51 protein-coding genes, 1 other RNA gene and 3 pseudogenes (1 of these 55 only partly in view) are annotated in these 53,839 nt (G+C 39.2%); 27 read left to right on the forward strand and 28 right to left on the reverse strand.

Features of this window, described 5'->3' with window-relative positions; all coding sequences use genetic code 11:
• The 19 genes and pseudogenes from CLNEO_RS09510 to CLNEO_RS09590 form a co-directional block, all read left to right on the forward strand.
• Positions 1 to 210 carry the 3' portion of a thioredoxin family protein gene (locus tag CLNEO_RS09510; protein ID WP_066087918.1) on the forward strand. 333 nt of this gene lie to the left of the window's left edge, so the window shows 210 of its 543 coding nt (coding positions 334–543); its start codon lies off the left edge, out of view; it ends in the stop codon at positions 208 to 210.
• Entirely contained in the window at positions 207 to 896 is a 690-nt protein-coding gene (locus tag CLNEO_RS09515) for a cytochrome c biogenesis CcdA family protein (RefSeq protein WP_066087920.1), read from the forward strand. Before CLNEO_RS09510 ends, CLNEO_RS09515 begins: the two co-directional genes overlap by 4 nt.
• Positions 897 to 923: 27 nt before the next feature.
• Complete coding sequence (locus tag CLNEO_RS09520; protein WP_066087923.1) at positions 924 to 1,274, forward strand: thioredoxin family protein; 351 nt, start codon at positions 924 to 926, stop codon at positions 1,272 to 1,274.
• 99 nt (positions 1,275 to 1,373) lie between these two features.
• On the forward strand, positions 1,374 to 1,853 hold the full coding sequence (locus CLNEO_RS09525; protein WP_066087926.1) for a permease: 480 nt from the start codon (positions 1,374 to 1,376) through the stop codon (positions 1,851 to 1,853).
• On the forward strand, positions 1,850 to 2,377 hold the full coding sequence (locus CLNEO_RS09530; RefSeq protein ID WP_066087928.1) for a permease: 528 nt from the start codon (positions 1,850 to 1,852) through the stop codon (positions 2,375 to 2,377). The genes CLNEO_RS09525 and CLNEO_RS09530 overlap by 4 nt, the downstream gene beginning before the upstream one ends.
• A gap of 12 nt (positions 2,378 to 2,389) precedes the next feature.
• Positions 2,390 to 2,527 (forward strand): hypothetical protein, encoded by a 138-nt coding sequence (locus CLNEO_RS16860; RefSeq protein ID WP_330382584.1) that lies wholly within the window; start codon positions 2,390 to 2,392, stop codon positions 2,525 to 2,527.
• Positions 2,528 to 2,581: 54 nt separating this feature from the next.
• Positions 2,582 to 3,232, forward strand: a pseudogene (locus CLNEO_RS16865) (arsenic resistance protein).
• Entirely contained in the window at positions 3,229 to 3,438 is a 210-nt protein-coding gene (locus tag CLNEO_RS16870; RefSeq protein WP_330382585.1) for a hypothetical protein, read from the forward strand. The pseudogene CLNEO_RS16865 and the gene CLNEO_RS16870 overlap by 4 nt, the downstream one beginning before the upstream one ends.
• Complete coding sequence (locus tag CLNEO_RS09540) at positions 3,431 to 3,814, forward strand: arsenate reductase ArsC (protein WP_066087931.1); 384 nt, start codon at positions 3,431 to 3,433, stop codon at positions 3,812 to 3,814. The genes CLNEO_RS16870 and CLNEO_RS09540 overlap by 8 nt, the downstream gene beginning before the upstream one ends.
• Before the next feature lie 338 nt (positions 3,815 to 4,152).
• Positions 4,153 to 4,794, forward strand: a complete 642-nt coding sequence (locus CLNEO_RS09545) for a lactate utilization protein (protein ID WP_066087935.1) — start codon at positions 4,153 to 4,155, stop codon at positions 4,792 to 4,794.
• A 100-nt stretch (positions 4,795 to 4,894) separates the two neighbouring features.
• Positions 4,895 to 5,407: a YcxB family protein gene (locus CLNEO_RS09550; RefSeq protein ID WP_066087938.1), complete on the forward strand. Its 513-nt coding sequence runs from the start codon at positions 4,895 to 4,897 to the stop codon at positions 5,405 to 5,407.
• A gap of 48 nt (positions 5,408 to 5,455) precedes the next feature.
• Entirely contained in the window at positions 5,456 to 6,037 is a 582-nt protein-coding gene (locus CLNEO_RS09555; RefSeq protein ID WP_066087941.1) for a dienelactone hydrolase family protein, read from the forward strand.
• Between the two features lie 113 nt (positions 6,038 to 6,150).
• A complete protein-coding gene (locus CLNEO_RS09560; protein WP_330382586.1) occupies positions 6,151 to 6,585 on the forward strand; it encodes a GNAT family N-acetyltransferase in 435 nt (144 codons plus the stop codon).
• A 238-nt stretch (positions 6,586 to 6,823) separates the two neighbouring features.
• Entirely contained in the window at positions 6,824 to 7,585 is a 762-nt protein-coding gene (locus CLNEO_RS09570; protein WP_066087947.1) for a TraX family protein, read from the forward strand.
• A 94-nt stretch (positions 7,586 to 7,679) separates the two neighbouring features.
• A complete protein-coding gene (locus tag CLNEO_RS09575) occupies positions 7,680 to 8,294 on the forward strand; it encodes a class I SAM-dependent DNA methyltransferase (RefSeq protein WP_066087951.1) in 615 nt (204 codons plus the stop codon).
• Positions 8,295 to 8,317: 23 nt separating this feature from the next.
• Entirely contained in the window at positions 8,318 to 8,848 is a 531-nt protein-coding gene (locus CLNEO_RS09580) for a GNAT family N-acetyltransferase (protein ID WP_066087954.1), read from the forward strand.
• Between the two features lie 27 nt (positions 8,849 to 8,875).
• Entirely contained in the window at positions 8,876 to 9,793 is a 918-nt protein-coding gene (locus CLNEO_RS09585) for an alpha/beta fold hydrolase (RefSeq protein ID WP_066087957.1), read from the forward strand.
• Between the two features lie 119 nt (positions 9,794 to 9,912).
• Positions 9,913 to 10,035 (forward strand): hypothetical protein, encoded by a 123-nt coding sequence (locus tag CLNEO_RS16425; protein ID WP_278276624.1) that lies wholly within the window; start codon positions 9,913 to 9,915, stop codon positions 10,033 to 10,035.
• Positions 9,996 to 10,271: pseudogene (locus tag CLNEO_RS09590) on the forward strand (IS3 family transposase); the annotation flags it as partial. The gene CLNEO_RS16425 and the pseudogene CLNEO_RS09590, both read left to right, overlap by 40 nt.
• Before the next feature lie 120 nt (positions 10,272 to 10,391).
• Here CLNEO_RS09590 and CLNEO_RS09595 read toward each other — a convergent pair.
• The 6 genes from CLNEO_RS09595 to yhbY form a co-directional block, all read right to left on the reverse strand.
• On the reverse strand, positions 10,392 to 11,876 hold the full coding sequence (locus CLNEO_RS09595; RefSeq protein WP_066087961.1) for a glutamate synthase subunit beta: 1,485 nt from the start codon (positions 11,874 to 11,876) through the stop codon (positions 10,392 to 10,394).
• Between the two features lie 17 nt (positions 11,877 to 11,893).
• Positions 11,894 to 16,447 carry a glutamate synthase large subunit gene (gene gltB, locus CLNEO_RS09600; RefSeq protein ID WP_066087964.1) on the reverse strand — a complete coding sequence of 1,518 codons (4,554 nt, stop codon included), beginning with the start codon at positions 16,445 to 16,447 and terminating at the stop codon, positions 11,894 to 11,896.
• Positions 16,448 to 17,003: 556 nt separating this feature from the next.
• Positions 17,004 to 17,339: a ribosome silencing factor gene (rsfS, locus tag CLNEO_RS09605; RefSeq protein WP_066087967.1), complete on the reverse strand. Its 336-nt coding sequence runs from the start codon at positions 17,337 to 17,339 to the stop codon at positions 17,004 to 17,006.
• Positions 17,340 to 17,350: 11 nt separating this feature from the next.
• Positions 17,351 to 18,583 (reverse strand): nicotinate-nucleotide adenylyltransferase, encoded by a 1,233-nt coding sequence (gene nadD, locus CLNEO_RS16535; RefSeq protein WP_066087970.1) that lies wholly within the window; start codon positions 18,581 to 18,583, stop codon positions 17,351 to 17,353.
• A 12-nt stretch (positions 18,584 to 18,595) separates the two neighbouring features.
• The gene (locus CLNEO_RS09615; RefSeq protein ID WP_066087972.1) at positions 18,596 to 19,726 is read right to left on the reverse strand and encodes a DUF2974 domain-containing protein; all 1,131 of its coding nucleotides are present in this window, start codon (positions 19,724 to 19,726) and stop codon (positions 18,596 to 18,598) included.
• Between the two features lie 20 nt (positions 19,727 to 19,746).
• Positions 19,747 to 20,049 (reverse strand): ribosome assembly RNA-binding protein YhbY, encoded by a 303-nt coding sequence (yhbY, locus tag CLNEO_RS09620; protein ID WP_066087975.1) that lies wholly within the window; start codon positions 20,047 to 20,049, stop codon positions 19,747 to 19,749.
• Between the two features lie 342 nt (positions 20,050 to 20,391).
• Between yhbY and CLNEO_RS09625 the strand changes: the two genes are divergently transcribed.
• Both CLNEO_RS09625 and CLNEO_RS15845 read left to right on the forward strand, forming a co-directional pair.
• Positions 20,392 to 20,943, forward strand: a complete 552-nt coding sequence (locus CLNEO_RS09625; RefSeq protein ID WP_066087979.1) for a cupin domain-containing protein — start codon at positions 20,392 to 20,394, stop codon at positions 20,941 to 20,943.
• Positions 20,944 to 21,120: 177 nt separating this feature from the next.
• Complete coding sequence (locus tag CLNEO_RS15845) at positions 21,121 to 21,321, forward strand: hypothetical protein (protein ID WP_157723540.1); 201 nt, start codon at positions 21,121 to 21,123, stop codon at positions 21,319 to 21,321.
• Between the two features lie 252 nt (positions 21,322 to 21,573).
• Here the strand turns inward: CLNEO_RS15845 and CLNEO_RS09630 are convergent, their stop codons facing one another.
• From CLNEO_RS09630 to CLNEO_RS09680, 11 genes are all read right to left on the reverse strand, one after another.
• Entirely contained in the window at positions 21,574 to 22,545 is a 972-nt protein-coding gene (locus CLNEO_RS09630; protein ID WP_066087980.1) for a dipeptidase, read from the reverse strand.
• A 44-nt stretch (positions 22,546 to 22,589) separates the two neighbouring features.
• A complete protein-coding gene (locus CLNEO_RS09635; RefSeq protein WP_066087982.1) occupies positions 22,590 to 23,807 on the reverse strand; it encodes a DUF819 family protein in 1,218 nt (405 codons plus the stop codon).
• 409 nt (positions 23,808 to 24,216) lie between these two features.
• Positions 24,217 to 25,986 carry a pyruvate kinase gene (gene pyk, locus CLNEO_RS09640; RefSeq protein ID WP_066087983.1) on the reverse strand — a complete coding sequence of 590 codons (1,770 nt, stop codon included), beginning with the start codon at positions 25,984 to 25,986 and terminating at the stop codon, positions 24,217 to 24,219.
• 333 nt (positions 25,987 to 26,319) lie between these two features.
• Positions 26,320 to 27,300, reverse strand: coding sequence for a 6-phosphofructokinase (gene pfkA / locus CLNEO_RS09645; protein ID WP_066087986.1), 981 nt, complete (start codon positions 27,298 to 27,300; stop codon positions 26,320 to 26,322).
• Positions 27,301 to 27,324: 24 nt separating this feature from the next.
• Entirely contained in the window at positions 27,325 to 27,567 is a 243-nt protein-coding gene (gene mtrB / locus CLNEO_RS09650) for a trp RNA-binding attenuation protein MtrB (RefSeq protein WP_066087987.1), read from the reverse strand.
• 12 nt (positions 27,568 to 27,579) lie between these two features.
• The gene (locus CLNEO_RS09655) at positions 27,580 to 31,062 is read right to left on the reverse strand and encodes a DNA polymerase III subunit alpha (RefSeq protein WP_066087989.1); all 3,483 of its coding nucleotides are present in this window, start codon (positions 31,060 to 31,062) and stop codon (positions 27,580 to 27,582) included.
• 442 nt (positions 31,063 to 31,504) lie between these two features.
• Entirely contained in the window at positions 31,505 to 32,710 is a 1,206-nt protein-coding gene (locus CLNEO_RS09660) for an ABC transporter permease (RefSeq protein ID WP_066087991.1), read from the reverse strand.
• Positions 32,707 to 33,402 (reverse strand): ABC transporter ATP-binding protein, encoded by a 696-nt coding sequence (locus tag CLNEO_RS09665; protein ID WP_066087994.1) that lies wholly within the window; start codon positions 33,400 to 33,402, stop codon positions 32,707 to 32,709. The genes CLNEO_RS09660 and CLNEO_RS09665 overlap by 4 nt, the downstream gene beginning before the upstream one ends.
• 10 nt (positions 33,403 to 33,412) lie before the next feature.
• Positions 33,413 to 34,594, reverse strand: a complete 1,182-nt coding sequence (locus CLNEO_RS09670; RefSeq protein WP_066087996.1) for an efflux RND transporter periplasmic adaptor subunit — start codon at positions 34,592 to 34,594, stop codon at positions 33,413 to 33,415.
• Between the two features lie 379 nt (positions 34,595 to 34,973).
• Complete coding sequence (gene nifJ, locus CLNEO_RS09675; protein WP_066087997.1) at positions 34,974 to 38,501, reverse strand: pyruvate:ferredoxin (flavodoxin) oxidoreductase; 3,528 nt, start codon at positions 38,499 to 38,501, stop codon at positions 34,974 to 34,976.
• A 1,047-nt stretch (positions 38,502 to 39,548) separates the two neighbouring features.
• A complete protein-coding gene (locus CLNEO_RS09680; protein WP_066087999.1) occupies positions 39,549 to 40,556 on the reverse strand; it encodes a copper amine oxidase N-terminal domain-containing protein in 1,008 nt (335 codons plus the stop codon).
• Between the two features lie 451 nt (positions 40,557 to 41,007).
• Between CLNEO_RS09680 and smpB the strand changes: the two genes are divergently transcribed.
• Together smpB and ssrA are read left to right on the forward strand one after the other, a co-directional pair.
• Positions 41,008 to 41,481: an SsrA-binding protein SmpB gene (gene smpB / locus CLNEO_RS09685; protein WP_066088001.1), complete on the forward strand. Its 474-nt coding sequence runs from the start codon at positions 41,008 to 41,010 to the stop codon at positions 41,479 to 41,481.
• 23 nt (positions 41,482 to 41,504) lie between these two features.
• Positions 41,505 to 41,860: a transfer-messenger RNA gene (ssrA, locus tag CLNEO_RS09690) on the forward strand.
• Between the two features lie 530 nt (positions 41,861 to 42,390).
• On the opposite strand, the gene CLNEO_RS09700 is transcribed toward ssrA, so the two are convergent.
• Complete coding sequence (locus CLNEO_RS09700) at positions 42,391 to 42,732, reverse strand: helix-turn-helix domain-containing protein (protein WP_066088007.1); 342 nt, start codon at positions 42,730 to 42,732, stop codon at positions 42,391 to 42,393.
• 200 nt (positions 42,733 to 42,932) lie between these two features.
• Between CLNEO_RS09700 and CLNEO_RS09705 the strand changes: the two genes are divergently transcribed.
• A complete protein-coding gene (locus CLNEO_RS09705) occupies positions 42,933 to 43,139 on the forward strand; it encodes a hypothetical protein (protein ID WP_066088010.1) in 207 nt (68 codons plus the stop codon).
• 19 nt (positions 43,140 to 43,158) lie between these two features.
• Here CLNEO_RS09705 and CLNEO_RS09710 read toward each other — a convergent pair whose 3' ends face one another.
• From CLNEO_RS09710 to CLNEO_RS09735, 7 genes are all read right to left on the reverse strand, one after another.
• Positions 43,159 to 43,473, reverse strand: a complete 315-nt coding sequence (locus CLNEO_RS09710) for a DUF960 family protein (RefSeq protein ID WP_066088013.1) — start codon at positions 43,471 to 43,473, stop codon at positions 43,159 to 43,161.
• Between the two features lie 73 nt (positions 43,474 to 43,546).
• Positions 43,547 to 45,151, reverse strand: a complete 1,605-nt coding sequence (locus CLNEO_RS09715; protein WP_066088016.1) for a recombinase family protein — start codon at positions 45,149 to 45,151, stop codon at positions 43,547 to 43,549.
• A 984-nt stretch (positions 45,152 to 46,135) separates the two neighbouring features.
• The gene (locus CLNEO_RS09720) at positions 46,136 to 46,489 is read right to left on the reverse strand and encodes a hypothetical protein (protein ID WP_066088019.1); all 354 of its coding nucleotides are present in this window, start codon (positions 46,487 to 46,489) and stop codon (positions 46,136 to 46,138) included.
• An 89-nt stretch (positions 46,490 to 46,578) separates the two neighbouring features.
• A complete protein-coding gene (locus CLNEO_RS15850) occupies positions 46,579 to 46,743 on the reverse strand; it encodes a hypothetical protein (protein ID WP_157723541.1) in 165 nt (54 codons plus the stop codon).
• On the reverse strand, positions 46,740 to 47,069 hold the full coding sequence (locus CLNEO_RS16670) for a Mor transcription activator family protein (protein ID WP_083531948.1): 330 nt from the start codon (positions 47,067 to 47,069) through the stop codon (positions 46,740 to 46,742). Before CLNEO_RS16670 ends, CLNEO_RS15850 begins: the two co-directional genes overlap by 4 nt.
• A gap of 299 nt (positions 47,070 to 47,368) precedes the next feature.
• Positions 47,369 to 48,568: an IS110 family RNA-guided transposase gene (locus tag CLNEO_RS09730; RefSeq protein ID WP_066088021.1), complete on the reverse strand. Its 1,200-nt coding sequence runs from the start codon at positions 48,566 to 48,568 to the stop codon at positions 47,369 to 47,371.
• Positions 48,569 to 48,870: 302 nt separating this feature from the next.
• The gene (locus CLNEO_RS09735; protein WP_066088024.1) at positions 48,871 to 49,530 is read right to left on the reverse strand and encodes a DUF1643 domain-containing protein; all 660 of its coding nucleotides are present in this window, start codon (positions 49,528 to 49,530) and stop codon (positions 48,871 to 48,873) included.
• A gap of 236 nt (positions 49,531 to 49,766) precedes the next feature.
• On the opposite strand from CLNEO_RS09735, the pseudogene CLNEO_RS09740 reads away from it, so the two are divergent.
• From CLNEO_RS09740 to CLNEO_RS09750, 3 genes and pseudogenes are all read left to right on the forward strand, one after another.
• Positions 49,767 to 51,167 (forward strand): annotated as a pseudogene (locus CLNEO_RS09740) (P-loop ATPase, Sll1717 family); the annotation flags it as partial.
• A 151-nt stretch (positions 51,168 to 51,318) separates the two neighbouring features.
• The gene (locus tag CLNEO_RS09745) at positions 51,319 to 51,498 is read left to right on the forward strand and encodes an antitoxin VbhA family protein (protein WP_066088028.1); all 180 of its coding nucleotides are present in this window, start codon (positions 51,319 to 51,321) and stop codon (positions 51,496 to 51,498) included.
• Between the two features lie 12 nt (positions 51,499 to 51,510).
• Positions 51,511 to 52,113 carry a Fic/DOC family protein gene (locus CLNEO_RS09750; protein WP_066088031.1) on the forward strand — a complete coding sequence of 201 codons (603 nt, stop codon included), beginning with the start codon at positions 51,511 to 51,513 and terminating at the stop codon, positions 52,111 to 52,113.
• Positions 52,114 to 52,360: 247 nt separating this feature from the next.
• Here CLNEO_RS09750 and CLNEO_RS15855 read toward each other — a convergent pair whose 3' ends face one another.
• From CLNEO_RS15855 to CLNEO_RS09760, 3 genes are all read right to left on the reverse strand, one after another.
• Positions 52,361 to 52,507, reverse strand: a complete 147-nt coding sequence (locus CLNEO_RS15855) for a hypothetical protein (RefSeq protein WP_162266471.1) — start codon at positions 52,505 to 52,507, stop codon at positions 52,361 to 52,363.
• 115 nt (positions 52,508 to 52,622) lie between these two features.
• Entirely contained in the window at positions 52,623 to 53,450 is an 828-nt protein-coding gene (locus CLNEO_RS09755; protein ID WP_066088034.1) for a hypothetical protein, read from the reverse strand.
• Positions 53,451 to 53,558: 108 nt separating this feature from the next.
• Positions 53,559 to 53,839 (reverse strand): IS3 family transposase (locus CLNEO_RS09760; RefSeq protein ID WP_157723543.1); only part of this gene is annotated, 281 nt, incomplete at its 5' end.

Genomic DNA, 53,839 nt, shown 5'->3' on the forward strand with positions numbered 1-53,839 from the left:
GCTGCAAAGGATTTTCCGATTCAGGTTATTCCCACTCAGGTATTTATTAATGATGATGGAACACCTTATGTGCCAAGGGATGATATGGAAATAAAGTTTGATATGTATACCTATAGTGATACAGGTGAGCATGCCTTCACAGTGCATCAAGGTGGGCTGACTGAAGCGGAGATGAGAGCTATCCTTATTGATATGGGGGTGGTTGAATGACACAAATCCTTGAGGGTTTATCCGAAATAATTACAAATAGCGGTTGGCTTGCACCGATTCTTGCACTTTTTGCGGGAGTGCTTACTTCTTTTACACCGTGTTCATTATCTAGCATCCCTCTTGTCATAGGATATGTGGGTGGCACAGGTCAGCGCGATACAAAAAGAGCCTTTTGGCTATCGGTCACTTTTGCAGGAGGAGCGGCTGTGACATTTACAGTGCTTGGAGTAATTGCTTCCCTTGCCGGTCGTTTGATGGGAACTTCTGCTTCATGGTGGTATCTCATTTTGGGCACACTAATGATTCTGATGGCTTTGCAAACCTGGGGTATTTTTGAAATCATACCATCCAGCTATTTGCTTCAAAAAAACACGAAGAAAGGCTATGCCGGAGCCTTCATTGCAGGCATTCTAGGCGGCATCTTTTCCTCCCCCTGCTCCACACCTGTGCTCATCGCTCTGCTTACGATTGTCGCTGGAAAAGGAAGTGTTGTTTGGGGAATACTATTATTGCTACTATATTCAATCGGTCATGGCATTCTTGCGATTGTCGCCGGAACGTCTTTCGGCTTTGTACAAAAGCTTTCTTCAAACGAAAAATATGGTAAAGCAAGCACTGTACTAAAAATAGTGATGGGTTCTCTGATCTTGCTCATTGGGTTTTATATGTTTTATCTTGGGTTCTAAAATTATATAAAAAAGGAGAGATTTATTATGGCATTGTTTGGTAAGAAAAATAAAAAAGAGGAAACTACATCTTGCAGCTGTGGAGGAAATTGTGGTGCAGAAAGCATGGCAAAAACAGAAACCACTAACTCCGAAGGTGCAGGTGTAAAAGTATTGGGAAGTGGCTGTGCCAAGTGCAATCAACTTGAAGATGCAACAAAAGCAGCCTTGAAACAACTGGGAATGGATACTACCATTGATCATGTGACTGATTTCTCACAGATTGCCGCTTATGGTGTAATGACTACACCAGCACTTGTTATAGATGGCAAAGTGGTTTCCTACGGGAAAGTGCTTAAAACGGATGAGGTCGTAAAAATCCTGCAGAAGGTTAGATAACTGTTATGAGTGCTTTTTGTGCTTTTGTGTTTTTAAATAAAAAATATCTAGTGATGCAAGATTAATAGAAATTAAAAATATGAAATAAGGGGGTGCTAAATGTTTACCTACATCTTATATGGGCTTGCAGGTGGAGGTCTTGCAATATCTTTTTTTAAAGACCGAAATAAGACAAAAATGGCATTGAGAAAGGCATGGAGATCCTTTGAAAACATTTTGCCGCAATTTCTATCCATTTTAATCATCATCGGCCTTGCTCTTGCGATATTAAGCCCGGAAACAATTACAGTTCTTCTGGGAACACGTTCGGGAATTTGGGGTGTGATCGGGGCGGCGATGATAGGGTCTGTTACTCTGATTCCTGGGTTTGTGGCATTTCCACTTGCGGCGGCACTTCAAAAAAATGGTGCGGGATATATGCAAATCGCAGCTTTTGTTTCTACGCTTATGATGGTTGGAATTGTTACGTTGCCACTTGAAATAAAGACTTTTGGAAAGCGTGCAACAATGATTCGAAATATTTTGGCGTTCGCTTTTTCACTGATTGCCGCATTTGTGATTGGAGTGGTGCTGAAATGAAAGCTTTTTTAAAAAGGTATAAAGTATTTCTTCTTTTGATTATTGTTAACATTATAGTAGGATTTGCTTTGCCGGAAATCGGGTTAAAATCCCTCAATCTTACGAAGAAGAACTTCATTGAGATGATATCGGTAATCCCTCCCATTTTTATACTTTTGGGACTACTGGACGTATGGGTTGACCGCGCCACCATGATGAAGTACACAGGCAAAAACTCCGGATTGAAAGGAGTTCTGATTGCTTTCTTGCTGGGTTCTGCCGCCGCTGGGCCATTGTATGCAGCCTTTCCTATTGCTGGCATCATGTTGAAAAAAGGCAGTAGTTTATTTAATGTATTTGTTTTTATTGGCGCTTGGTCAACAACAAAGATACCCATGTTAACCTTCGAAGCAGCAAGTTTAGGGATTCATTTCATGATAACCCGACTAATACTTAGCATTATCGGAATTTTGATTATCGCTGGAATTACAGAAAAATTGTTAAATCAGGAACAGCAAAAAAAGATATATGAAATCAATCAATAGTGAGGTGCGATTATGGGAAAAAGCAAAATAACAGGTATTGGTTTTTTTGAAAAATATCTGACAATATGGGTTGCTCTTTTTATGGTCGTTGGAGTGTTGATCGGTAAATTTTTACCTGGAATTCCAGATCTCCTTGGGCGTTTTGAGTAAGCAAATGTATCAATTCCCATTGCTATCCTAATTTGGCTTATGATTTATCCCATGATGCTCAAAGTCGACTTCCTAAGTATTAAAAACGTAGGCAAAAATCCAAAAGGCTTGTTTGTCACATGGATAACAAATTGGTTCATCAAACCCTTTAGCATGTTTGGTATTGCATGGCTGTTTTTCTTTGTGATATTCAAAGCATTCATTCCTGCCGAGCTTGCCAAAGATTATTTAGCCGGCGCAATTTTGCTCGGAGCTGCCCCATGTACAGCTATGGTGTTTGTTTAGAGCCATTTGACAAAGGGCAATGCTGCTTATACCGTGGTTCAAGTGGCAACAAATGATATTATTATTCTGATAGCCTTTTCTCCAATAGTAGCATTTCTGCTTGGTGTGAGTGGTGTTAGTATACCATGGGATACACTTATTCTTTCAGTTGTACTGTTTGTAGTAATCCCACTGGTAGGAGGTGTAGTAACCCGATTAGCCATTACCAAAAAACATGGATTGGATTACTTCCAGAATACATTTATCCCCAAATTTGATAACGTCACAATAATGGGATTACTTTTGACACTTATTATCATTTTCTCATTTCAAGGCAATGTTATTCTGGATAATCCACTACACATAGTTTTGATAGCGATACCTTTGATTATACAAACATTCCTAATCTTCTTTTTGCGTACCTCGCAAGTAAGGCATTGAGATCACCTCACAATATAGCGGCACCTGCTGGAATGATTGGTGCATCCAACTTTTTTGAGCTATCTGTGGCGGTAGCTATTGCGTTATTCCGTGCACAAAGCCCTGTAGCATTGGCAACCATAGTAGGAGTAATTGTTGAGGTTCCGGTCATGCTAACTCTTGTCAAAATTGCAAACAATACGAAAGGATGGTTTGAAAATGAGTAAAACTAAGGTTGCTTTTATCTGTGTTCACAATTCATGTCGCAGTCAGATAGCAGAGGCACTTGGCAAGCACCTGGCAGGTGATAAATTTGATTTTTATTCCGCAGGAACAGAAGCAATTCCACAAATGAATCAAGATGCAGTAAGACTTATGAAAGAGCTTTACAGCATTGATATGGAACAAACACAACACTCAAAACTGCTAAAGGATATTCCTCCCGTAGATGTGGTTGTTACAATGGGCTGTAATGTCAATTGTCCATATCTTCCATGTAAGCATCGGGAAGATTGGGGACTTGAAGATCCCACAGGAAAAAGTGACGAAGAGTTTAAAAATATTATCAAAAAGATCGAGGAACAAATACTGCATTTAAAATAACTTAAGTAATAACAGAGTATCCTTTCGTTGGCAAATTCCAATTGAAGGATGCTCTTTTTTATGCTATAATTACAAGACTTTGGAAATATAAGGGTGAAAAGCATTCAAAGTCTTAACGAAATGTTACATCAACAGGTTTGTCATCATATAATTTTTCTCGTTCCATGTGGAAACATGTGTATTGTTATATGAAAAAATATGGCTCGTTTGACATTCCATTCAAAACACCACCCTCAATGGATAATGTTATCAAATGAAATGTACCTACATTTAGTCTACATCCTCATATTATCAATAAACATGAAAACATGTATAATATTTTTATCGGAGGAAGCCCCATGGATGAAAACATTTCTTGGTTTATGGAAAAACGGGTTGAAAAAACCATCAATGCCCTGAATCAAAAAAATATGAAAGGCATTTTTGTAAAAAACGAAACTGAATTACTCCAAGTCATCCAAAACCTGGTGGCGAAAAATTCGCTGGTAGGAATTGGGGATTCCCTTACCCTTTTAGAAACAGGTGTACTGGATTTATTGCGCAATGGAAGCTATGCCTTTTTAGATAAATATAAAGAGGGCATTACAAAAGAGGAAAAAAAGGAAATTTACATACAAAACTTTTCTGCCGATACTTTTTTGTGCAGTACCAATGCCATTACAGAGGAAGGCGAGTTATATAACATAGATGGAAATGGGAGCAGAGTTGCTCCCATGATCTATGGGCCAAAACAAGTTATCATTGTAGCAGGTATCAATAAATTGGTTCGGAATAAAGAAGATGCCGAAAACAGAGCTAGAAATTATGCCGCTCCCATTGATGCGAAAAGATTAAACAAAAATACACCTTGCACAAAAATCGGCCATTGTGTGGATTGCAAAAGTCCAAACAGAATTTGCAATGCGTTTGTAACCATATCAGGCCAGTTTGTAAAAGACCGAATCAAAATAATTATTGTTGGGAAAACCTTGGGCTATTGATTGCAGCGTAAAATGAAATTCTGTGAAAATTTTACGGATCCGTTGATTACGGAAATGTTTATTCCCACTTTACTTTTATAATAATAGAGGAGGAATCTTAATGGAAATAAAATTCGAATTAACAGAAGAAGATTATATAAAATTTAATTTATATCATATGGAAAATTCACCATCGCAAAAAAAGCTGCATCGTTCACTGCGGTATGCCCTGCCCCTTTTATTTACATTTCCCATATATTTTATTGGATCCGGGGTGCTCAAACAGCCAAGTTTGTATTGGCTTATCATTTCCATATTGTTTTTCGTAGTATGGATTTTTTACTATCCTAAACGGTATAAAAGCAGCATAAGAAAACAAGCCCAAAAATTACTGCGTGAGGGTGACAATTCCTCATATTTTGGTAAAAAAACAATGCTTATTGATGAAAATTCCATTAAAATATTTGATGAACTTTCTTCAAAAACCATTTCAAAAAACAGCATAAAATCAATTAAAATTTATGATGATTTGATTTTGATTTACTTGAGCGCAGTCACGGCTCATATTATACCAACCAGAAACTTGGATGAAACAACAAAAAACCAGCTGATAAAGGAATTGGATTTATTTTAGTGCCAAAAAGAATGCTTTCAAAAAACAACTCTATACAGGAGAGTGCCTATGCTGCAAAAAATCAGTAATCATAAAACAGCGATCATTCTGCTACACGAAATCTATGGTATAAACCAATTTATTGAAACAATGTCTGCCAAGCTTAACTTACAAGGCTTTGATGTATTTTGTCCCAACATGCTGGGCAGAGAATGCTTTGACTACACCCAATCCCATGAGGCTTATGAATTCTTCAAAAAAAACGTAGGATTTGATTATTGGAAAAAGGTTATGGTGTTATCAGCCCGACTAAAGCTTGCCTATGAAAAGGTTTATTTCATTGGCTTCAGTGTGGGGGCAACGATTGCCTGGCGGTGCTGTGAAGGCGACAGCTGCGATGGAATCATCTGCTGCTATGGCTCTCGCATACGAGATTATTTGTCCCTCCGTCCCTCCTGCCCCACACTTCTATTGTTTGCCCATGAGGATTCCTTTGACGTGGAGCATGTAGTAAAAAAGCTTTCGGATAAACCAAATATTGAAACATTTCAATTCCAAGCCAGTCATGGCTTCATGGATCAATACACAGCATCTTATCATCAAAAACACGCAAAAAAAGCGGAAACATATATCAGAGGTTTTCTAAAATGAATTGCTTTTTTCGACCTCTTAATATACAAGATTTCTCTGGGGCTTGCCCATGATTTTCCAAGCAAAAATAAAACGGCTGTTTTTGGTAAACAAAGATTTAGGGAGGTGACACTTTGAATTTTGATTTTGCATCCATTCAAGACATTGACGGCTGGATGGAATTGTTGGAGTTAGTGAAAGACAGCTTTCCTGGTTTGGATCAGGATGCTTATAAAACGGGACTTTACGAAAGTATTTTGCGTAAGGAAGCTTTGGTGGCAAAAAAAGATGGACTGACGATTGGTACATTGGCCTTTTCTTATGAAAATAAAGACCTAATTTTTTTAGCAGTACATCCCAATTATCGTAAAATGGAAATTGCCCAAAATTTGCTCAAGAAGATGGCCTCCTTATTTTCAAAGGGAACACAAATCAGTGTTATTACATATCGAGAAGGTGACCCACAAGGGCTTGCAGCAAGAAATTTATATTTAAATTTTGGGTTTCAATGCGGAGAATTTCTTGTGATGTTCGACTATCCTTGCCAAAAATTTACTTTTATTGTATAATTATCTCCTTACATATCCGCTTTTTCATTAAGCAGAAATAACGGATACATGTCAAAAACATTTTTTTCATATCAAGCTGCTGTGGAATTCTTTTGAAATCAGATTTTCCCAAAAATCCATTACTTTTTTTACCTTTTCCTTGTCTTTTGGTAACAATTCCCTTAAAATAAGCCTTGAAGTCATCTATTAATTCGTGCTCATACATGCAAATCAGTTTCAAGGAAAGGAACTTTACAAAATGCCGACAAACAGAGAAAAGGGCTTAAATTCCAACAATCTTAAGGTAATTGCAATTATCGCCATGACAATTGATCACTTTGCCAGCGTAATTTTTCCAAATTACCCAACCCATCCAATGATTTTGTTATTACATATCATAGGTAGGTTAACCGCACCAATTATGTGGTTTTTTGTTGTGGAGGGATTTTTTTATACCCACAATTTAAAAAAGTATATAAAAAGGCTTTTTTTGTTTTCTATTGTTTCCCACTTTGCCTATAACTTTGCCTTTGGAATTCCCTTTGTTCCATTTCAAACAACTATTTTCAATCAAACAAGTGTATTATGGACTTTGGCGTGGGGATTGGTGGCACTGGCAATTGCCCAAAGTACAGATCCACGACTCAAGCCGTGGATAAAAACCGTACTTACCCTTTGCATCTGCGCCATTAGCTTTTGCGCTGATTGGAGCTGCATTGGAACCTTGGCAATCCTATATATGGGAAACAACAGAAGTAATTTCAAAAAACAAATGACAAGCATGGTTTTTGTGGTTGCCATGTATGCGGCGGTTTATTTCTTATTTATCAACAAAGTATACGGTATTTTACAACTATTTGTTGCTCTGTCTATCCCCCTTCTCAAGCAATATAATGGTGAAAGAGGAAGCTGGAAAGGAATGAAGTGGTTCTTCTATGCTTACTATCCCGCCCATCTTATCATTTGTGGTATCGTTCGAATTTCATTATACGGAAATGTGGGCGTGATGATCGGCGGATAAGCCTTCAGAATATAAATTAGCTTATACACAATATATTAGGAAATTTCAATTTTTCTTTGCAATGATAGGTTTCTGAAAAGGAGCAATGATTACTATGGGAAACTTCTGGGATAAAATGGCCAAATCCTACGATAAATCTACGGAAAAATATTATCATAATGCCAATGCAAAAACCATTTCCCACACCAAACAATATTGTGACAAATCCAAGGATATCCTTGATCTGGGCTGTGGCACAGGTATAATTATTCTGGATTTGACTGATGCTGTAAATAAAATAACAGCCGTGGATGCATCTTCGAAAATGATTGATTTTGCAAATCAAAAGAAGATAAAGCAAGGGATTGAAAATATCGACTTTTCCGTAAAAGACATCTCTCAACTAGACTTTACACAAGGGAAATATGATATTATCACAGCTTTTAATCTATTGCTCTATTTAACAAACCCGGAGGAAATTTTAAAAAAAATATATGATTGTCTTCCTTCTGGGGGATACTTTATTTCAGCAACCGATTGTGTTGGCGAAAGATTTCTTTTAAAAACTGTAATGAAACCACTAAGCTTGCTTAGGATTATCCCTCCAATGAATTATTTCACCATGGAAACATTAGAGAATGCATTCATCTATGCCGGATTTAAAATAGTATTTTGTGAAAACCTTCATAACATGCCACCCAATTATTATGTTGTAGCAAAGAAGCAGTAACCAACTTGGAAAGGAGCTAACAAATGGCAGAAATTGAGCTTCAATTACCTACCCATCAGCACAAAAATGGAGCAGAAGCATTTAAGCAAGAATTTTTCCGCAGCAACGAAAGCATTATTAACGGTAGTGCTTTGTTAGACCAAATGGATTACGAAGATTGGCTTACCCATACAATAAAAAATCAAAGTCCCGAAACCGTAAACAAGGAATGGGTTCTAGCGACAACGTTTTTTGCCGTTCGTAAAGCTGACAAAAAAATTGTGGGCATGGTTGACGTCAGACACAATTTAGAGCATGATTTTTTAGCAGACTTTGGCGGACATATTGGCTTTTCCGTCATACCCAGCGAAAGAAATAAAGGCTATGCAACCAAAATGCTGGAGCTAGGCTTAGACTATGCAAAAACCTTGAACCTTGAAAAGGTTATGGTGGGATGCTTTTCAAATAACCTTCCTTCTATCCGAACAATCCAAAAATGTGGCGGTGTTTTAACAGAAACAAAGCCATATTCCGACGGAAATCTGGTTAACATTTATTGGATTTTATTGCAATAAAAACACTTTATCATCTGGAGGTAACCTATGATAACTATAAATTCTGTCAAAATCAGTTCGACCCGGCTTGCTTATAAGCTTTTTGGCAACGGAAAAATAAACATTGTTATAGAGTTAGGCCTCGGCGCATGCATGGGCGAGTGGCTTCATATTGCAGAAAGGCTTTCTCATTCCCATACCGTTCTTTTATATGAACGCGCCGGAACGAATTTCAGCGAAAAATCCACAAAAGAAAGAACTCCTTTTCATATTGCCCAGGAATTACATGAACTTTTGCAGTCCCTGCCCCATGAGGATAAATTAATTCTCCTTGCCCATTCCCAAGGCAGTCTTTATGCACAACAGTTTGTAAGACTATATCCCGAGGAATTGAAAGGGCTTATTTTGCTTGACCCATTATCTGCAAGGGATAATGAATTCAAAAAGTTGCTTACCCCCGATGAATTCAAAAAAAGCGGTGTGGATAAGCACAGTCATTTAGGCTTGCCAAAAGCTTTGGCAAAATTGCATCTTGGCTTTCTTTTGAAAACATTGATGAAAAATGCTCCTCCTTTCTATTATTATGAATTTGAGGCAGAAACAAAGGAATATATTTTAAACTCTCTTGCCAAGGCGAATACCTACGAAACTGCCATAGCAGAATATCAACTAGCCCATGATGAAAAAAACATTCCAGATTTAAAAAAGAAAGGTTCCTTCCCCGATATTCCGCTAATTCTGATTACCCATACGCCCCAGCTTGTGGAAAAAGAAATTATGGAATTTGGAGGAGCTTCAAAAGAAACAGCCAAAAAGATTGAAAAAATTTGGCAGGATATCATGAAGGAATATTTAGCATTTAGTGCAAAATCTCAATTAATTCAAGCCAAAAAAAGCTGTCATTTTATACATCTTACCGAGCCAGAGCTTCTGGAAAATGCTTTGGTTGAGATTGAAAATCAATAATTATTTTTTACGAAAGGACAGCCGTTTTCCCTGTAGCAAACAAGAGCAAAAACCATAATGAACTGCACCCCCAAAGTTAGACAGTATGGTATACTGTAAATAACTAGGGGGTGTTTTTTATGCTAAAAGAAACTCCATATAGCGGAGAGTTTAAGCAAACGGTGATAGTGACGATGCGGGAGGAGAATCTCACGTTCAAAGAAACTACCAACATAAGCAGTACCAACGTATGCTCAGATTGAGATGAGTTCATCAAAGCATGGGTCGCAAGGGAAACTGCTTAGATAATGCTGTGAATGAGAATCTCTTCAGGTTGCTCAAAAGTAAACTTCTATATTTGCAAAACTTTGATTCTATGGAACATTTCAAAGCTGAACTGATTGATTACATGGATTATTACAACAACCGGCGCAGCAAGGCACAGCGAAAGGGCTTGCCGCCTGCACTACACAGACAACAAGCCCTTTCGGCTGCTTGAACAATATTTTTCTTAAAGATTTGTCTAACTTTTTGGGGTCACTTCATAATCGTTTTTTTGCCCTTGTTTGCTTTATCTTTTATTTTATTCATATCACGCTAAATTTGTCTTAATTTTAGGTTACACCAAATTTGTATAGCCCATCAGCGTTTCATCCACTTCTCTAGCAACACTGCGGCCTTCCTTAATTGCCCAAACAACCAAAGACTGTCCTCTATGCATATCACCTGCAACAAAAACCTTTGGAACATTCGTACGGAAGCTGTCTTCCCCCGTCTTAACATTCGTTCTTTCATTCAACTCAACCTTGAATGCCTGCGATACATAGCTTTGAGTCCCTAAAAAGCCTGCTGCAATCAATACCAAATCAACATCAATGGCCTTTTCACTGCCGTGCATTGGCGCAAAGGATACTGCGCCGTTTTTATCGACTTTTTTCTCCAGCTTCACAATTTTCGCCTTTGCAACGTTTCCTTCCTTATCTAAAACAAATTCCGTTACCGTTGTTTCATAAAGTCTGGGATCACCGCCAAAGACTGCAATTGCCTCTTGCTGACCATAATCGGTTTTTAAAACCTTGGGCCATTCGGGCCAGCGGTTGTCGTCCCCTCTCTCCATCGGGGGCTTTGGCATCATTTCCAGCTGTACTACGCTTTTTGCGCCATGGCGGATAGAGGTTCCAACGCAATCATTTCCTGTGTCACCGCCGCCGATGACCAAAACATTTTTGCCCTTTGCGGAAATAAATTTACCGTCCTTTAAATTGCTATCCAAAAGGCTTTTGGTTGTTGCCTTTAAGAAATCCACCGCAAAATAAATTCCTTTTCCTTCTCGACCTGGAGCCTTAATATCACGAGGGTTTGATGCACCACAGGCAAGAATCACGGAATCATATTCCTTAATCAGCTTTTCTGCCTTAATGGTATTGCCAATATCTGCATTGGTGATAAACTCAATTCCCTCTGCCTTCATAATATTCACTTTACGGTCAATTACGGTTTTTTCCAGTTTCATATTGGGAATGCCGTACATCAGCAGTCCGCCCACGCGGTCATTACGCTCATAAACAACAACCGTATGGCCTCTTTTATTCAGTTGATCCGCCGCTGCAAGTCCCGATGGCCCGCTGCCAATCACGGCAATTTTCTTTCCTGTTCTTACCTTCGGTGGGTTTGGCTGAATCAGCCCTGAAAAATAACCGTTTTCAATAATGCTCCATTCGTTTTCCTTAATGGTAACGGAAGTATCGTTCAATCCGCAAGTACATGCTGCCTCGCAAGGTGCGGGACATACACGGCTTGTAAACTCAGGAAAATTGTTTGTTTTTAACAGCCTGTCTAAGGCCCGATCCATTTTTTCCAAGTAAATCAAGTCGTTCCACTCAGGTATCAAATTATTCAAAGGGCAGCCCGAAGCCATACCCTTTAACATCATTCCACTCTGACAAAAGGGTATGCCGCAGTCCATACATCTTGCTGCCTGTTGCTGCTGTTCACTTTTTTGTAAATGCTCATGAAAATCCTGAAAATGCTTAATTCTTTCCTTCGGGCTCATTTCGCCCCCAGATTTTCTGTCAAATTCTAAAAATCCTGTTGCTTTTCCCATGCATAATCCCCCCTGTCTTATTTATTTGAATAGAATGCATAAAACGCCTCAATTAATGCCTCATCTCCACTTAAGCCTTTTTCCTCCATACGAACGGTGGCTTTATGCATCTTGTCAAAGTCGTGGGGCAAGACCTTTTTAAATTTTGGCAGATAATTACTAAAGTCTTTAAGAATTTCCTGCCCTTTTTTGGAGCCTGTCAATTTCACATGGTTTGTCAGCATTTCCTTTAAAACCGTAACATCTTGTTTGTGCAGCACTTCTTCCAAGGAAACCAACTCTTTATTTACTCTGGTATAGAAATCTCTGTTTTCATCCAAAACATAGGCAACACCGCCACTCATACCGGCAGCAAAGTTTTTCCCTGTATTTCCAATAATAACGGCAATACCACCTGTCATATATTCACAGCCGTGGTCGCCAACACCCTCAACTACAGCTCTTGCGCCGGAGTTACGAACACAAAAGCGTTCCCCTGCCACACCATTGATGTACGCCTCGCCATCCGTCGATCCATACAATGCAACGTTGCCAATGATAATATTTTCGTCCTCCTTTAGCTTGCTTTTCTTGGGTGGATAAACAACTAATTTGCCGCCGGAAAGACCCTTGCCAAAGTAATCGTTGCTGTCGCCTTCCAATTCAAGGGTAAGCCCCTTTGGAATAAATGCGCCAAAACTTTGTCCACCTGTGCCGTTACATTTAATGTGCACCGTGTCACTGTCAAGTCCCTCTGGGTATCTTTTTGTAATTTCAGAGCCTAAAATGGTTCCGAAGGTTCGATCCGTATTTTTTACGTCCACTTCAATCGAAACAGGCGTTTTGGTATCTATGGAGTCCTTCACCTTCTTATACAAAACCTTTAAATCCACGGTTTCTTCCAAATGGTAATCAAAAACCTGTTTTGGATCAAAACCATAATTCTGACCCGGCTTTGCAAAAGGATTGTTTATAATTCTAGCCAATTCTACCTTTGTGGTTCTTGTTCTTGCACCGTCGCGAATCTTTAACAAATCGCTGCGGCCAACCATTTCGGAAACAGTTTTAAAGCCAAGCTTCGCCATGTACTCCCTTAATTCCTGGGCAATAAAATACATAAAATTGATTACATACTCCGGTTTGCCTTTAAATCTCTTTCTCAATTCAGGATTTTGCGTGGCTACACCAACAGGACAGGTATCCAAATTACATACACGCATCATAACACAGCCCATGGTTACCAACGGTGCCGTTGCAAAACCAAATTCCTCCGCACCCATCAATGCAGCAAGGGCAACATCACGGCCGCTCATCAGCTTTCCGTCTGTTTCCAGTGTTACTTTATTCCTCAAACCGCTGCGAATCAAGGTTTGATGCGTTTCCGCCAAACCAAGCTCCCAAGGCACCCCTGCATGCTGAATGGAGGTTCTAGGTGCTGCCCCCGTTCCGCCATCATAGCCGGAAATTAATATAACCTGGGCGCCAGCCTTTGCCACACCTGCTGCAATGGTGCCTACACCTGCCTCGGCACAAAGCTTTACGGTGATTCTTGCATCCCGATTGGCATTCTTCAAGTCATAAATCAACTGTGCCAAATCCTCAATGGAATAAATATCGTGGTGAGGGGGCGGAGAAATCAAACCAACCCCGGGGGTAGAATGTCTTGTTTTTGCAATCCAAGGATACACCTTTTCCGCCGGCAAATGACCGCCTTCACCGGGTTTTGCACCCTGTGCCATTTTTATTTGAATTTCCTTTGCACTTACTAAGTAACGACTGGTTACACCGAAGCGTCCCGATGCCACCTGCTTAATTGCAGAACATCTGCTATCTCCGTTAGGATCAGGTGTCAAACGGTCAATGCTTTCGCCACCCTCACCGCTGTTGCTTTTGCCGCCGATGCGGTTCATGGCAATGGCAAGGGTTTCGTGGGCCTCCTGGCTGATAGAACCGTAACTCATTGCACCTGTTTTAAAACGTTTTACAATGGACTCTACGCTTTCAACCTCCTCAATGGGAATGGAGTTTTCTGCAAATTTAAAGCCAATTAATCCTCTTAAGGTCACCTTTGCTTCATCATTAATTAAACGAGTGTATTCTTTAAAAAGCTTATAATCCCCCGTTCTGGTTGCTTCTTGTAAAAGATGTATGGTCTGAGGGTTATATAAATGTTTGGATTTATTGCTTCTGAATTTGTGGCTGCCAACGCTGTCTAAGGTAAGGTCAGTTGCCAAGCCCAGAGGATCAAATGCGCTGTTATGCCATTCATGAAATTCCTTTTGAATATCATCCAGATCAACGCCTTCAATTCTTGTAACGGTATTGGTAAAGTATTTGTCCACAACCTTAGAGTCAAGGCCCACCGCTTCAAAAATCTGTGCTCCTTGATAGGATTGAATTGTAGAAATACCCATTTTGGAAGCAATCTTTACAATTCCATGAAGAATTGCAGAATTATAGTCGTTTACTGCAGCGTAATAATCCTTATCCAGAATATCCTCATCAATTAAATTTGAAATGGTATCCTGTGCCAAATAAGGGTTTACTGCGCAAGCGCCATAACCTAAAAGTGTTGCAAAGTGATGAACCTCTCTTGGTTCAGCTGTTTCCAAAATCATTGCAACGCTTGTTTTCTTTTTGGTTTTTACCAAATATTTGCTAACTGCAGATACTGCCAGCAAGGAAGGAATGGGAACATGATTTTCGTCCACATCACGGTCAGTAAGAATAATAATATTCGAACCATCTCTGTACGCCCGATCCACCTCTACAAACAGACGATCAATTGCTCTTTCCAACTGCGTATTTTTATAGTATGTGATGGGGATTTCCGCAACCTTAAACCCTTCAATATCCATATTCTTGATTTTTAGTAAATCCGTATTGGTAAGGATTGGATTATTCACACGAATAACCTTGCAATTTTCGGGCTTTTCTTCCAATAGGTTGCCTGCGCCGCCAATGTAAACCGTTGTGCTTGTTACAATCTCCTCACGGATTGCATCAATGGGTGGGTTTGTAACCTGAGCAAACATCTGTTTAAAGTAGTTAAATAGCGGTTTTTTGGTTTCAGAAAGCACCGCCAAGGGTGTATCTGTACCCATAGATGCAATGGCTTCCTCCCCCGCCTTTGCCATTGGCAAAATCGCCGTCATCACTTCCTCATATGTATAGCCAAAGGTTCTTTGCAATCTGATCAATTCTTCCTTTGTATACTGGGGCGTTTTTTTATTAGGAATGGAAATATCCTTCAGGTGAACGAGATTTTTATCAATCCATTCACCGTAGGGTTGTCGTGTAGCATACTGCTCCTTCAAATCATCATCCGCAATAATAGTGCCCTTTGTTGTATCAACAAGAAGCATTTTGCCGGGACGCAAGCGATCTTTCTTTATGATTTTTTCCACAGGAATGTCCAAAACACCTACTTCTGAGGAAAGAATTAATCTATCATCGTCAGTAATATAATATCTGGAGGGTCTTAAGCCGTTTCTGTCCAAAACTGCTCCCATTACCTCACCATCGGAAAAAAGAATGGAAGCAGGACCATCCCAAGGCTCCAACATGGTAGCATAATACTGATAAAAGTCCTTTTTTGCCCGACTGATATTTTTATTGTTACTCCAAGGCTCAGGAATCATAACCATAACGGCCAAAGGCAAATCCATACCACTCATCACAAGAAATTCCAAGGTGTTATCCAACATGGCACTATCAGAACCGGACTGGTTAATAATCGGCAACACCTTGTGCATTTCACCTTTAAATACGTCTGCCGCCATAGTTTCTTCACGGGCAAGCATCAGATCTGAATTGCCACGAATTGTGTTGATTTCACCATTATGAAGAATGAAGCGGTTAGGGTGAGCGCGATCCCAGCTTGGGGTTGTGTTTGTGCTAAAGCGGGAATGCACCATACCGATGGCAGATTCGTAGTCCTTATCCTGCAAGTCCTTGAAAAATAATCTCAACTGATTTACCAAAAACATACCTTTATATACAATGGTTCGGCTGGATAAGGAAGCCACATAGGAATCATCGTTGCTTTGTTCAAAAACACGCCTTGCCATATAGATCTTACGTTCAAAATCCAGTCCTTTTTTCGTGTCAGTTTTTCTTTTTACAAAGCATTGTAAAATAAAAGGCATACAATCCAACGCCTGCTTGCCAAGAATGGATGCGCTAGTAGGAACCTCTCTCCATCCAATAAACTCTAGGTTTTCTTTTTCAACAATAATTTCAAACATTTTTTTTGCACGGTTTCTTTCCAGCTCCCCTTGGGGAAAGAAAAACATACCTACTGCATAGTCGCCCTCTTCACCAATTTCATATCCCAGCTTTTTTGCCTCTTTTGAAAAAAATTTATGTGAAACCTGCAAAAGAATCCCAACGCCGTCCCCGGTTTTTCCTTCTGCATCCTTTCCTGCTCTGTGTTCAAGGTTCTCTACAATCTTTAATGCATCTTCCACAGTCTGGTGGCTTTTGATTCCCTTGATATTTACAATTGCACCAATGCCACAATTGTCATGCTCAAAGTTCGGATCATATAGGCCTTGCGGTTCCTTAAGCTGTTGAAACAAATTTTCCCTCATACCCCTCATCCTTTCTATTTCTTTCGTTGTCTAAATACCGCTCTTAATCGGGCGGCTCGAAATTTTTAAATGCTTTATTATTCTTTCTGATCAAACTTAAGCAAAACATACCTTTTTTTTGCTTTTTAGAGAAAAAAAAAAGCCCTTAAACAGCCAGACAACGCAATGCTGTTTAAGAACTCCTTTGATCTTGGGGACAATTATAATATATTTTGTTGCACTTTGCAATGGCAAAACCAGAAATGAAAAACTCACTTTATGAAAACAACAAAAAATATGAACATTAGTTACTATTACTAATAAGACACCCAAAGATTCCTTTAGCAATAATACTTAAATTTTTAATAGTATTTCATAGAAATATATGCGTTTTCACATGGGCACTTCTAAAAAACGATTCATATTTTTTCTTTGATTCCATTGCAGGCGTACAATTGTTTTTAATCAATGAACACAGTAATTCCCTGTCTTTCCAGTAAAAACAATTTTTCCACAGTCAAAATCAAAAAGCGCCACCTATAAAAGCCAATAAGTGACGCTTCTTTCTTTACAACAATTACTTTACGTCTGCAGCATCGCTCCAGACATGATCCAAACCATAAAACTCTCTCTGCTCCTTATTAAACAGATGCACAAGGAGATTTCCGAAATCCAACAAAATCCATGTTGCGCCGCTATAGCCTTCCGAATGATGCAGCTTCACACCTTCTTTAAATAAATTCTGTACAACTTCATCCGCCATAGCTCTTAAATGGTTTACATTATTTCCGCTTGCAATCACGAAGCAATCGGCAATATTGGATAAGCCCTTTAAATCCAAAACCTTAATATCCTGTGCCAGCTTATCGTCCAATGCCTCCTGGGCAATTTTCGCAGCCTCTAATGCGTTCATATCGTTCCTCCTCAACAATCCTTATAATATTCTAATGCTTCCAAGGAAAAAGGGTGCAATTCCCTTCCCCTTGATTTTACATATTGTATCGTTTGCTCTAAAATATACTTCATTGTCATATCCAAATCTAAATATGCCAACCTGCGGGCTTCCTCAAGCCCGTCAAAGGGTTCCCTATTTGGTTCAATGAAGTCCGCGATATAAATTATTTTTTCCAATAAAGTCATATTTGCCTTGCCTGTGGTATGAAAACGAATTGCGCCTAAAATATCTTCATCCTCCACCAAATAATCCCTTTTTGCCACCTCAGCCCCTAAAAAAGGATGGATTAGATCGGGAACCATCTTCATAAAATCATCCACAGGAACCTTGTATTCCTTACAAAAGCGATCTCTCACCTGAGGCGGAAAATCCTTGGCACAGTCATGCAATAGCCCTGCAACCCGTGCCTTTTGTTTATCTTTTTGTGTGCCAAATATTTCAGCTAAGCGCTCCGCTTCATCGGCAACACCCATGGTATGGATATATCTTTTGATTGACATTGCAGACTGCAACTTCTCCTGCATTACATCCAATTCCAACATAAATTTCACCTCATCCTTTTCCTCATCCTGATATAAACAGAATTTACGGATATAATCCTCCACCGCTTGAGGCAATAAGTATTTAATTGGTTCCTCTCTTCTTGCGCGCTCTCTGATATCCGAAGAAGAAATTGCCAATGCCGGCACTTCCATAAAATGAATGCGCGTGGTAAATTTCTCCCTAATTTCCCGAATATCTCCGTTCAAACGCTCTCTGTCATATCCCGGTCGGGTAACCGCAACAAAATCACACAACGATAAAAGCCGTTCCGGCTCTTTCCAGCTCATAATCTGATGAATCGCATCTGCGCCAGTGATAAAATACAGCCTAACATCCGGACGGCACATACTTTTTAACTCTTCAATGGTATCAATGGTATAGGTTATACCGGGCCGATCAATTTCAATTCTGGACACCTCAAAATTTTCATTGCGCATCGTCGCTAAAACAGCCATCAAATAACGATGCTCTGTTTCCGTTATTATCTTATTCTTTTTGTGAGCAGGCCTACCGGAAGGAATAAAAATAACCTTGTCCACATTAAAACGATGGCGCACGGCTTCCGCCGTCACCAAGTGTCCATTATGGATGGGGTCAAAGGTTCCGCCCATAATAGCAATGCTCTTGCAGTCTTTATAACCTGCTATTTCATTTCTCATAGGAACGCCTCTTTATCTTTTCTTATCCAATCGTTTTACTTCTGCCAGTCTTTGTAATGCAAAGCCGTAATCACCCGCAGTTTTTTTTACCGCATCCCATAGCAGGCGCAGTCCATCAAATATGACTTCCTTCGTTTCTTCATCTTCATCCTTTAAGGCTTGCAGCGTACGGTATGCATTTTTCGGCGATAAAACAACCTCTCCTTGCTCATCCGCTTGGGTCGTGGAAAGCAGCTCAAACAATGCATCCACAAATTTTTCCCTTTTTTGCGGTGTTAGGCTTTTCAACCAGCTTTTCAGTGTTTTATCCCAAAATTTACTTTCCATAGAAACAGCTTCCAAACGAACAAAGTCTTTTCCCGATACCTCCCAGGAATAAGGATCATGCTGTAGCAAACCCTTTTCTGCACTCTTGACAACCGTATATCCGCCTTGATGGTTCATGATCATCCCAATAATGGAGGATTCGGGTACAAAAGAATGCACTTTAAAAATAATATCCTTATACCCTTGAAAGCGCAGCATTCCTTCTTGAAACCCAGGGCCGTCATGATTATAAATACATAAAATGCGATCTTGAATTTTGCGAGGGCAAACCGCCGAAGCAAAAACAGCCAAATTTCCGCCCTTTGAATGTCCGCCGATGCGAATATCCCCCGATAAATTTTGCGCTGCATACATAAGATATGCCGCCGCCGCAATTTGCGCAGGAACAAAATCCAAAAAGCTCATATTAAAATCTTCTTTCCACCCAATCAGCGACAAATCTGTTCCTCTGTATGCAACAAAAAAGGTGCCATCCCCCAAAAGAACGGTAAGCGCGGCAAATTGCGCCTCTATTTCCATGTCCACCTGATCAACGTAATAGCATACCTCCATGTTTTGAAACCGCCTGCTTTTGCCCATGAGCTGTAAAAGCACAAGATCCTGGGGATCGCGCACATGGAGCTTTTCCATGGGCAAATCCTTCACTTGATTCGCCAAGTCCTCAATACGCACCACTGTAGTATCATACTGCTTCAAAACCCCTATAAAATAATGATAGGCTAAACATGTTAGAATCAGTCCGTCCACATCTTGAAACGGGGATTGTTCTAACGTCAGATCTCCCCGCCAAAGCAGATAATCAAATACGTTAGTCATAGAATCCTCTCCCCCAAGTATTATTTTTTTGCTTTGGGCAGCTCAATGACAGGCTTCATTTTAGACTGACGAAACAATACGAATTTATTGCCAATCACCTGCACAATATCCGCTCCTGTTCTACTGGCAAGCATTTCTGCCGCCTCAGCCGCCGACAGCATATTATTATCTAAAACACTGACTTTTATCAATTCTCTGGCTTCCAACGCACTATGCACCGTATCTCTCAGCTCAGGCGTTACACCGTTTTTCCCAACCTGAAAAATCGCATCGATTCCGTTTGCCATGGAACGCAAATATGCTCTTTGTTTGCTCGTTAACATAAAATCCTCCAATTTATTTATACTTTCTCACTATAATCCTTAACATCATAGCACACAAACGTCTGTTTTGCAATCTTGCCCCCAAAAAAAGCACATTTTATCCATTTTTTGGCCACTCGTCTTTTTTTCTAAAAAAAAGATTGTTCCGTCAAACGATTGATGATAAAATATAGTATATTATACAAAAGTGGGTATGATTCATTTTCGTGTTTCCACGAGTTTAACATGCCCTCATAAGCTGATTTGTATTATATTAATTCAATTTGTATTTTGCTAAAATTAATGCAAGCTTTAAAAATATTATAATCACTTTTGTTCCTGTAGAAATAGGAGGAAAGCAGCATGGATTTTCAAATCGGTTCACGACTTCGGGAACTGCGAAATAATAAAAAATTGAGTATTGCGGAGCTCTCTAAAATTTCCGATGTGAGTACGGGCTTAATCAGCCAAATCGAGCGTGATTTGGTAGTCCCCTCCGTTGTCAGCCTTTGGCGATTGGCCAATGCTTTGGACACAAATATTAATTATTTTTTTGAAGAACAGCAGCAAGAAGACGGAGTGCTCATCCGTCGGGGAGATCATAAAATCATTGTAACCCATCGAAATAATAGCTTTTACAAGCTTTTGTCTCCCACACGAGCCGGTCATTTGTTAGATATGACGGAAGTTCGTTTGAAAAGCGGCTGTGCCTATGAAAAAGAAACCCTTTGCCATAGTGGTGAAGAATGTGGATATGTTTTAAAAGGCACATTGACGGTTCACCTAAATGGAAACGAATATGTGCTTTATGAAGGCGACAGTATTTATTTTAACAGCTCTCTCCCCCATAAGTATATCAATAACTCTGAGGAAGAATGCATCTCCATTTGGGCAATGACACCTCCATTTTTTTAAGAATCTGCGCTGCGAAATTTGCAGCGTATTTTTATTTTATCTATAAAGTCAAAACCATGAGGGCTTGCCCTCAAACACCCACAAGGGTTTCACCCTTGACCCATCTGAAACCGCTTAGCTATGCGGTTTCAATAAAAGTTTTTGGTCTTGCTTTTTTCAAAAAGCAAGCAGGCTTGGATGGAACAGCGAAGAAAACGCTGCCATCACACAATGATGGTTTTGGGCAACAAAATTTCTGACCCAACGCCCGAGGGTTTCGGCAATCAAAGAAACAGACAAAAATATCCGCCTCAGAGTGTCTATAAAGTCAAAACCTTGATGGCTTTGCCCTCAAACACCCACAAGGGTTTCACCCTTGACCCATCTGAAACCGCTTAGCTATGCGGTTTCAATAAAAGTTTTTGGTCTTGCTTTTTTCAAAAAGCAAGCAGGTTTGGATGGTACAGCGAAGAAAACGCTTCCATCACACAGTGATGGTTTTGCGCAGCAAAATTCCTAACCCAACGCCCGAAGGTTTCGGCAATCAAAGAGACGGACAAAAATGTCCGCCTCTTTTTTTGAGGTTATTGAGTCTTAATAGAATCTCATTTAAATTACCTTTTTGTAAAAACATCGGGAAGCTTTTAATATTTAACCAATCACTCTGTGTATCAGGTTTAACCAGTTGCCACCGGAAACCATCTCCAACTCTTTCTCCGTAAATCCTGCTGCCTTCATTTTAATCAGCAATTCAGGAACCTTGGAACAATCCTCCAAGCCAACGGTAAATGAGGTTTCTTGACTGCTGTAACTCCTCATTGAGTCTGTCGATAAAAATTCAAAGAAATCAAAACCGAAGCCAAGATGCTCTACGCCGATTTTGTCCGCTATGTAGGATGCATGTTTAACCAAATTATCTACATTTTGCCCATTGACATCCTCACTTACAAAAAGATTGAAGGAGTTTAAGCCCACCAAACCTTTTGTATCTCTTATTTCCAATAGCTGTTCGTCCGTTAAGTTTCTAGCCGCTGCCGCCAGCGCCTTTGCATTGGAGTGAGATGCTAGAATTGGGCCTTCCGATACATCCATAACATCCCAAAAGGAACGCTCATTGAGATGGGAAACATCCATAATCATTTTTTTGTGCTGAAGCAAACGAACGGCTTTTTTGCCAAGCTCTGTCAGCCCTCTGCAAGGATCACCCTGCACGCCTGTTGCCAATGGGTTTTGCTCGTTCCATGTCAGCATGGCATGACGGGCACCAAAATCGTAAAGCATATGAATTTGCTCCACATCCTCTCCGATGCCAGAAAGGCCTTCCATCCCCAATAGGATAAAGAATTTTCCCGCTTTTTTCGCCGCTTCGATTTCAGCCATGTTATGCACCAATACCGCCTTATCACACTCAGCCATTTCCTCCTTTGTTGCCTTCAGGATTTGCTCTAGCCTTTTCGATGGTTCTTTGTCATAAGGTGGGTCAATCCAAATGACGAAACAGCCTCCCTCAACTCCGCCTTTACGCAATCTGGTCAGGTGGTGGTTCTTAATTACCTGCGTTTCCCCAAGCAGGCGTTTGATGGTGACATCGGTAAAGATGTCAGAATGTCCGTCAAAAATCATAATACTCCTCTTTTCGTCTCTAAAAAACTCATTTGCTTATGTGTTTATGCGCCAAACAATTGTCCGATGAAGGTGCCGAAATATGTACCAATGACATAACCCAGTGTACCAACCAGCATAATAGGGCCTACTAATTTTACCCAGCCCTTGGAAATCGCCATTGCCGCCGCTGTCGTAGGACCGCCAATGTTTGCATTTGATGCAAGAATGATTTCCTCCAGATTGAATTTGAACAATTTGCCAAAAACAAAGCAAAAAAGCATATTTCCAACAACCATAATCAGGCAGAATACAAACAGCCATGGTGCATTTACAATAATTTGTTTAATGGATGCAGGAACGCCGATAACAAATAAGAACAAATAAATTAAGTATGTACCGATTTCCTGAGCACCTGCTGTTTTTTCCACATGTTTTGAACCAAAGGTTGCCACAAGCATAGCTACGGTTGTCATAATCAAGTATTTGTTACTAAATAAAGCGTTAACAGTTTTTAAGAAAGGGTTACTCGTAGGAATCGCTGTGCCTAAAATTTTTGCAATTGAAAAGGAAATCCAGACAATAATGGCACTGATTGCAAAATCAACAGCAATATCTCTTAAAGAAATGGGTTTTCTTTCCCAGTATGCAGCTGCTTGTGTTTTTGCTGCTTCATCAACACCAACACTTTCCACCTCATCCAAATGGGGATGCTTATAGGCCTTGCGGAAAAAACTAATGCTTGGAATTGCAATCAATACAAAGAAGTAACAAGCCATCAAAAGGTTATCCGCAACGGTTGTAGCCGCAACAGTCTCACCAGGAATTGCAAAGGAACCTGACAAAGTAGCAAAGTTCACACCTCCACCAATGTAGGAGCCTGTCATCATTGCCGCAACACCAGCAGGATCGGGAACGCTGTTCTGCAATAAATTGAAGGCCACAACTGCGGAAACAGTTGTACCAATAGAACCAATTAAGAAAATAAATAATAATTTCCCAGATTCCTTCCAAATTTTGCGAATATCACACTGCAGCAGCAGCAGGGGGATCGCCAAGGGTACTACATAACCCCAAATAATGTCATCAAACCAAGGGGCACTTGTGGGAATAACGTTAAAGTTTGTTAATAGCAATGCTCCAATCAGCGCAATAATTGCACCGGATAGTTTGGAGGCCCAAGCCCATGTCTGCTCTGCGTAAATGGAGAACGCAACCCAGCCACAAGTAATGGCCATGAGTGCCCACGTGTTGTCAGCACTAATCAATGTTGAACCTGTCATAATATCTCCTCCTTTAAATAAAAAATTAAAAAGTAAAATTCCGTGTTTGCACTTTTGCTGCAAAATGCAAACTTAAGACCAATGAAGAATCATTCAATATCTTGAATTAATTCAATATCTTGAATCTTTGTTCACAATACTATCATTTTTTTCTTTTTCTGTCAATCACGCAAATAACGAAAGCATTCCCGTTTTATTATATTTTTTTTCAGCCTTATTCATGCAACCATCGTTTTTTTGTACAATTTCTTATTGACTATTTTATGAAATATAACGAAATAATCAAAAAAAACCACTAATATTTTTTTACTATAATTAAACTCTGCTTGTTCTTTTTTAAATACAAAAAGGCCATGCTTTTTAAACATGACCTTTTAAATCAGACGCTTGATACATTATGCATTACGACTCATCCTTTATGCTTATTCTGGGGCAACCCCGCACAAACAAACCCCGTAGATGCATCCACAGAAATCAGCGCATCATTTGGAATAAAGTCTGTTACTTTTGCATTACAAACAATTACCGGTATATCCAAAGCTCTGCCTGCAATTTCTGCGTGGCAATCATCACTATGATCCATCGGCCCTACAATAATGGCCGAAGCCTTTTGAATATAAGGCATAAAATCGTTATCCGTAGCTGCTACAACAAGAATATCACCTTTTTGGAAGTTACGTTCCATATCTTCCCGTCTTTTTATGACTCTTGCTCTGCCACTGGCCTTTTTTGTACCCACACCTATGCCTTTGAAAAGCACATCTCCAACAATATCCACCCGAAGGGTATTGGTTGCACCGCTTACACCAAGGGGCATGCCTAATGCCAAAACAACTGTATCGCCATTTTTCACAAGCCCACTTTTTTGAATAATATTCATGCCAGTATCAAAAACCTGTCCTTGCTGCAGCTTTTCTTTATAGAGCATTGGCTTGCAGCCCCAAACCAAATTAAGCTGACGCCATACCTGATCCGACATGGTTGCTGCAACAATAGGGCAAACCGGTCTATGCTTGGAGATCATTCTTGCTGTAAAGCCAGACTGTGTAATAGTGGATATACATGCCGTATTCAATTCAGCAGCCGTTGTACAAGCAGCAAAGCTGATTGCGTTGGTAATATTTGTTGTTACGCCGTCAGGCTGTCTGGTCAATAATTTACTGTAATTAATGCTGCTTTCTGCTTTTTCCGCAATACGAGCCATGGTTGCAACTGCCTCAAGGGGGAAACTCCCTGCCGCTGTTTCGCCGGAAAGCATAATGGAATCACTGCCGTCAAAAATAGCGTTTGCAACGTCGTTTGCCTCTGCTCTGGTGGGTCTTGGGCTGTTCACCATGCTCTCTAGCATTTGGGTGGCCGTAATGACAGGTTTACTGCGCTGATTTGCCTTTGCAATCAACTGTTTTTGAACCAACGGCACTTCTTCCGGTGGTATTTCCACACCCAAGTCCCCTCTAGCAACCATAATGCCATCAGAAACCTCTAAAATTTCATCAATATGGTCTACGCCCTCTTGATTTTCAATTTTCGCAATAATATGAATGCCATCGCCGCCGTTTTCTTCCAATACCTTTCTAATTCTTGTCACATCTGAAGCAGATCGGATAAAGGAGGCAGCAACAATATCAAAGTCATTGGCAATCCCGAATTTCAAATCTTCAATATCTTTTTCTGTTAAAGCTGGCAAATTTACTTTAATGCCGGGGAGATTCACCCCTTTTCTGGACCCAACCTTACCACCGTTTACAACAGTGCATTGCACTTCCGGCCCTGCGATTCGGTCTACCTTCAATTCAATTAAGCCATCATCAATCAATACACGGGAACCAACCTGCAAATCATTGGGTAAGTCCAAATAGGTTACGGATACCTTTTCCTTCGTCCCCTCCACATCTTCCGTGGTTAATGTAAATCTATCGCCCTCTTCCAAAAGAATCTTCCCCTCGGCAAAGGTTTTAATTCTAATTTCAGGGCCTTTAGTATCCAAAATTAAGGGAATGGGTGCCCCCAGTTCCTCTCTGGCTTGTTTTAATTTATTAATCATTTCCCCATGGGATTCATAGGTTCCATGAGAAAAATTCACACGGGCAGCATCCAATCCATTTTGAATTAATTTTTTCATAATTTCAACACTGTCCGTTGCTGGTCCCAGTGTACAAACAATTTTCGTCCTGCGCATTGCAGTACCTCCTCTTTCTTTTTTTCAAATTAATTTATTGTAAAATGCAATCGTAACTCTTTGATAAGTAAAACGAATTTTGATTACTATAACCACTCCCAAAGCTATAACTATCAATTTCATTCCAAACGGAGGGATAAACACCGCTTAAGGTCTCCGCCTCATCGCCGCAGAACTTAAGAAAGTCCGTCTTCGACTATGCGTAAAATTATTTCATAATTTTACTTATAACGGACGGTGTTTTCAACACTCCCTATGCATTCTCCGCTTCGCTCCTCCTGCATACTTTTCTTATGCTCTCCGCCTCATTGGCGCAGAACTTAAGAAAGTCCGTTATATCGCAAGAATTTTGATTACATTGTACATATCCTGATCCAAAGTTTTCTTTATCTCGAAGGATTCCCCTAAATCAATCACTTCGTATCTTCCTCTATTATAACTAACCACCTGATTTTGTTTTCCTTCCATAATGGCTTTTACGGCATGATAGCCCATCATGGAGGCGTGCATACGGTCAACAGCTGTGGGGCTTCCTCCTCTTTGCAAATGGCCGAGGATGGTGGCTCTTGTCTGGATTCCTGTAATATCTTGGATATCCTTTGCCAATTTCTGCGTTCCGCCAACGCCTTCGGCAACAACAATCAGATTATGACGTTTTCCAACGCTCCGATTTGCCAAAATCTGTTGAATCACCTTTTGGCTATCAATAATATTCTTTGCTTCGGGAAACATAACGTCCTCTGCTCCGCCAACCATGCCGCACCACACCGCAATATATCCGGCATCACGGCCCATAACCTCAACCACGGAACACCGCTCATGTGAGCTTGATGTATCCCTCAGCTTATTCAAAGCATCCATCCCTGTATTTACGGCAGTATCAAAGCCAATGGTATATTCTGTGCTGTTCATATCCAGGTCAATGGTTGCAGGAATACCAATGCAGTTTACGCCAAGCTTTGCCAGTTCGCCCATACCTCTATAGGAGCCGTCGCCGCCAATGACAACCAATGCATCCAAGCTCAATATTTTATAAATTGCAGCCGCTTTGTTCAAGCCTTCCTCTGTCATCATTTCCGGACAGCGTGCCGTATGCAAAATAGTACCGCCCAGGTTCATTACATTGGAAACATCCTTGCTGTACATTTCTTTAATTTCACCATTAATCAAGCCGTTATAGCCTTTACGAATACCAATTACTTGAATATCATGAAAAATAGCTGTTCTTACAACCGCACGAATGGCAGCGTTCATCCCCGGAGCATCCCCTCCACTGGTTAATACGCCTATTTTTTGAATCTTTTTTTGTTCCATCACATTTCCCTCCTATCCCAAAAGTTATTCCTTCTCATTTTTTTGTGAATGAATTACACCAAATTGCGTATAAATTTCGGCCTCACCTCTTACTTTTATAGCAGAAGTATTGGCTGTAAACTGGGCAATCAAAACCTCGCCTTTGTCGAGTTTTTCCGTATGATGAATTTTTGTAACCTCACCACGGGTAACCCCGATGATGCTTACGCCCTTTTCCAAAGCTTTCACGCAGATATAAGGCGTATTTTCCGCATTCTTCTCAACCATACACTACGCCTCCTAGCCGTCCTTTGTCACTACGTTGATCTCGCCCAGCAAATACTTTAACTCCTGTTGTAATTCAAAAGAACCGTTTACCCAATATTTTCTCTCGGCCTTCCTTTTTTCTTTTGTTTTTTCTTGATAAATATAAACGGGAATATTCCCTTTATACTGCGTTAAAATTGCTGTAATTTGCTGCAAAGAAACCTCTTTTTCCTTGGCTATTTTTAACCATAACGACGAGGCTGACTTCTCATCCTCCAATTGCAATAATTGTATCCCGGATGCAATAACCTTTGCTTCTCCATCCGCCGAAACATTGGCGCGGCCTTTGATTAGAATAGCCGTTTCTTCTTGCAAAAGCTCAGAATATTGCTGAAAAATCTTAGGGAAAACAATAATTTCCATGGTTCCTTGAAAATCCTCTAAGGTTAAAAACGCCATTTTATCGTTGTTTCTAGTATATTTCACCGAAACCCCTGCAATCATACCGCCAACAATCACCTTCGTTTCATCTTCAATCTGCTGACGATCCTCTCCGTCTTCGGCAGGGAGAAAATCCATACTGCTGTGGCTTATTTTTCTCCGAAGTCTTTCTCCATATTCTGCCAAAGGGTGTCCGCTTACATAAATTCCCAAAACCTCTTTTTCCATTGCCAGCTTATCCCGTGGCAAATACTCCTCCACATTGGGCAATTCGTCTTGGGACATAAAGCTATCTTCCCCCATATCCATATCAAACAAATTCATTTGTCCTGCTATATTATTCTTTCTTGCCTGACCAATTCCATCCAAAATACTTTTGTAAATCGCCATATATTGACTTCTGGCGCCCCCCAAGGAATCCATGGCACCGGCTTTAATCATGCTTTCAATGCTGCGCTTATTGATTTCTCCTGTTTCCATTCGATTGCAAAAATCCATTATAGACTGAAACAAGCCTTTTTTTCCCCGTTCTACAACCAAAGCATTTACCACACCACGTCCCACATTTTTAATTGCCGCAAGGCCAAAGCGTATTTTTCCATCGGAAACAGAAAAATGTCCGTATCCCTCGTTAATATCGGGCGGCAATAAAGCTATGCCCATCTTTTTGCATTCCTCAATATAGCTTGAAACCTTGCTTGCATTATCCATAACGCTTGTCATCAAAGCCGCCATAAATTCCACTGGATAATGGGCTTTCAACCAAGCGGTTTGGTATCCGACAACAGCATAGCAGGCCGCATGACTTTTGTTGAAGGCATACTTGGCAAAATCCGTCATTTCGTCAAATATTTTCTCCGCATTTTCCGCAGGAATCCCATTTTTTACGCATCCGGGAACCTCTTTGCCTACACCGTATACGAAATTTTTTCGCTCCTCCGCCATAACCGAGGCTTTTTTCTTACTCATGGCACGACGTACCAAATCGCTTCGTCCAAGGCTATAGCCCGCCAAATCACGCACAATTTGCATTACCTGCTCCTGATAGACAATGCAGCCATAGGTATTTTGCAAAATCGGTTCTAGGCTTTCATGGGTATACTGAATATTTTCCGGATTATTTTTCCCTTTGATATATTTAGGAATAAAATCCATGGGGCCTGGACGATATAAGGAAATCCCCGCAATCAAATCCTCCAGCCGTTTGGGTTGAAGCTCACGCATAAACTGCTTCATACCTGCACTTTCCAGCTGAAAAACACCCTCCGTTTTCCCTTGACAAATCAGTTGATACACCTCAGTATCGTCATCAGGAATTGTATCAATATCTATTGGAATACCATGGATACGTTCTACCTCTTGCACTGCATTTTGTATAACCGTAAGCGTGCGCAGACCAAGGAAATCCATTTTCAAAATGCCCAATTCCTCCAAAAGGGTCATGGTGTATTGGGTATTGACCTGTCCTTCATTGGCACTCAAAGGCACATACTCCATGACAGGCTCTTTGCAAATGACAACCCCCGCCGCATGGGTAGAGGAATGCCTTGGCAGTCCCTCCAGACGCATGGAGGTATCAATCAAACGGTGGGTATCTTCCTCCGTTTCATAGGCCTTTTGCAAATCGTGATTCATGGTTAAAGCTTTTTTTATGGTAATCCCCAGTTCCGTGGGAATCATTTTAGAAATACGGTCAACCTCAGCATAGGGCATGGCAAGTGCACGTCCTACGTCCTTAATTGCCGCTCTTGCCGCCAAGGTACCAAAAGTAATAATCTGCGCAACGTGATCCTCGCCGTACTTACGGATTACATAATCTATGACCTCTTGCCGCCGTTCATAGCAAAAATCAATATCAATATCCGGCATGCTGACACGTTCTGGGTTTAAAAAGCGTTCAAATATCAAGTCATATTTTAACGGATCGATGGTGGTGATGGATAAGCAATAGGAAACCATGCTTCCCGCCGCCGAACCACGCCCCGGGCCCACAATAATTCCGCTATCCTTTGCGTATTTGATAAAATCCCAAACAATAAGGAAATAATCCACATACCCCATGTTTTCTATGGTAGAAAGCTCGTATTCCAACCGTTCCTTCCATTCTTTTTTTGCATCGGGATATTTTTCTTGAAAACCCGCCTCACAAATCTCTCTAAGATATTGTTGGGCAGTTTTCCCTTGTGGCACATCAAACTGGGGCAGCTTTAATTCATGAAAGCGGAAAGAAACGTTGCACCTATGGGCGATTTTCGCTGTATTTTCCAACGCTTCAGGGGCAAAGGAAAACAAATCATACATCTCCTCAGGGCTTTTCAGATAAAACTGCCCCCCTTCATAGCGCATCCGATCCTCATCCAAAACAGTTTTTCCTGTTTGAATACACAGCAAAATGTCATGAGGTTCCGCATCCTCTTTATAAATATAGTGGCTGTCATTTGTAGCAATCAAGGGGATTCCCGTTTCCTTGCTCATACGCACTAAAGCCATATTTACCTGCTTTTGCTCCCGTATTCCATGATCCTGAAGCTCCAAAAAGAAATTACCCTCTCCAAAAATATCAAGATATTCCAATGCCGTTTCCTTTGCCTTTTCATAGGAAACATTAACGATATTTCTGGGAACTTCCCCTGCCAAGCAGGCACTGGAGGCAATAATTCCCTTATGATACTTTTTTAATAGCTCCTTGTCAACACGGGGTCTATAATAAAACCCGTCTATAAATCCGTAGGATACCAGTTTAATTAAATTTTGATACCCCTCATTATTCTCCGCCAAAAGCACAAGATGATAATTACCAGCGTTTTTAGCATCCTTTTGCAAGCGAGAATTAGGTGCCACATAAACCTCACAGCCGATAATGGGCTTCACCCCTGCCTCAAGCGCAGCCTTATAAAAATCCATGGCACCAAACATGGCCCCATGATCCGTTATGGCAATGCTATCCATTCCCAGTTCTTTCGTCCGCTGAACCAATTCTTTTATCTTTGCCGAACCATCCAAAAGACTATACTCCGTATGAACATGCAGGTGCGCAAAGGGCTTTGTATCATTTGAATTTTCAGAAAACTCCATTTTGCACCTCCTAAAATTCTATTTTTGCAAATATTGTTTTATTATATCATATTTTCCTTATATAAAAAAGGAAAAAATAGTTTTGTGTCCCAGCGGGACAAAAATAATCCCACATAAATTTTAATAGGAATGACTATCTGCATTTCTTAAAAATATAATTCCTTATTGTAAAATTTGCAATCTTCTTTTTGCAAAGCTTTATCATTTCATACCCTTGTAAATTTGTTTTTTTTACAAAAGCTACTATTTATACTTTATCACAACAACAGCAAATGTAAAATAAGGATTTATTAAAAATTTGCAGGTAAAAGCTAAACTTATTTGTTGAATTATTCTAAATTTTAATTGCTGTGGATGGAGGTTTTATAGCACCTTGAAAATAGGAAACATCCAAAACACAAAAACAGCGCACCATTACAGTACACTGTTTTTTCATTGCAAATTATTCGTATCTTAAAGCCTCTACAGGGTCTTTTTTTGCAGCTTTTTTTGCCGGATACAAGCCAAAGCCCAAACCAACGATAGCAGAAAATGCAACGGCAATTAGCACAACCACGGGCTTTACAACAACGCCTACTCCTACAATCAAACCGCCAATGGCAACTACAGAAATTCCTAAAATAGTGCCAATAATCCCGCCTGCCGCAGAAATCGCAGCTGCTTCAATCAAAAATTGAATCATAATGTCCCGCGTTCTTGCACCAAGTGCCTTTCGTATACCGATTTCTCTCGTTCTTTCCGTAACAGATACCAGCATGATATTCATAATGCCTATTCCGCCTACCACCAAGGAAATCGCAGCAATAGCACCTACTACCGCCGAAAGGGAGCCAAGTACACTATCTATCGTACCCATTTCCTCTTGGGCAGAATAACAAACCACATTCTCTACCTGTTGATTCTTCATTCTAGCAATATAGTCCCGAATTTTACTTTGCAGCTGTGGCATATCCTGATCTTTTGCCATCCAGAAATAGATTGCCCATTGTGAATCATTATCGCTCATCATAATGCTTTCAGGAATGTACGCTTCCGCAAAAGAACCGCCATTCATCAGCTTCATCAGCGCCGAATCCGTATTCACATATACACCGATGACCAAAAGCTCCTCCACCTGGTTATTTATGGTGGTCTTGATTGTTTTGCCCACAGCATTTTCCTGCCCATAAAGATTGAGGGCCGTCGAACTCTCCAAGACTACAAATTTTTTCTTATCTAAAATATCTTTATCATTCAACATACGACCGTACACAATTTGGGGGTCTTTCATTTCCGTAGGATTTTCGGCCAATCCTGTTAAAACAACAGTTTCCTTTTTTCTTCCAAATTTTACATCAGTCCTTGATGAATTGCGAAAACTTACACAGGTGACCTTGCCGTCCATAGCTTCCTTTAATTGATCCCCATCTTCTTTTGTAAAAAGATCATTTTCTGTATAGTAATCATCAGGAGGCGAAATGTAGGCATAAGCCAAACCGGAGCCAAAGTTTTCATATTCACTGGCTACCATACTGCGCATGGTATCTCCCAGGGATACAATGGCAATGACGGAGCTGATACCAATAATCATACCTAACATGGTCAAAAAGGAACGCATTTTATTGGCACGAATAGAGGACATTGCTAGTTTTATATTTTCGAATATCATCCCTCCTTCACCACCTTTTCATCGCTTACAATCTGCCCGTCTTGAAAACGAATAATCCGTTTTGTGCATTGGGCAATATCCTCTTCATGGGTAACAACAACAACCGTTGCTCCCTCATCGTTAAGCTTGGTGAAAAAATCCATGATCTCATGGGAAGAATGGCTATCTAAATTACCCGTTGGCTCATCCGCAAGAATAATGGCAGGATCATTGGCCAGGGCTCTGGCAATGGCAACCCTCTGCTTTTGTCCTCCCGAAAGCTCGTTAGGCATATGATGCACCCGTTCCCCTAAGCCCACCTTTTCCAATAAAGCGCTAGCCTTTGCTTTTCTCTCTTCCCCCCTCATTCCCCCGTATATCATGGGGATTTCCACGTTTTTCAGCGCAGAAGTACGGGGTATCAGCTGAAAAGCCTGAAAAACAAAGCCGATTTTTTTATTTCTGATTTTCGAAAGATCATCTTCTCCTTGGTCTACAATTGAAATGCCGTCCAATAAAAATCGTCCCTGAAAATTTCTATCCATGCAACCAAGGATATTCATTAATGTTGATTTTCCTGAACCGGACTGTCCCATAATCGCCACATATTCCCCTTCATTTATGGAAAGAGATACGTTTTGCAGGGCCTGCACCTGAATGACGCCTGTATCATAAATTTTATTTAGCTCTTCTATTTTAATTACTTCCTTCATACTGCACCTCCTACTGAGGGATAACGGTCATTCCTTCCGTCAGCCCAAGGCTGGGGTTCAGAACAATCTGCTGTCCTTCGGTCAATTCACCCTCCTGAATTTGAATCAGAAGATCTGTTTCCAAGCCAATCGTAACAGGTACGATATGAATGGTATTGTCCTCATTTACAACATAAACAACAGTTGCGCCGTCCTCTAATTCACTTACCGCTTCATAGGGCACAGTTAATGTCTGCTCTGCCTTTGCAATGTGAATGGTAGCCTTTGCAGTAATTCCCGCAATTAGCTTTTCATTTGTGCCAACAACTTCTATGTAAACGGGAATTACCCTTTCCGTGGAATTAGAATCCTTGCTTTCACCTGTTGGAGAAATGCGGCTTACAACACCCTCTACGATTTCCCCTCCCAAAATATCCGCGGTGATTTCCACTTTTTGACCTAGTAGAATCTTAGCAATATCCGTTTCATTCACCAAAACCTTCATTTGTAGCTTGTCAATATTTTCAATTACAAACATAGGCTTATCATCTTCCGTTTCATCGGCAAAACGACCTACCTTCGTATTTACACGGGTAACCGTACCATCAATCATACTACAAATTTTGCAATCCTGCAGTGTTTCCGCTTGAATGCTCACCCTTCGCTTCGTATTCTCCAAGGTTTGTTTTTCAGAAGCTGTTAAAATAGCGACACCATTTTCTGATGAAATATTATCCAGCTTTCTTTTAGCAGCATCCAGCTCACTTTGGCTAGCTGCTTTTATATCAAATAATGCCTTGATACTATCATAATCCTCTTTCGCCTTATCATAATCCACTTGCCGCTCCTCCAGCAACTCTTTTTGCTGCATTTCTAATAAAGCCTGCTCTCCCTTGCTTAAACTAATTTGCTTCGTAAGATCCGAGCTGTCCAAAACAGCTAAAAGCTGTCCTTTTTTCACCTTATCCCCTTCTTTTACCAATAATTCCTTTACTTCATAGTGAAGCTTTGACACAACCTCCGTATTTTCCGTGCCCTCTAAAACCGCTTTTAGCTTTAATACTTCTTCCACATCTTGTTTTTCTACGAAAGATGTACTCACCATCATCCCCACCGGAGTTTTATTCCCTCCAAAAACAACCTTTACGCCAACAGCCACAACAATTAAGCCGGCAACAGCGATTAGTATTTTCTTTTTCTTTGATAAAGCCATATTTTTGCCTCCTTGATTTTTCTTATTTTTCTATTATAATAACGAAATTCTAAGAAGTCAGTTAATATTTCTTAATTTTTCTTTAATTTATAATTTTTTCCAGTAATTAAGGACTTTTTCTTTCTCCAAATACACCTTTTGGAGGTTCATTTTATCTAAGGAAGTGCTAATTAAATGAAGGGTGCAAAGATGGTTGAGGCAATTTTTTTGTTTGGCAAGGAAAAAAACGTAGGAATAGAACGCTACCCACCGACTTTTTGATGTTGTCCAAACGAAAAATTTGCCGATTAGCTGGGCTCACGTAATTAATCAGTACTTCTCTAAACATAAAAAGACGGGAAGCTATTGCCTCCCGCCTTAAATTTAAAACTAATTTAAATTATTGGTTAGCCAATTTCTTGTAGCTTTCCAATCTTTCTTTTGCATTTCTTTCAGATTCAGCAAAGAGTTCTTCTGCTGCTTCTGGGAACGTTCTCTGCAAGGAGCTGTAACGAACTTCACTTAACAAGAAGTCCTTGAAGCTTGCTGTAGGTTCTTTGGAATCCAATGTGAACGGATTCTTGCCTTCTTCTTTCAAAGTAGGATTGAATCTGTACATATGCCAGTAACCTGCTTCAACTGCACGCTTAATTTCTAACTGCGCACCGCTCATGCCGCCCTTCATACCATGGTTGATACAAGGCGCGTAAGCAATAATCAAAGAAGGACCATCATATTTTTCAGCTTCCAACATAGCCTTAACTACTTGGTTCTTATCTGCACCCATAGCAATCTGAGCAACGTATACATAACCATAGCTCATAGCCATCATGCCAAGATCTTTCTTTTTAATTCTCTTACCGGAAGCCGCAAACTGAGCAACAGCACCAACAGGTGTTGCCTTAGAAGCCTGACCGCCTGTGTTGGAGTAAACTTCAGTATCGAATACGAAAACGTTAACGTCTTCGCCGGAAGCCAATACATGGTCTAAACCGCCGTAACCGATATCGTAAGCCCAACCGTCGCCACCGAAAATCCACTGAGATTTCTTAACCAGCTGATCTTTGTTTTCCAGAACATAAGCAATCAAAGCCTTAGCTTCTGTATCAGCGCCGCTGTAAGCTTCCAATGCTGCAACCAAAGCGTCAGATGCAGCTCTGGACTTCTCGCCATCCTTCATTGTTGCAATCCATTCATCAGCAACTGCTGCGAAAGAAGCATCAACGGACTTCAAAGTCTCAAGTCTGTCCTTGATACCTTCTCTCATCTGTTTAACAGCTGCTGCCATACCTAAGCCATACTCTGCGTTATCTTCGAACAAAGAGTTTGCCCAAGCGGGACCACGACCGTCTTTATTTGTTGTGTAAGGCATAGAAGGTGCGGAACCACCCCAGATAGAGGAACAACCTGTTGCATTTGCAACATACATTCTATCGCCAAACAACTGTGTAATCAATTTTGCATAAGGTGTTTCACCACAGCCTGCACAAGCACCGGAGAACTCAAGCAAAGGTTCTTCAAACTGGCTGCCCTTTACGGATGCCTTACCCATAGGGTTAGCCTTATGAGCTACTTCCTCAAGTGCGAAATCCCAATTTGCAATTTCAGCTTCCTGTGAAGCCAAGGGCTGCATTACAAGAGCCTTCTTAGGAGCAGGGCAAACTACAGCACAGCTGCCGCAACCCATACAATCCAAAGGAGAAACCTGCATTCTGTATTTCAATTCGCCAAAGCCTGCGCCCTTAGCAGCAACAGCTGTAAAGCCTTCAGGAGCCTTCGCCAATTCTTCATCAGATACCAATACAGGTCTGATTGTAGCATGAGGACATACAAAGGAGCACTGGTTACACTGAATACAATTTTCAGGAATCCACTGAGGCACATCAACCGCAACACCGCGTTTTTCGTATGCTGCTGTACCACAAGGGAAAGTGCCGTCTTCTCTACCAGAGAATGCGGATACAGGAAGCTTATCGCCTTCTTGTGCGTTCATAGGCTGAACAACATTCTTAACGAATTCTGTTACTTTTCTTTCAGCCTTAGCTTCTGTATCAACAGCATTTGCCCAATCAGCAGGGATTTCAACCTTAACAGTACCATCTACGCCCTTATCAACAGCTGCGTAGTTCATGTTCAGGATTGTATCACCCTTCTTACCGTAGGATTTCTTAATTGCTGCTTTCATATATTCAACAGCCTGCTCAATAGGAATGATATTTGCAAGCTTAAAGAATGCAGACTGAAGAACAGTGTTAATTCTGTTGCCCAAACCAATTTCTGCAGCAATTGCTGTACCATCGATAATGTAGAATTTAGCATTCTTCTCTGCCAGCTGTCTCTTTAAGTTTGCAGGAAGTTTTTCATCCAATTCAGCAGGTGTCCAGTTGGTATTCAACAGGAATGTGCCACCATCGTTCAATTCTGTAACCATATCATACAGGTTCACATATTCCTGCTTATGGCAAGCTACGAAATCAGCTGTCTTAACCAAGTATGTGGAACGAATCGGTCTCTTACCAAAACGCAAGTGAGACTGTGTAATACCACCGGATTTTTTGGAGTCATAGCTGAAGTATGCCTGAGCGTACATATCTGTATGGTCACCAATGATCTTGATGGAGTTCTTGTTAGCACCTACTGTACCGTCAGCGCCAAGACCCCAGAATTTGCAGCTGATTGTGCCGTCGCCTTCTGTTACGCTGATTTCTTTACCAACTTCTAAGGAAAGACCTGTTACGTCGTCAATGATACCGATTGTGAAATGGTTCTTAGGTTTGTCCTGTGTCAAGTTTGCATATACAGCAATAAACTGTGCAGGAGTAACGTCCTTGGAACCTAAACCATAACGACCGCCAACAACAACAGGAGCCTGCTCAGCTTCGAACATTGCTGTACATACATCCATGTACAAAGGTTCGCCTTGAGAGCCTGGTTCTTTTGTTCTATCCAAAACAGCAACTTTTTTAACCGTCTTAGGAAGAACTTCTAACAATTTTGCAGCAACGAAAGGTCTGAAGAGGTGAACCTTAACCAAACCAACTTTTTCGCCTTTTGCTGTTAAATAATCAATTGTTTCTTCGATTGCTTCACAAGCGGAACCCATAGCTATAATTACTCTGTCTGCATCAGGTGCACCATAGTAGTTGAACAGCTTATAATCTCTGCCTGTAATTCTGTTGATTTCGCCCAAATATTCTTCTACAACTGCGGGAAGTGCATCATAGAATTTGTTTGCAGCTTCACGAGCCTGGAAGTAAATATCAGGGTTCTGTGCTGTACCTCTGATTACGGGATGTTCAGGATTCAAAGCATTTCTCTTGAATGCATTAACCGCATCCATATCAACGATTTTAGCCAATTCATCATAATCAACACATTCTACCTTCTGAATTTCATGGCTGGTTCTGAAACCATCGAAGAAGTGAAGGAAAGGTACTCTGCCTTTGATTGCAGACAAATGCGCAACGCAACCCAAATCCATAACTTCCTGAACGCTGTTGGAAGCCAACATTGCAAAACCTGTCTGGCGGCAAGCCATAACGTCGGAGTGGTCACCGAAGATGGATAACGCCTGTGCTGCCAAAGCACGAGCTGTTACATGGAATACGCCGGGAAGTAATTCACCGGAAATTTTATACATATTAGGAATCATTAACAACAAGCCCTGAGATGCAGTATAGGTTGTTGTCAACGCACCTGCAGCCAAAGAGCCGTGTACAGTACCGGAAGCGCCTGCTTCTGACTGCATTTCTACAACTTTTACAGTCTGACCAAAAAGATTCTTTTTTCCATTTGCTGCCCAATCGTCTGTTTTTTCAGCCATTGGGGAAGACGGTGTGATGGGGAAAATCCCTGCTACCTCAGTAAACGCATAGGAAGCGTATGCAGCAGCTTCATTACCGTCCATCGTTTTCATTACTTTAGACATTCGTACTTCCTCCTTACAAATAATAAAATATAGTCAGTTTTTGCCAGGGAAAACCTGACTGCCGTTCTCAGTTCAAGTTCCCGCCGTTTCTCAAGAATGGTAAATATTTGTCAGGGCCATTGTCAGACAATTATCAATCTCACCTTCTGAAAAAACGGATGTTTTTTTACTCGTTCATTATACAATCAAACTTAGGTCTTTTCAACTATTAAAAAAAAATTCAGCGTTATGTTTCTAACAAAACGCTTTTTGTAGTCTTTGCTTAATACATTCTACCAAAAATAACTATTTTTATGCAATTTTGAATTAAAATAAAGATTTCCAACCTTTTTTATGTCATACAACAGGGTTTTTTAACTGTCGAAAAACAAAATAAAATGTCTAAAACAAGTTAGTTTGATAATCAAATATCAATGCGAATTTTATTTTTTTTCTCGTTTTAATCCTTTCAGCCTAAATAGTATTGAAAAATATTTAAATATACTTTAATCGATAAGAGGCATATTTTTAATAAAAAATAGCTCCCCTAAATATTTTCATGAAAAATCATTATGCAAAATTTCATTCTATACGACTGAAATCCTGCACTACAAAGATACAAGTCCCATTACAAAAAAATTTATTTCTCTGATATTTAAAAACTATGCAAAACTAATTAAGCTTCTTCCCCCATTAGGAACCCTATTTGTAGCCTATTTTTGATTTCTAAATTGGCAAATAAATCCAACGTTTCCTCTGTTTAAAGGTTCAAAGATCGCTCAAAACAAATCTCCAAAGTTCCTTTTTTTATGACTAAAATTTAATTTGCAACTACAAAATTTAACCAAAATCGTCTTTTTAAATTGTTATAAATAAAACAATCTATTCGTTTTTTTGCATAAATAAATAGATTCCAGTTTGCTGCTTTATTCAAAGCTTTCCCTTGTAAAATTCAGTATACCCTTAAACAAACGCTTCCTATGCAAAAAATTCTTTTCAAAATCACATCTAAGCGGCAATCGTTTAGAACAATAAAATTCATTTAAAACATTTCTCTCCGATAACCGTTTAAATATTTCCGAAAAAGAGATTTTTATAGTTTGCACTCCATTGTCCTTCCAACAAAGCTCCACTTGCAGACAATATCATTGGCATGGCTTCTTCTATTGTGGCATCAAAAATCGCCAGATCTTTTTGCTGTGTAATGCAGAAAATAGATTGTTCCGTTAAGCAACCAGAGTCTTTCAATTGATTCAATGCGCCTTCTGTCAGCATATCTGATAAATTAACCCGCTTTTGTTCCCTAAGATTAATATTTATTGTTTTGTAAACAGGCCGCTCCCCCTTTGTGCCCTTCCAGTATAGGGAAACAAAATCGGCGCTGACAAAGCCCTTTACAAATTGAAGATGAAAGCCTGCTTCACCTTCTTCCAGTAAGAATTCATCAGCCAAAGCTTGTACTTCCTGCCTGATCTCCTTGTTCAGTCCTTTTTCGTAGCTCCCATCATTTAATCCTACAATAACAGGAAGCTCCAAATCATATTCTTTTTCTTCATTTTTCCCCAGCAATAAATCTGCCGCAATAATAGGCGCTGCACTTTCTTTTGTTTTTAGGGAGATTTGTTTTTTCGTACTGTCCCAATGAACCTCTGTCAAAAAAAAGTCAGAAAGCGTGGATGCCTCTGCATAAAAACACCCATTAATCATTTTGGGCTCAATGGGAAGGGTAATATTATATCCATACATTTTCGCCTTGGTACTGCCCGGCTCAAGAACCAATTCCTTTCCTTTATAACCAATTACAATTTTTTTTGATTCTTTTTGCCAAGACACAATCCCGCCCAAGCCTTGGGCCACATTCCTTACCGGCAAAAGCAATATGTCCTCATCGTCATAATACAAAGGCATGTTTTCTCCCTGTCCATACACCTTGGTCTGCTCCGCAGCCGCATCCTTTGGATTGGAAACCTCCATTTCCAATTCATGTGCCTCTGTCAAGCGCATGGAAAGGCCAATTGCCCCACAAATCATAGCTGCTGAAACGCATACCACAATTGCTGTTTTTTTCAGAATCATGTTTCCCCTCATTTCTTTTTTCTTTATTCAAAAGTCTTTCCCAAAAGTCTTTCCATCACTAATGTTCTAAAATTCCGTTTATAATTAAGTTGTAATAAACCATATCTACCAAGGAAAAGACTTCCCTTGTGTTCCCGCTTGATACGAAATCCACCGGTTTAAGGAGCATAAAAGCAATGTTCCTATGAATATACCCTGCTAAAAATGCCGAAAATAAAAAATGTCACACTTGGGTTATTATATTGCTTTTTGGCGCAAAAGAAAAGAATTTTAATTTTTTTTTAAGAAAAGGTTTTTTTCTTGTATTTTTTCAAATTAAATGAATAAAAATTTACATAATTTCTTAATATTGTAATATGATTGTCATTTGCCTTTTCGATAAATATATGTTATCATACATTAGAGTTATTTCTCATCATTTCATTGATACAAGGAAAGCGTAGGTTTTTTTATGGCAAAGGGAAACGGAACAAAGCTTATTGCGCAAAATAAAAAAGCATATCATGAATACTTTATCGAAGAAGTATTTCAGGCCGGTATCTCTTTGGTGGGCACTGAGGTAAAAAGTCTACGGGCTGGAAAATGCAGTTTGAAGGAAAGCTTTATTCGTATTGAAAATGAAGAAGCTTACATTTACAACATGCATATTAGTCCCTATGAGCAGGGGAATATATTTAATAAAGATCCTCTTCGGGTAAGAAGGCTTTTGCTTCACAAAAACCAAATTAGAAAAATCGCACAGGAAAGTCAAGCTGCAGGGTATACCATTGTTCCGCTAAAGCTATACTTTGATCGTAGTCTGGTTAAGCTTGATATTGCTCTGGCAAAGGGCAAAAAGCTCTATGATAAACGGGATACCATTGCGAAGAACGACCAAAAGCGCCAAGCCGAAAAGGATTTTAAAATTCGTAACCTTACCTTGTAATTTGAAATAAACTTTTTTATTAAGGGGATGTAATGGTTTCGACGGGAGTCTTGAAGATAAGGATAGCCATCCGCAGGCCGGTTAACTGCGTCATCAAGCCGGAACTTTATTAAAAGAAAAGACAATAATAATTTAGCATACGCTGCCTAATTGCGGCAGCCGTCGGCCTTTGATCTCTCGCTGTCAAAGTAACCGGCGTCGACTAGGCGGGGCACTTTTTCACTTAAGCTTTGCGGTGAAAAAAGAACTATGAAGCTACCAAGGGATACAGCCTGTCAATCGGCGGTATTTTGAGGGAATTTTAAAAGACTGACTGTGATGGGAGAAGTTCTTTTGGATGGGTTTTCGGACAGGGGTTCGATTCCCCTCATCTCCATTGAAAAAACCCTCGAATTAAGCTTTTTTAGGCTGATTCGGGGGTTTTTTCGTGCCTGAAAATGGGGTAATCAGGTGATTTGACTCTGTTTTATGTACTTTTCATGGTTAGAGAGTCGATTTTGAGGAAATGCGTTGCTTTTTTTTTGCTTTCTACGCAAATCCCCCTGCTCCCCCACCGCTTTTTGGACAGGGGTTCAGTTCGACATCCACCACTAGGGAAGCTTTTTCCTTTGACTCCACATAGCCTAGATTTAGGTTTTTCGTTCTCTTCTTTCCTTCATCGGAACAGATCAACGAAGAATCCAATCACATGTGACACAATGTAGAACCCAATTACTACGCAAATGAAAAATTCTGCTATCATTGCTGTAGAACCAAAATAAGCTACATTAAATAACTGATGGTAAATTACCCATAGTACAATACCTACTATGATTGATAGTATTAAAACTATTGTAGTCATAAAAATCCCCCTTTCTCTGATGATAATTCATAAGAATTTCAAAAATATAATATCTATTTCAAACTTTATTAAAACCGTTCTTCCTTTCGGTTGGCATTGAGCATGTCCAAAATCAATTCAAATACTATTAACATCGTTTTTTTATCTTCTAAAGACAATTTCTCTGCCTTTTCATTCCAAATGCAACTTATGTGCTCCGCTTCCTTTAGCTCACAGATGAGAACAGGCAACGGTACTTTCAGCCTACTTCCTATACTTTCTAATGTTTTGATGGAAGCCTTTCTTTGCCCTCGTTCAATCTGACCCACATAGGAGACACTTATGCCTATCTGCTCTGCAAATTCTTCTTGGGTTAGGTTCTTCTCCATTCTGAATTCCCTGATTTTGTTGCCTATTTGCTTATAATTCATTTTTACACCTCCATACAAATACAGATTTTAAGACAAAATTTGCAAAAATGTAATAGACTGGGAGTAACGATTATTCGCCACTCTCTGCCTATTCACTATTTGTGATTAAAGTGATAATCTTTACTAGAAGTGCTGTTTCGACAAAATTCACTTCCTTATTCTTTACTTAGTTGCTTATGAAATTTAGAAGGAGGAAAATCATGTTAGGTGTTATTGGGATTGTTGCAATCATAGGGGCGGTTTTATTAATCAACCGTGTCATTGGAGGGTTCGGGCAAGGGATGGTAGGACTTCTTCAAAAATTGGGCATAGGAAAAACAGGAAGTTATGTATTAGGTTGTTGTCTTTTTTTAGTTCTGCTTGCTTTTTTAAAGCATTTCTTAGCCAGCCGTGGCATATTTGCCTAAGCCAGATTACCTTTTTTCTCTAATACTCGGAAGCAAATAGCATCGTCTCTACCAAAGAATCCTCATAGTTGTCTGTAATGATGTAAATTTTATCTTTTACACTGATTTCAGCTTCTAGGCAGTACACAGCACTATACTTAGGCTTTTCTGCTTCATGATGTATCACTTGAAAGGTTTTGGAATCCTTCACAATGGTTGATAAGCGGTAGACTTGAAGGTAATCTATGTCCTTCTCTGTAGCTCGTAGATTCATTTGCAGTTCCCACAGAGCAAATTGCAATTGTATAGGAAGGTTTTCTTGTATTCCCTTTGTCATGTATCGTTGTATCTTCATTTTATATCCTCCTTTTGGACAAAAAAGTACCGTCTATGAACATGAATTCATAAACGGCATTCTGATTTAGCGATTAAACTGCATCTTTATAGTTTTCGTAAATATTTTCGATGCTTTCTTCAACAACGAGGGGCTCAAAACCAGTATTATCCTTATTAGGTACATTGACTTTAAATACCACACGCACCTTATCTTCAAATACAGTTACACGCTCCACATAGCTTTTGATGAAGGTTTTGCATTCAGGAAGATTTTTTGTTTTCACAAATTCCCTTGATTTTTCCACCAGTTGAGCAACAATCTGTTCACTAATTTGCAGGTTGTTATTGATGGTCAAATCATGCAAAAGGTTTTCCAAATGCTCTTTTTGTTCCTCCAAGCTTCGCAACTTCGCCCCAACCGTTTCTATGGAAATGCCTGCTTGGCACACAACCTCAAGGGTTTTGTCAATTTCACGACTGACCTCTTTCAGCCGTTGTGTAGCAGTGTCAAGGGCTTTCTCATTTTCCTCACTGTTCTCCTTTCTGTACTTATTTAGCATTTCTGTTAACTTCACAATGGAGTTTTGATCGAAAAGGTTGCTATACAGGACATCCAACACAAAATTTTCTATATAGGTCTTGTTAAGCTCCCTTCTTTTACAATCACGCTGTTGCGCCCTTCCAGAGCAACGGTAAGTGATATATTTCAGTCTGTTTCTGCCGCAATACCTTGTATTGCCGTGCATTGACATGCCACAATCGCCACAGTATATTAAGCCTGACAATATGTATACCTCTTTGGCTTTGAAGCTCCCCCCACGTTCTAAGTTTTGGGAGAGAAGGGCTTGTACCTTGGCAAAGGTTACATCATCAATAATTCTTGGCATACCTTCCTCAATGCGAATCACATCCTCCTCTGGATTTAAAGAAGGACGTCTTACCCCGTCCATATCTTTTTCCTTCTTCAAATTGAAGATGTGGATTCCACGGTATTTCTCGTTTTTTAGTAGTGTATTCAAACTTCCGTTAGCAAATGGATTCCCTCTTTTGGTATGGTATCCCTTAGCGTTCAAATGACGGAGTATCTCCTTATACCCACACCCCTTTGCATACATGAAAAAAATCAATTTTACGATTTCAGCTTCTTTTTCATTGATGATGTACCTTTTTGTATCCTTGTCTACATCATAGCCCAATGGAGGAGTTCCCCCTACATGCTTGCATTGGAGAGCGGTTTCCTTCTGCCCTTTCAGCACTTCTCTGCCTAGATTTTGGCTGTAGTATTCGTTCATGCCCTCTGTTACAGCTTCCATCATGATGCTTTCTGGGCTATCGTCTAATCGTTCTGTAACAGACATGAGCCTACAGTTATTGATCCTTAGAAGCTTTTTGTAGATGGCTGAATCATAGCGATTTCTTGAAAATCTGTCTAACTTATGTACCACAACAGTGTCAAAAATTCCTGTTTCGCTGTCTAGCAGCATTCGTTGGAATTCTGGGCGATTGTCATTCGTTCCGCTTTTGGCTGAATCAGCATAGATTCTGGTGATGATGAGCCCTTTTTCTTCTGCATACTTCTTACAAGCTCTTACTTGTGCATCAATGGATTCTTCCCTTTGGTTGGTGCTACTGAATCTTGCATAGATTACCGCTGTATTAGAATAAGCTTTTTGTTTTCGTTGTTTACTGATTGCCATAGGTATTCCCCTTTTCTTTATAGATAGTAGTATTCAGTAATATAGGAACAAAATTTCAGTGGTTTCAGATTTTTTGGGGGCAAAAACGGGAAACGGATGGCGGACGGATGGGGACACGGGAGTTGCTATGTCAGGTTCCAATAGGCACACACAGAGATTTCCCGCTTGCCCGCTGTTTGGAGATAGAAATAGCTATAGGATTTGAGGAATGAGGGATTTTGGGGATTTGCATGAGCATGTTGGCATGTACCAAAATGAATTGGCTGGAATAGAAAAACGAACTGCTTACGGAGGAAATGTGTCAGTGCGGAGGGTCACCATGAACCCCCTGTCCAGAAATCTTCCTAGAAATGCCCAAATCTAGGGGAAAACTTAGTTTCTTCAAACTAGGCAAAAAATGCACAGGAATTTGGTTAGAGTGATGATTCATTTTACGTCGAGCAAAACATTGATTTTACAGGGTTTTCTCTGGTTGTTGTATGTACCTACAAATGCGGTCACTCAACATTTAATGCACCCACAACATTTGACATACAAACAACTTTCGACACTTTCGACATTTTCGGCATCTAGAGGAAAAAGGGGTTAGGCTTTTTCTATTATTCTTTATTTCCTACTTTTAAAAAAATAGCGAAAATGCCGACAATACCGACAAACCCTAGGTAGCTCCTGAGTTGTAGGCTTTCAAGATGCTTTCGGCATTCTGTGGATTCAGCATTTCCTTAGAAAATGGGAATGAAAAAAATGGATGGCGATTTGATTAGGGCATATCTGGTTGCTCCTCACAAGTGCACCACGCACCGCCGCTTTTGGCTTTGGTGCTGAAAGGTGTCTTGTGGAAGCTTCCCATCTATGTCACATCCTTGTTGGATGTGCCTACGGCTTTTCGCCGTAGCCTTCTTTCAAATCTTACGCTCTTTGAGCCACTATTGATAGCAATTGAATCCAATCACAATTTCTAACGATTGTTTAACAGGAATACCTTTAATCGTCAACATAGAACCTTTTACTTATAGCGGTTTGGGTAGAGAGAATGACGTTGATACCAAATTCATTATTGCAAAGAATTAGTGCATTCAGCCACCCATCTAAAAACTTGGTACAAATCTCTGGGGTGGCCTCTGACAAATCCACCTCATGCCTTGTGTTTAGCTCTACAACATCACTATCCTTTTCTAAAATACAAATGTATCCCCCATCCTCTTCAAAAACGTCTCTGTCAGCTCCATAGTTATCATCTAGGATCTCCGCAATCCTTGTCACCTCTTGAAAAACTTCCTTTGGCAACAATCCCTCTAATTTTTCCGCTTCTTTCTGTGATCCTACAATATATAACATGATTATCAATCTCCTCTATGATTTTTCTGCACAAAAATAGACCTAATCCAATGAATGAATTAGGCCTTAACTGTTTTTATGTATTCTTTTTATACCCATCCAAAAAGCTTACCTACAGCGACATACCCAATGATGAAACACACCCATATTTCTACGAAAAACGCACCTAGCCCGAAATAGGCAACACTAAATATTTGATGGTACAATGCCCACACTACGATACCAACGATAATTGCCAAAATAATATGAATCACTTTATGACCTCCTTATAATTGTTTTGCGATTTATGCTTTTTTAAAATTCTGTATACATGGCACTCTGTATAGTCAAATTTCCTTGCAAGAGCTTTTACGTTTTCCCCGTTGTATAGGCTTAGAATCTGGGCATCTGTATATTCCTTTGTGAATAGCCTTTTCGGAAATGTAACCTGTTGCCCCTTCATATTATGAAAAATGATGAATACATTTTCATAGCCTATGAGTTCTGCCAAATCCTTATATATTCCAGCTAAATGGGAAACTTCTGTATTACGAAAAAATGCATCACTTTGAATGTTTTGAATATTATCACCCCTTGTCATGTTTCATCGAATTATACAATATACGAAATAACCTTTCATTTCGCAATGACAATAACATTTGCATTGTAAATGTTACAAAATAGGATACCAATTTGATAGCTTACAGAAATATGTAGATTATGATTTTAATCCAAGGCATCTGATTCACTCCTTCCTAATTTTTTGCACAAAAACCTGCTAAGAAAAATCAATAGTTAATTTGACTTCTAGCAGGTTTCCTTTTTTATAAACCATCTTTTTTCACACATGACTAAAAAGACTGGATTCATTCAGCCAGTCTTCTAATACTAGATTTGATTTTATTGATATACTTCTTTTACTCGTGCATAGTATATCCGCAGAAATTTATTGAGACCTGCAATTTTTGCCAATTTTTTAGCTTTGCCTTCAGATTCTTTTTTCAAAATATACCAATAAACAGAGCTGTCTGCTGGTGCACTGTGTGTCTTTAAGACCCTCATCACTTCATATCCGATTTTTCTTAGCGTCGAGGAACCTCGCTTGCTTATTTTACGATTCGTTCCTATAAATTGCCCTGATTGGTATGGTGGAGCATCTATTCCTGCAAATGCAATCAAAGCCCTGCTGCTATGAAATCTACGAATATCACCAATTTCTGCTATTAATTTTGGTGCTAATACATCTCCAACTCCCCCCATTGACCTTACAACAGAATATTCTGGCAACTGCTTGGCGAGTTCTTTCATCCGTGTTAAAATAGTCTTCAAGGTAGTATTGACTTGCCTCAATACACCAACTGCCTGCTGAATCATAATCTGAGTTGATTCCATTTCAGCAGGCAATGTAGGGATACCATCTTGTGCCAGGGAATAAATCTTGACGGCTTTATTATGGTTCTGATGGTATCCTTTTTCTTTTGCCCACGCTAAATAATTATTAATGAAATCTATCTCTGACAGTTTTGTTATATTATCGAAATGCCAATACACCTCTACAAAATCTGATAATTTGTCTTTACCAGTTGAATCTTGCCATCCCTTCAACAATTTTTTTATACCAGGCATTGTATAGTCCAACAAATGTGTCAAGGACTGTACACTCTCTATTCTCATTCTCATATAATGTGAATACTGTCTGCCCCATATTTTAAGTTCTTGATAAATACCTTCGGACATTTCGTATTTTTTGAGGCGAAACCAGTAATCAATTCCGTAATTTGCTATTGCAATGGAGTCCTGCTTATCTGTTTTTATTGCCCTAAGTCCTTGACTTCTGTACTGTTTCATTTCAAATGGGTTTATTACAGCTACAAAAATCCCTCGTTCTTGCAGAAAATCAAACACCGGAAGATGATAGATTCCTGTTGCCTCAATTACAACTTTAACGTCTTCATTAAATCTTAAAAGCATAAATGATAATTCAGATAATCCTTGCTCTGTATGTTCTATTTCAAACGGTGAACAAATCAACTCTCCATATGGTTTTAAAATACAAACCGTACTCTTTCCTTTTGAAATATCAATTCCAACACTAATCATTGACTCCATCCCTCCAAATCAAAAAATATTTGTAGTTGTTACCATCCACACTTATTACAATTCATTTTAGTTCGTTACACGAAAGCTCATTTATGAGTTTCAACCTGCTTAATCGAATGCTTATAATAAGGGGTGGTTGACGGTTTTTGTGACGGATGTATAAATCCAAAATAGGCCACGCCAGACCAACTACTCCCTTTATTATAAAGAAGTAAGTGCAAATGTTTTAGCACTAATGATGTGCTTAACACTTACACTTTTATGGTACTAAATAGACCTAATCCTCAATTTGGGATTAGGTCTTATTCTGCTGTTTCTTCGGATTGTTGATTTTCCGGGGCTTCTTTTGCTGAAACTTCTGATTCTTGGGGCTTCTCTTCTACAGTGGCTACATCTGGTGGGGTAGGCTGTTCCGAGGGCTGATTCTGGCTCTTTGGAATTTGAAAAGGCACTAGCTCCCACCGATTCCTGATGGAAGGGGTTAGAGGATGAAGTCCTTTCTTGCCACGTCCGTCCTGAATCACAAAAAGCTTATCTTGATAGTCAGAAATCTTCTCTAATAGGATTTTTTGGTAGGCTTGGATTCTTTTGTTCCCCTCACCACATGAACCCCATGCAATGATTGTTTTTTCGTTCTTTTCATCTGCAACACACCTTTGAATGACCTCCTGATTTTCCTTGTTGTAATCCTCTTCCGTTTTATCCACAATGAGTTTATTGAAATGAAGCTTTGAACCGAGGTTTACAAGGTCGCACCCTCCATAGCCCAGAGCATGGAGATTTTTGATGACAAGGCTGGTGGTTAGGTCTGTTACAATGCAGTTAGCTTCTGCAGGTGACGTCATGATGACGACAGCCTTTGGCTTCTTCTCTTCCCATTCCAGGGTGAGCAGAAACTTGTGTTTCCTGTCCTTAGAAAAGGTGCATTTACTTCTGATGGTTGCTTTTTCTGTGATTGGCATGGCTTGTCCTCCTTTTAATATTATAGAATTGGTACTTATTCAAATTTATAATATTAGTTTATAGATAGGCTTGTTTCAAAAATATGAAATTAATTACAAAATAATGGTATAATAGTAGATAATTGTATAAAAAAGTTGTATACTGATGTTAAAATTTGTAATTACAATTGCTTATTTTAACGAAGGGGGACTCTTATGCCAAACTTTAATGAGGTTTTTTAGGATTTGCTGATTCAGATACAGAAGCTGAAAGAAATCCTAAAAAATTTATTAATTCTTTTTTTGACCCAGATAATAATATTGATGAATTGTTACGGGGACATAGGTACATTATTAGCGGAAGAAAAGGTTATGGAAAATCTGCATATAGTTCAAAAATCAATTTATTAGAAGATGAATTACACATATGTACTTCCAAAAAAACTTTAAATAATTTTAATAATATTACATTTGATCAACTTAAAACGTATCACAATCTAGGCGGAAATCCATACGTTTCTTTTTGGAAATGCATTCTTATGATTGAGGCAGTAAACCTCATTAATGAAAAACAGCCTTTTGTTTCGAATGACTCATTTTCATCTATGATAGATTCTTTGCAAGACATAGGGCTTTTGGAAACAGCAGATATTGCGAGAACAGTAACTAAATTAGTAGAAACAAATACTAGTTTTAGTTTAAAATCTGTGTTCAGTAGAGATAGTAGGCATGAAAAACAAAAAGTATTACAAGGCACAGAAGAGATATATTTAGCAATTAGAAAATGTATTAAAGACCTTTATTTTGCAGATAGTAAAAATTATCTTCTTATTGATGGTTTAGATGACGTTCTAAGCGTTGAAAATTTCGAACCCAAAGTTATAACTGGTCTTATAAAAGCCTGTGATGAAATTAATACTTTTTTTAGAAAAAGCACTCTATTTTTAAAGATAATCATTTTTATCAGATCGGACATTCTTTCTATCTGCAGAGATACTAATATTTCAAAGATATTAAGAGATTCAAAGATTGAACTTAATTGGAAAATTGAGGATCCTTCTGATATGTCATCCTCCAGACTAATTCAACTCGTAAGAAGAAGATTTGATGATACCTGGGGCAATGAAACACCTTTTCTAGATATTTGGAATGAAATATTTTCTCCCATCGAATCTTCTAAATCTTCATTAGAATATGTGTTAGAAAATATCATTTTCCGTCCAAGAGATATTTTGCAATTTATGTTGGAGGCGCAAAAATCTTATGTAACAGGACATAAAATTAATGAAATCACACTTAAGGCAGTTCTTTATAACTACTCAAACGATTATTTTGTAGCTTCAATGCAAGATGAATTAACAGGATTTTTCTCAGATTCAATTGTTACTACACTACCAACAATACTAATGAAATTGGGTCAAAAGGAATTTAGTGTTACTGATTTTAAAATAGAATGTAGCAGGCATAAAGAATTCGAAGATATTGATTCAACTGATTTACTAAAAAAAATGTTTGACGACGGATATATTGGTCAACATCGACCAAAGGAAGTAAAAGAATATACAGTTTTTAAATATAGAAATCCTAGAGAGACTTTCATTGAGGAGCACGAATGTATTGTCCATCGTGGACTTATGCGGTCATTAACAATAGTATAGTAAATCTTACCTTTAACTCTGGCTTTATATCTGCTTTTTAACATAGGTAACTTAATATATTCAATAAATTCTCATTCTGTTGCTATTTTTATTAGAATTGATTATACTTATAATATATTAGATTAATTTATCTAGGTAAGTAGGTGATTGTATGGAAAAACAAGAGCTAGGAAAAATACAAGTAGCTTTAAAAAATGCAGAAATGTCCGCTCGCATGGAAGGTCTAGAATTAACCCCGCAATTGCAAAAACAATGCTTTGAGATTGTGACAGGAAAAAAAACATGGCAAACTTATGTTGAGGAAATTAACGAAAAATATGCAAATGCTTAGGGGACTTTACTCATGGGGTATAATATTGATTCACTAACGGAAGATTGTTATCCAAATTCCACTGTTTTAATTAACAAATTAGGTATTCAAAATCAGAAGCAACTTGATGAGATTGAGCTTGCAATGGCTTCTATAAAATCTATTGAGTTAGAGCTTAGTGAATTACCCCAAGAGATGAATTTTCAGTATTATAAAAAAATTCATGCTTATATGTTTGGGGAATTGTACGAATGGGCTGGTACTGCCAGAAAAATCAATATGGCAAAAAAGCAAACTAATTTTTGTCCTTATGAAGAGATTGAACACGTTGGCGAAAGCATCTTCAATAGGTTAAAAAAAGAGGATTACTTTAAAGATTGTAATCAAAACGAATTTGTCGCAAGTATTGCAGATTTCTATGACAGCTTAAACTATTTACATCCTTTTAGAGAAGGCAATGGAAGATGTCAGAGATTGTTTTTTACATTGCTATCCAGAAAATGTGGTTATGAACTAAAATTTGGAGAAATGGACAGTGATGAGCTTATGATTGCAACCATACAAGCATCCTCGGGTGTGTTGGACAATCTGGTTGACTTGTTTCGGCGAAACATTGTTCAAATAGAAAAATCTTAGGTATGAAAAGTTTAGTCGGCAGGACTAAGTTTCTTGTCCCATTTATAGTGGATACCTTAACAGGCACTTCATCTCCATGAGAGAAATACTCGAAACAAGCTTTTCAGCTTGTTTTCGAGTATTTTTTGTGCTTTTTTGGGCTTTTTTATTATGATTTAGTCCTTTCTTTTTGTTTCATTCTATTTCCTCCCCCATTATTGGGTTTCCTTGGGGATAAACTTTACCTTATGTTAATTTCAATTACTTTCTAATATTCATTGGCAAAAAGCATTGTTTCTATAATGTCTGTTTCCCTTTCGTCTGCTATAATATAGACTTTTTCTTGGATTGGTTGCATTGTGAGAATGTAATAGATGTCATGATGGGGCGGTTTCTCTGCAAAGTCTTCTACCACCTGTATGCACTTCCCTAAACTTGACAGCTTAGGCACTCTGTTTTTAAGCGCTTACTGTTGAAGCAAAAAATATGCGATAAGCTTTTATGCATACCGCCTTTAAAAATATTTTTAATTAATTTAAAATTGATGTACCATTCAATAAAATATCATTTATGTTTTCTACATCGACAATCCTAAATTGGTCAGTGGGTGCATTTAAATCTAGAGTTACAATGTAATTTAACTCTGTATTTTGTACAGTATTAATATCTAATCTTGACACTTGACTTAATTCAAGCAAAACACTAGATCCATCCATATATTTAATCTCAAGTCCACCTATAAAATCATTAATAAATTCATTTGAAATGTGAGAATTGAAAGTAACATCCAAAGTTGCGCCTAAAACATCAAAACGTAAACTATTTACATTTATTTTTATATCATCAATAGAAACCTCTTGATTAATGGGCTTATCTATTGTTGTATCAGTCTGACTAAGAGGGAAGCATAACTCCCACGAACCTTTATAACTTACTATCCATTTGTAATTTGATGGATTTTGATATGCGAGGTCATTAACTTTAAATGTACCATAAGCGGGGTCACTAATAATTTTATACGGGGAGATAAAACACCATGATATTTCTTTTGTTGCCAATGACGGGCTTTCTCCATAATTATTTAAAACAGATTCATCTAGTCCATACCAATCCCATTTAGAACCTCTTCCCCAAGTATATGCACCTATGTAATCTCCATCATCACGACTTCCTACAACAGATACTGCAAGGCGATCATCGGTCATAATTAGGCGGTCAATTCTCATAGTAACCCCATTTTTTGAAACAGTCTCAACTTCTGACAGAAAAATTTTTGAATTTGCGACATATACAATTAATAATGCAATGATACAGAATATAAGGAATAGAAAAAGTAGTTTATTTTTAATTTTTAACATAAATTATTCTCCTATTTAAACATCATCATATTAAAGCAATCTCTTTAGGGTTATTATAATAATATCACATATAGCCAAAAAATAAGTATATGGATTGTCAAAAGTTATCTAGACAACTTTTTTAAGGGTAATCATCCGGTATTCTCGTGAGGCTAGATATCCCAGAGATGAATGAATCCGGTGATTGTTAAACCAATTCACGTAGTCTGCCAACTTATACTTTAATTCATATAGATTTGAAAACGTTTGGTTATGTACAAACTCGGTCTTTATAATCTTAAAAGTTGCCTCTGCTACAGCATTGTCATAAGGGCATCCTTTGTGACTTAGGGATCGAGTAATTTCAAAGGTTTTGAGTGTATCTTCTATTAGCTGGTTCTTGAACTCAT

It is taken from the genome of Anaerotignum neopropionicum (assembly GCF_001571775.1).
GTDB classification, from domain to species: domain Bacteria; phylum Bacillota; class Clostridia; order Lachnospirales; family Anaerotignaceae; genus Chakrabartyella; species Chakrabartyella neopropionicum.

What these genes read in the sequence shown, in the direction of transcription:
- CLNEO_RS09750 (WP_066088031.1), top strand. Translation starts at nt 51,511, where the DNA reads ATGGGGTATAATATTGATTCACTAACGGAAGATTGTTATCCAAATTCC.
- CLNEO_RS09615 (WP_066087972.1), bottom strand. Translation starts at nt 19,726, where the DNA reads ATGACTAACGTATTTGATTATCTGCTTTGGCGGGGAGATCTGACGTTA.
- CLNEO_RS09745 (WP_066088028.1), top strand. Translation starts at nt 51,319, where the DNA reads ATGGAAAAACAAGAGCTAGGAAAAATACAAGTAGCTTTAAAAAATGCA.
- CLNEO_RS09710 (WP_066088013.1), bottom strand. Translation starts at nt 43,473, where the DNA reads ATGAAGATACAACGATACATGACAAAGGGAATACAAGAAAACCTTCCT.
- CLNEO_RS09635 (WP_066087982.1), bottom strand. Translation starts at nt 23,807, where the DNA reads ATGACAGGTTCAACATTGATTAGTGCTGACAACACGTGGGCACTCATG.
- nifJ (WP_066087997.1), bottom strand. Translation starts at nt 38,501, where the DNA reads ATGTCTAAAGTAATGAAAACGATGGACGGTAATGAAGCTGCTGCATAC.
- CLNEO_RS09515 (WP_066087920.1), top strand. Translation starts at nt 207, where the DNA reads ATGACACAAATCCTTGAGGGTTTATCCGAAATAATTACAAATAGCGGT.
- CLNEO_RS09525 (WP_066087926.1), top strand. Translation starts at nt 1,374, where the DNA reads ATGTTTACCTACATCTTATATGGGCTTGCAGGTGGAGGTCTTGCAATA.
- CLNEO_RS09665 (WP_066087994.1), bottom strand. Translation starts at nt 33,402, where the DNA reads ATGAAGGAAGTAATTAAAATAGAAGAGCTAAATAAAATTTATGATACA.
- CLNEO_RS09575 (WP_066087951.1), top strand. Translation starts at nt 7,680, where the DNA reads ATGGGAAACTTCTGGGATAAAATGGCCAAATCCTACGATAAATCTACG.
- CLNEO_RS09700 (WP_066088007.1), bottom strand. Translation starts at nt 42,732, where the DNA reads ATGAATTATAAGCAAATAGGCAACAAAATCAGGGAATTCAGAATGGAG.
- smpB (WP_066088001.1), top strand. Translation starts at nt 41,008, where the DNA reads ATGGCAAAGGGAAACGGAACAAAGCTTATTGCGCAAAATAAAAAAGCA.
- nadD (WP_066087970.1), bottom strand. Translation starts at nt 18,583, where the DNA reads ATGAGAAATGAAATAGCAGGTTATAAAGACTGCAAGAGCATTGCTATT.
- CLNEO_RS15845 (WP_157723540.1), top strand. Translation starts at nt 21,121, where the DNA reads ATGGAACAGCGAAGAAAACGCTGCCATCACACAATGATGGTTTTGGGC.
- CLNEO_RS09520 (WP_066087923.1), top strand. Translation starts at nt 924, where the DNA reads ATGGCATTGTTTGGTAAGAAAAATAAAAAAGAGGAAACTACATCTTGC.
- pyk (WP_066087983.1), bottom strand. Translation starts at nt 25,986, where the DNA reads ATGCGCAGGACGAAAATTGTTTGTACACTGGGACCAGCAACGGACAGT.
- CLNEO_RS09735 (WP_066088024.1), bottom strand. Translation starts at nt 49,530, where the DNA reads ATGCCAATCACAGAAAAAGCAACCATCAGAAGTAAATGCACCTTTTCT.
- CLNEO_RS09655 (WP_066087989.1), bottom strand. Translation starts at nt 31,062, where the DNA reads ATGGAGTTTTCTGAAAATTCAAATGATACAAAGCCCTTTGCGCACCTG.
- mtrB (WP_066087987.1), bottom strand. Translation starts at nt 27,567, where the DNA reads ATGGTTGAGAAGAATGCGGAAAATACGCCTTATATCTGCGTGAAAGCT.
- CLNEO_RS16425 (WP_278276624.1), top strand. Translation starts at nt 9,913, where the DNA reads ATGCTAAAAGAAACTCCATATAGCGGAGAGTTTAAGCAAACGGTGATA.
- CLNEO_RS09530 (WP_066087928.1), top strand. Translation starts at nt 1,850, where the DNA reads ATGAAAGCTTTTTTAAAAAGGTATAAAGTATTTCTTCTTTTGATTATT.
- CLNEO_RS09580 (WP_066087954.1), top strand. Translation starts at nt 8,318, where the DNA reads ATGGCAGAAATTGAGCTTCAATTACCTACCCATCAGCACAAAAATGGA.
- rsfS (WP_066087967.1), bottom strand. Translation starts at nt 17,339, where the DNA reads ATGAACGCATTAGAGGCTGCGAAAATTGCCCAGGAGGCATTGGACGAT.
- CLNEO_RS09630 (WP_066087980.1), bottom strand. Translation starts at nt 22,545, where the DNA reads ATGATTTTTGACGGACATTCTGACATCTTTACCGATGTCACCATCAAA.
- CLNEO_RS09595 (WP_066087961.1), bottom strand. Translation starts at nt 11,876, where the DNA reads ATGGGAAAAGCAACAGGATTTTTAGAATTTGACAGAAAATCTGGGGGC.
- CLNEO_RS09570 (WP_066087947.1), top strand. Translation starts at nt 6,824, where the DNA reads ATGCCGACAAACAGAGAAAAGGGCTTAAATTCCAACAATCTTAAGGTA.
- yhbY (WP_066087975.1), bottom strand. Translation starts at nt 20,049, where the DNA reads ATGTTAACGAGCAAACAAAGAGCATATTTGCGTTCCATGGCAAACGGA.
- CLNEO_RS16860 (WP_330382584.1), top strand. Translation starts at nt 2,390, where the DNA reads ATGGGAAAAAGCAAAATAACAGGTATTGGTTTTTTTGAAAAATATCTG.
- CLNEO_RS16670 (WP_083531948.1), bottom strand. Translation starts at nt 47,069, where the DNA reads ATGACAAGGGGTGATAATATTCAAAACATTCAAAGTGATGCATTTTTT.
- CLNEO_RS09550 (WP_066087938.1), top strand. Translation starts at nt 4,895, where the DNA reads ATGGAAATAAAATTCGAATTAACAGAAGAAGATTATATAAAATTTAAT.
- CLNEO_RS09715 (WP_066088016.1), bottom strand. Translation starts at nt 45,151, where the DNA reads ATGGCAATCAGTAAACAACGAAAACAAAAAGCTTATTCTAATACAGCG.
- CLNEO_RS09540 (WP_066087931.1), top strand. Translation starts at nt 3,431, where the DNA reads ATGAGTAAAACTAAGGTTGCTTTTATCTGTGTTCACAATTCATGTCGC.
- CLNEO_RS09660 (WP_066087991.1), bottom strand. Translation starts at nt 32,710, where the DNA reads ATGATATTCGAAAATATAAAACTAGCAATGTCCTCTATTCGTGCCAAT.
- CLNEO_RS09705 (WP_066088010.1), top strand. Translation starts at nt 42,933, where the DNA reads ATGTTAGGTGTTATTGGGATTGTTGCAATCATAGGGGCGGTTTTATTA.
- CLNEO_RS09545 (WP_066087935.1), top strand. Translation starts at nt 4,153, where the DNA reads ATGGATGAAAACATTTCTTGGTTTATGGAAAAACGGGTTGAAAAAACC.
- CLNEO_RS09730 (WP_066088021.1), bottom strand. Translation starts at nt 48,568, where the DNA reads ATGATTAGTGTTGGAATTGATATTTCAAAAGGAAAGAGTACGGTTTGT.
- CLNEO_RS09755 (WP_066088034.1), bottom strand. Translation starts at nt 53,450, where the DNA reads ATGTTAAAAATTAAAAATAAACTACTTTTTCTATTCCTTATATTCTGT.
- CLNEO_RS09555 (WP_066087941.1), top strand. Translation starts at nt 5,456, where the DNA reads ATGCTGCAAAAAATCAGTAATCATAAAACAGCGATCATTCTGCTACAC.
- pfkA (WP_066087986.1), bottom strand. Translation starts at nt 27,300, where the DNA reads ATGGAACAAAAAAAGATTCAAAAAATAGGCGTATTAACCAGTGGAGGG.
- CLNEO_RS09625 (WP_066087979.1), top strand. Translation starts at nt 20,392, where the DNA reads ATGGATTTTCAAATCGGTTCACGACTTCGGGAACTGCGAAATAATAAA.
- CLNEO_RS09585 (WP_066087957.1), top strand. Translation starts at nt 8,876, where the DNA reads ATGATAACTATAAATTCTGTCAAAATCAGTTCGACCCGGCTTGCTTAT.
- gltB (WP_066087964.1), bottom strand. Translation starts at nt 16,447, where the DNA reads ATGAGGGAAAATTTGTTTCAACAGCTTAAGGAACCGCAAGGCCTATAT.
- CLNEO_RS09720 (WP_066088019.1), bottom strand. Translation starts at nt 46,489, where the DNA reads ATGTTATATATTGTAGGATCACAGAAAGAAGCGGAAAAATTAGAGGGA.
- CLNEO_RS09680 (WP_066087999.1), bottom strand. Translation starts at nt 40,556, where the DNA reads ATGATTCTGAAAAAAACAGCAATTGTGGTATGCGTTTCAGCAGCTATG.
- CLNEO_RS09670 (WP_066087996.1), bottom strand. Translation starts at nt 34,594, where the DNA reads ATGGCTTTATCAAAGAAAAAGAAAATACTAATCGCTGTTGCCGGCTTA.